Origin of the sequence: Paenibacillus glucanolyticus NBRC 15330, assembly GCF_004000885.1 — a bacterium.
In the GTDB taxonomy this organism is placed as follows: domain Bacteria; phylum Bacillota; class Bacilli; order Paenibacillales; family Paenibacillaceae; genus Paenibacillus_AQ; species Paenibacillus_AQ glucanolyticus.
Map to the genome: position 1 here is coordinate 115,343 of NZ_BIMC01000002.1, position 57,484 is coordinate 172,826.

General features: G+C 50.6%; 55 protein-coding genes and 1 other RNA gene (2 of these 56 cut by a window edge). 37 read left to right on the forward strand and 19 right to left on the reverse strand.

Features of this window, described 5'->3' with window-relative positions; all coding sequences use genetic code 11:
• The 6 genes from hemH to PGL02S_RS04300 form a co-directional block, all read left to right on the forward strand.
• On the forward strand, positions 1-489 hold the 3' portion of the coding sequence (gene hemH / locus PGL02S_RS04275) for a ferrochelatase (RefSeq protein ID WP_036641555.1). 453 nt of this gene lie to the left of the window's left edge; only the last 489 of its 942 coding nucleotides appear in the window; its start codon lies beyond the left edge, outside the window; its stop codon occupies positions 487-489.
• Between the two features lie 149 nt (positions 490-638).
• Positions 639-1,955: a CapA family protein gene (locus PGL02S_RS04280; protein WP_036641558.1), complete on the forward strand. Its 1,317-nt coding sequence runs from the start codon at positions 639-641 to the stop codon at positions 1,953-1,955.
• Between the two features lie 38 nt (positions 1,956-1,993).
• On the forward strand, positions 1,994-2,767 hold the full coding sequence (locus tag PGL02S_RS04285) for a glycerophosphodiester phosphodiesterase (RefSeq protein ID WP_006211721.1): 774 nt from the start codon (positions 1,994-1,996) through the stop codon (positions 2,765-2,767).
• Positions 2,768-2,770: 3 nt separating this feature from the next.
• Complete coding sequence (locus tag PGL02S_RS04290) at positions 2,771-3,394, forward strand: fumarylacetoacetate hydrolase family protein (protein WP_006211720.1); 624 nt, start codon at positions 2,771-2,773, stop codon at positions 3,392-3,394.
• Positions 3,395-3,424: 30 nt separating this feature from the next.
• Positions 3,425-4,231: a DUF92 domain-containing protein gene (locus PGL02S_RS04295; protein WP_036641561.1), complete on the forward strand. Its 807-nt coding sequence runs from the start codon at positions 3,425-3,427 to the stop codon at positions 4,229-4,231.
• A 68-nt stretch (positions 4,232-4,299) separates the two neighbouring features.
• Entirely contained in the window at positions 4,300-6,255 is a 1,956-nt protein-coding gene (locus PGL02S_RS04300; RefSeq protein ID WP_036641563.1) for an ABC-F family ATP-binding cassette domain-containing protein, read from the forward strand.
• A gap of 81 nt (positions 6,256-6,336) precedes the next feature.
• On the opposite strand, the gene PGL02S_RS04305 is transcribed toward PGL02S_RS04300, so the two are convergent.
• The 5 genes from PGL02S_RS04305 to PGL02S_RS04325 all read right to left on the reverse strand — a co-directional run bounded on the left by PGL02S_RS04305 (position 6,337) and on the right by PGL02S_RS04325 (position 10,276).
• Entirely contained in the window at positions 6,337-7,374 is a 1,038-nt protein-coding gene (locus tag PGL02S_RS04305; protein ID WP_036641565.1) for a M42 family metallopeptidase, read from the reverse strand.
• A 55-nt stretch (positions 7,375-7,429) separates the two neighbouring features.
• On the reverse strand, positions 7,430-7,759 hold the full coding sequence (locus PGL02S_RS04310; RefSeq protein ID WP_006211716.1) for a LapA family protein: 330 nt from the start codon (positions 7,757-7,759) through the stop codon (positions 7,430-7,432).
• 106 nt (positions 7,760-7,865) lie between these two features.
• Positions 7,866-9,656 carry an oligoendopeptidase F gene (pepF, locus tag PGL02S_RS04315; protein ID WP_036641567.1) on the reverse strand — a complete coding sequence of 597 codons (1,791 nt, stop codon included), beginning with the start codon at positions 9,654-9,656 and terminating at the stop codon, positions 7,866-7,868.
• A 202-nt stretch (positions 9,657-9,858) separates the two neighbouring features.
• Entirely contained in the window at positions 9,859-10,041 is a 183-nt protein-coding gene (locus PGL02S_RS04320) for a hypothetical protein (protein ID WP_036641569.1), read from the reverse strand.
• Between the two features lies 1 nt (position 10,042).
• Complete coding sequence (locus PGL02S_RS04325) at positions 10,043-10,276, reverse strand: hypothetical protein (RefSeq protein WP_006211712.1); 234 nt, start codon at positions 10,274-10,276, stop codon at positions 10,043-10,045.
• 196 nt (positions 10,277-10,472) lie between these two features.
• On the opposite strand from PGL02S_RS04325, the gene PGL02S_RS04330 reads away from it, so the two are divergent.
• Positions 10,473-10,670: a cold shock domain-containing protein gene (locus tag PGL02S_RS04330; RefSeq protein WP_006211711.1), complete on the forward strand. Its 198-nt coding sequence runs from the start codon at positions 10,473-10,475 to the stop codon at positions 10,668-10,670.
• Between the two features lie 194 nt (positions 10,671-10,864).
• Here the strand turns inward: PGL02S_RS04330 and PGL02S_RS04335 are convergent, their stop codons facing one another.
• Positions 10,865-12,055, reverse strand: coding sequence for an MFS transporter (locus tag PGL02S_RS04335; RefSeq protein WP_036641570.1), 1,191 nt, complete (start codon positions 12,053-12,055; stop codon positions 10,865-10,867).
• A 241-nt stretch (positions 12,056-12,296) separates the two neighbouring features.
• Between PGL02S_RS04335 and PGL02S_RS04340 the strand changes: the two genes are divergently transcribed.
• Both PGL02S_RS04340 and pfkA read left to right on the forward strand, forming a co-directional pair.
• Entirely contained in the window at positions 12,297-13,379 is a 1,083-nt protein-coding gene (locus tag PGL02S_RS04340; protein ID WP_036641571.1) for a tetraprenyl-beta-curcumene synthase family protein, read from the forward strand.
• A gap of 22 nt (positions 13,380-13,401) precedes the next feature.
• Positions 13,402-14,373 (forward strand): 6-phosphofructokinase, encoded by a 972-nt coding sequence (gene pfkA, locus PGL02S_RS04345; protein ID WP_036641573.1) that lies wholly within the window; start codon positions 13,402-13,404, stop codon positions 14,371-14,373.
• Between the two features lie 82 nt (positions 14,374-14,455).
• On the opposite strand, the gene PGL02S_RS04350 is transcribed toward pfkA, so the two are convergent.
• From PGL02S_RS04350 to PGL02S_RS04365, 4 genes are all read right to left on the reverse strand, one after another.
• Positions 14,456-15,835, reverse strand: coding sequence for an MATE family efflux transporter (locus PGL02S_RS04350; RefSeq protein WP_036641574.1), 1,380 nt, complete (start codon positions 15,833-15,835; stop codon positions 14,456-14,458).
• A gap of 281 nt (positions 15,836-16,116) precedes the next feature.
• The gene (locus tag PGL02S_RS04355) at positions 16,117-17,301 is read right to left on the reverse strand and encodes a putative glycoside hydrolase (protein WP_006211705.1); all 1,185 of its coding nucleotides are present in this window, start codon (positions 17,299-17,301) and stop codon (positions 16,117-16,119) included.
• A 319-nt stretch (positions 17,302-17,620) separates the two neighbouring features.
• A complete protein-coding gene (locus PGL02S_RS04360; protein ID WP_006211704.1) occupies positions 17,621-17,815 on the reverse strand; it encodes a hypothetical protein in 195 nt (64 codons plus the stop codon).
• Positions 17,816-17,988: 173 nt separating this feature from the next.
• Positions 17,989-18,810: a YitT family protein gene (locus PGL02S_RS04365; RefSeq protein ID WP_006211703.1), complete on the reverse strand. Its 822-nt coding sequence runs from the start codon at positions 18,808-18,810 to the stop codon at positions 17,989-17,991.
• Between the two features lie 286 nt (positions 18,811-19,096).
• Between PGL02S_RS04365 and PGL02S_RS04370 the strand changes: the two genes are divergently transcribed.
• Positions 19,097-20,722 carry a DEAD/DEAH box helicase gene (locus PGL02S_RS04370; protein WP_081742797.1) on the forward strand — a complete coding sequence of 542 codons (1,626 nt, stop codon included), beginning with the start codon at positions 19,097-19,099 and terminating at the stop codon, positions 20,720-20,722.
• A gap of 181 nt (positions 20,723-20,903) precedes the next feature.
• On the opposite strand, the gene PGL02S_RS28520 is transcribed toward PGL02S_RS04370, so the two are convergent.
• Entirely contained in the window at positions 20,904-21,008 is a 105-nt protein-coding gene (locus PGL02S_RS28520; RefSeq protein ID WP_006211701.1) for a hypothetical protein, read from the reverse strand.
• A 187-nt stretch (positions 21,009-21,195) separates the two neighbouring features.
• On the opposite strand from PGL02S_RS28520, the gene PGL02S_RS04375 reads away from it, so the two are divergent.
• From PGL02S_RS04375 to PGL02S_RS04385, 3 genes are all read left to right on the forward strand, one after another.
• On the forward strand, positions 21,196-21,996 hold the full coding sequence (locus tag PGL02S_RS04375) for a YesL family protein (protein ID WP_036641578.1): 801 nt from the start codon (positions 21,196-21,198) through the stop codon (positions 21,994-21,996).
• Positions 21,997-22,041: 45 nt separating this feature from the next.
• Positions 22,042-22,233: non-coding RNA, 6S RNA (ssrS, locus tag PGL02S_RS04380), on the forward strand.
• Positions 22,234-22,378: 145 nt separating this feature from the next.
• On the forward strand, positions 22,379-22,771 hold the full coding sequence (locus PGL02S_RS04385; protein ID WP_006211699.1) for a DUF1499 domain-containing protein: 393 nt from the start codon (positions 22,379-22,381) through the stop codon (positions 22,769-22,771).
• Between the two features lie 74 nt (positions 22,772-22,845).
• Here PGL02S_RS04385 and tpx read toward each other — a convergent pair whose 3' ends face one another.
• Positions 22,846-23,364, reverse strand: coding sequence for a thiol peroxidase (tpx, locus tag PGL02S_RS04390; RefSeq protein ID WP_006211698.1), 519 nt, complete (start codon positions 23,362-23,364; stop codon positions 22,846-22,848).
• Between the two features lie 120 nt (positions 23,365-23,484).
• Here tpx and PGL02S_RS04395 point away from each other — a divergent pair, with 120 nt between their 5' ends.
• Both PGL02S_RS04395 and PGL02S_RS04400 read left to right on the forward strand, forming a co-directional pair.
• Positions 23,485-24,099: a rhomboid family intramembrane serine protease gene (locus tag PGL02S_RS04395; RefSeq protein WP_006211696.1), complete on the forward strand. Its 615-nt coding sequence runs from the start codon at positions 23,485-23,487 to the stop codon at positions 24,097-24,099.
• A 91-nt stretch (positions 24,100-24,190) separates the two neighbouring features.
• Positions 24,191-25,126: a LysR family transcriptional regulator gene (locus PGL02S_RS04400; protein ID WP_006211695.1), complete on the forward strand. Its 936-nt coding sequence runs from the start codon at positions 24,191-24,193 to the stop codon at positions 25,124-25,126.
• 116 nt (positions 25,127-25,242) lie between these two features.
• On the opposite strand, the gene PGL02S_RS04405 is transcribed toward PGL02S_RS04400, so the two are convergent.
• Positions 25,243-25,923, reverse strand: a complete 681-nt coding sequence (locus tag PGL02S_RS04405; RefSeq protein WP_006211694.1) for a zinc metallopeptidase — start codon at positions 25,921-25,923, stop codon at positions 25,243-25,245.
• Positions 25,924-25,965: 42 nt separating this feature from the next.
• Positions 25,966-26,448 carry a MerR family transcriptional regulator gene (locus tag PGL02S_RS04410; protein WP_231888223.1) on the reverse strand — a complete coding sequence of 161 codons (483 nt, stop codon included), beginning with the start codon at positions 26,446-26,448 and terminating at the stop codon, positions 25,966-25,968.
• A gap of 293 nt (positions 26,449-26,741) precedes the next feature.
• Between PGL02S_RS04410 and PGL02S_RS04415 the strand changes: the two genes are divergently transcribed.
• Genes PGL02S_RS04415 through PGL02S_RS04425 form a run of 3 tightly spaced genes read left to right on the forward strand, consistent with a single transcriptional unit; the run spans position 26,742 to position 30,046 of the window.
• The gene (locus PGL02S_RS04415; RefSeq protein WP_036641579.1) at positions 26,742-28,181 is read left to right on the forward strand and encodes an ammonium transporter; all 1,440 of its coding nucleotides are present in this window, start codon (positions 26,742-26,744) and stop codon (positions 28,179-28,181) included.
• 48 nt (positions 28,182-28,229) lie between these two features.
• Positions 28,230-29,309 carry a DUF294 nucleotidyltransferase-like domain-containing protein gene (locus PGL02S_RS04420; protein ID WP_036641581.1) on the forward strand — a complete coding sequence of 360 codons (1,080 nt, stop codon included), beginning with the start codon at positions 28,230-28,232 and terminating at the stop codon, positions 29,307-29,309.
• Positions 29,306-30,046 (forward strand): 3'-5' exonuclease, encoded by a 741-nt coding sequence (locus tag PGL02S_RS04425; RefSeq protein WP_006211690.1) that lies wholly within the window; start codon positions 29,306-29,308, stop codon positions 30,044-30,046. Before PGL02S_RS04420 ends, PGL02S_RS04425 begins: the two co-directional genes overlap by 4 nt.
• A gap of 14 nt (positions 30,047-30,060) precedes the next feature.
• Here PGL02S_RS04425 and PGL02S_RS04430 read toward each other — a convergent pair whose 3' ends face one another.
• The gene (locus PGL02S_RS04430; RefSeq protein WP_036641583.1) at positions 30,061-30,594 is read right to left on the reverse strand and encodes a M67 family metallopeptidase; all 534 of its coding nucleotides are present in this window, start codon (positions 30,592-30,594) and stop codon (positions 30,061-30,063) included.
• 103 nt (positions 30,595-30,697) lie between these two features.
• On the opposite strand from PGL02S_RS04430, the gene PGL02S_RS04435 reads away from it, so the two are divergent.
• On the forward strand, positions 30,698-31,249 hold the full coding sequence (locus PGL02S_RS04435; RefSeq protein WP_006211688.1) for a TlpA family protein disulfide reductase: 552 nt from the start codon (positions 30,698-30,700) through the stop codon (positions 31,247-31,249).
• An 80-nt stretch (positions 31,250-31,329) separates the two neighbouring features.
• On the opposite strand, the gene cimA is transcribed toward PGL02S_RS04435, so the two are convergent.
• Entirely contained in the window at positions 31,330-32,946 is a 1,617-nt protein-coding gene (cimA, locus tag PGL02S_RS04440; protein ID WP_036641585.1) for a citramalate synthase, read from the reverse strand.
• A 236-nt stretch (positions 32,947-33,182) separates the two neighbouring features.
• Between cimA and PGL02S_RS04445 the strand changes: the two genes are divergently transcribed.
• The 4 genes from PGL02S_RS04445 (at position 33,183) to PGL02S_RS04460 (ending at position 37,384) form a co-directional block, all read left to right on the forward strand.
• Positions 33,183-34,025, forward strand: coding sequence for an MBL fold metallo-hydrolase (locus PGL02S_RS04445; RefSeq protein ID WP_036641587.1), 843 nt, complete (start codon positions 33,183-33,185; stop codon positions 34,023-34,025).
• A gap of 35 nt (positions 34,026-34,060) precedes the next feature.
• A complete protein-coding gene (locus PGL02S_RS04450) occupies positions 34,061-35,404 on the forward strand; it encodes a DNA polymerase IV (protein ID WP_036641589.1) in 1,344 nt (447 codons plus the stop codon).
• Between the two features lie 173 nt (positions 35,405-35,577).
• Positions 35,578-35,817, forward strand: coding sequence for a ferredoxin (locus PGL02S_RS04455; RefSeq protein ID WP_006211684.1), 240 nt, complete (start codon positions 35,578-35,580; stop codon positions 35,815-35,817).
• 169 nt (positions 35,818-35,986) lie between these two features.
• On the forward strand, positions 35,987-37,384 hold the full coding sequence (locus PGL02S_RS04460) for a L,D-transpeptidase (protein WP_036641591.1): 1,398 nt from the start codon (positions 35,987-35,989) through the stop codon (positions 37,382-37,384).
• Here the strand turns inward: PGL02S_RS04460 and PGL02S_RS28055 are convergent.
• Entirely contained in the window at positions 37,381-37,518 is a 138-nt protein-coding gene (locus PGL02S_RS28055) for a hypothetical protein (RefSeq protein WP_006211682.1), read from the reverse strand. The two genes, PGL02S_RS04460 and PGL02S_RS28055, sit on opposite strands and share 4 nt — an antisense overlap.
• A 195-nt stretch (positions 37,519-37,713) precedes the next feature.
• On the opposite strand from PGL02S_RS28055, the gene PGL02S_RS04465 reads away from it, so the two are divergent.
• The 3 genes from PGL02S_RS04465 to PGL02S_RS04475 are packed head-to-tail and all read left to right on the forward strand — an operon-like array spanning position 37,714 to position 40,080.
• Positions 37,714-38,808 (forward strand): quinone-dependent dihydroorotate dehydrogenase, encoded by a 1,095-nt coding sequence (locus PGL02S_RS04465; protein WP_173937162.1) that lies wholly within the window; start codon positions 37,714-37,716, stop codon positions 38,806-38,808.
• Between the two features lie 26 nt (positions 38,809-38,834).
• Positions 38,835-39,647 (forward strand): GTP pyrophosphokinase, encoded by an 813-nt coding sequence (locus PGL02S_RS04470; RefSeq protein WP_006211680.1) that lies wholly within the window; start codon positions 38,835-38,837, stop codon positions 39,645-39,647.
• Positions 39,637-40,080 (forward strand): DUF309 domain-containing protein, encoded by a 444-nt coding sequence (locus PGL02S_RS04475; RefSeq protein WP_036641593.1) that lies wholly within the window; start codon positions 39,637-39,639, stop codon positions 40,078-40,080. The genes PGL02S_RS04470 and PGL02S_RS04475 overlap by 11 nt, the downstream gene beginning before the upstream one ends.
• Positions 40,081-40,175: 95 nt before the next feature.
• On the opposite strand, the gene PGL02S_RS04480 is transcribed toward PGL02S_RS04475, so the two are convergent.
• Both PGL02S_RS04480 and PGL02S_RS04485 read right to left on the reverse strand, forming a co-directional pair.
• The gene (locus PGL02S_RS04480; RefSeq protein ID WP_006211678.1) at positions 40,176-40,631 is read right to left on the reverse strand and encodes a PCYCGC motif-containing (lipo)protein; all 456 of its coding nucleotides are present in this window, start codon (positions 40,629-40,631) and stop codon (positions 40,176-40,178) included.
• Positions 40,628-41,155 carry a thioredoxin family protein gene (locus tag PGL02S_RS04485; RefSeq protein WP_036641594.1) on the reverse strand — a complete coding sequence of 176 codons (528 nt, stop codon included), beginning with the start codon at positions 41,153-41,155 and terminating at the stop codon, positions 40,628-40,630. The genes PGL02S_RS04480 and PGL02S_RS04485 overlap by 4 nt, the downstream gene beginning before the upstream one ends.
• 159 nt (positions 41,156-41,314) lie before the next feature.
• On the opposite strand from PGL02S_RS04485, the gene PGL02S_RS04490 reads away from it, so the two are divergent.
• From PGL02S_RS04490 to PGL02S_RS04540, 11 genes are all read left to right on the forward strand, one after another.
• Entirely contained in the window at positions 41,315-42,928 is a 1,614-nt protein-coding gene (locus PGL02S_RS04490; protein ID WP_036641595.1) for an RsmB/NOP family class I SAM-dependent RNA methyltransferase, read from the forward strand.
• Positions 42,925-43,686 (forward strand): pseudouridine synthase, encoded by a 762-nt coding sequence (locus PGL02S_RS04495; protein ID WP_006211675.1) that lies wholly within the window; start codon positions 42,925-42,927, stop codon positions 43,684-43,686. Before PGL02S_RS04490 ends, PGL02S_RS04495 begins: the two co-directional genes overlap by 4 nt.
• Before the next feature lie 31 nt (positions 43,687-43,717).
• Positions 43,718-44,518, forward strand: coding sequence for a Cof-type HAD-IIB family hydrolase (locus PGL02S_RS04500; RefSeq protein ID WP_006211674.1), 801 nt, complete (start codon positions 43,718-43,720; stop codon positions 44,516-44,518).
• A 247-nt stretch (positions 44,519-44,765) separates the two neighbouring features.
• Positions 44,766-45,983 carry an AraC family transcriptional regulator gene (locus tag PGL02S_RS04505; RefSeq protein ID WP_036641616.1) on the forward strand — a complete coding sequence of 406 codons (1,218 nt, stop codon included), beginning with the start codon at positions 44,766-44,768 and terminating at the stop codon, positions 45,981-45,983.
• 48 nt (positions 45,984-46,031) lie between these two features.
• Positions 46,032-47,102, forward strand: a complete 1,071-nt coding sequence (locus PGL02S_RS04510; RefSeq protein WP_036641617.1) for an ABC transporter substrate-binding protein — start codon at positions 46,032-46,034, stop codon at positions 47,100-47,102.
• Between the two features lie 10 nt (positions 47,103-47,112).
• Positions 47,113-47,955, forward strand: coding sequence for an alpha/beta hydrolase (locus tag PGL02S_RS04515; RefSeq protein WP_036641618.1), 843 nt, complete (start codon positions 47,113-47,115; stop codon positions 47,953-47,955).
• Between the two features lie 13 nt (positions 47,956-47,968).
• Complete coding sequence (locus PGL02S_RS04520; RefSeq protein ID WP_036641619.1) at positions 47,969-48,754, forward strand: 2,3-dihydro-2,3-dihydroxybenzoate dehydrogenase; 786 nt, start codon at positions 47,969-47,971, stop codon at positions 48,752-48,754.
• Positions 48,755-48,821: 67 nt separating this feature from the next.
• Positions 48,822-50,066 carry an isochorismate synthase DhbC gene (gene dhbC / locus PGL02S_RS04525; RefSeq protein WP_036641622.1) on the forward strand — a complete coding sequence of 415 codons (1,245 nt, stop codon included), beginning with the start codon at positions 48,822-48,824 and terminating at the stop codon, positions 50,064-50,066.
• Between the two features lie 3 nt (positions 50,067-50,069).
• Positions 50,070-51,722, forward strand: a complete 1,653-nt coding sequence (locus tag PGL02S_RS04530; protein ID WP_036641624.1) for a (2,3-dihydroxybenzoyl)adenylate synthase — start codon at positions 50,070-50,072, stop codon at positions 51,720-51,722.
• 20 nt (positions 51,723-51,742) lie between these two features.
• Positions 51,743-52,720 carry an isochorismatase family protein gene (locus PGL02S_RS04535; RefSeq protein ID WP_036641627.1) on the forward strand — a complete coding sequence of 326 codons (978 nt, stop codon included), beginning with the start codon at positions 51,743-51,745 and terminating at the stop codon, positions 52,718-52,720.
• A 15-nt stretch (positions 52,721-52,735) separates the two neighbouring features.
• Positions 52,736-57,484: the 5' portion of an amino acid adenylation domain-containing protein gene (locus PGL02S_RS04540; protein ID WP_036641630.1), read on the forward strand. Its footprint extends 2,484 nt past the window's final position; the window shows 4,749 of its 7,233 coding nt (coding positions 1-4,749); the start codon lies at positions 52,736-52,738; the stop codon falls past the right edge of the window.

The following is a 57,484-nucleotide window of genomic DNA, read 5'->3' on the forward strand; positions in this document are numbered from 1 at the left end:
CCGAAACTGATCGAGGCTTTTGCAGGCCGCGTGTCTGCCAAGCTGAATCAGTTCGAAGAGGCAGGCGCTGATCGGGACAGCGTGAGAGTGCTGTTTAGCGCGCACAGTCTTCCTGAGCGTATCTTGTCCGTAGGAGATCCTTATCAGGAGCAGCTGCTTGAGACTTCCAAAGCAGTAGCGGAAAGAGCTGGCGTGAAGAAATGGCAGTTTACTTGGCAAAGTGCGGGCCGGACAGCCGAGCCTTGGCTTGGCCCGGATATTCTGGACACACTGCAAACTCTGAATAAAGAGGAGCAGGTTGAGGATGTGCTGGTTGCACCGGTCGGATTCGTATCAGACCATCTTGAGGTATTGTATGATCTGGATATCGAAGCCAAAAGCATTGCCAAGGAAATGGATATGCGGCTTGAGCGTATCGATTCGCTGAACAGCGATCCGCTCTATATGGAAGCGCTCAGTGATTCCGTGATCACGCTGATTGGACTGTAAAGCCGTTATTCGCAAAATTTGAATATGAAACATGGATATAGAACTCCCCGGTGACGGGGGGTTCTATTCTTTGCCGGGAAGCTGGTATAATAGAGGGAGCGACTTATTGCGCTATTGCGCGATCTTATAAGTGAATAAAGGAGTGACCTATGCAACTGTCACGATCAGAGAAGAGCAAGGCCGAGAAGAAGGCCCGTAAGCAGCGAACCGGACAGGTTTGGATCATACTCAACCTATGTCTGATTTTGATGATTGCTGCTTTGCTTGTCTATCATTTTAAATTTAGAGAAGATCCTGTTCAACAAACGGCACATCTGCCTGGTATGCCGGAATTTGGCGTGGAAGGGAACGATCCGGATCAGCCGGGTTCCGGGCAGCAGTCCGGCGGCGAGGGAACGGATTCGGCCCACCCGAATACGGATGAGCCCGATGAACAATGGGATCCCGATACATCCGAACCTGCAGACAGTGGAGCCGATGAACCAGCCGGCACCAATGACAACCAACGGGTGATCATGCATTTTGCCGGGGATACCTTATTCTCTGGCAAAGTGGAGGATGCGCTGAAGAGACATGGGTATGACTATCCATACAAGCACTTGGGCACCGCATTTCTGGAGGATGATTTGACCGTTCTCAATCTGGAGACCCCGGTCACGACCGGGGGAGTTGGCGCGGCCAATAAGAAATTTGTATTCAAGACCTCGCCTGAGGTTCTGCCTTCCCTTCGAGAAGCAGGGATAGAAGCTGTTAATCTGGCTAACAATCACATTCTCGACCAAGGTCAGGAAGGACTTCTGGATACCTTGAAACATCTGAAGGACCATGATATCCGCTATGTTGGAGCAGGCCGTAATGAAGAAGAAGCCTTTGCGGCACAGTATTTCGAGCTGCAGGGCATGACGGTTGCACTGCTTGGATTCAGCCGTGTCCTCCCGGAGACGTCCTGGTATGCCCTGGAGAACAGGCCGGGCGTAGCGGGTGCCTATGATCACGTTCTGCCGAAGGCGGTTGAAGCGATTCAGGACGCGCGTTCCAAAGCCGATCTGGTCGTTGTGATCGCCCATTGGGGAGAAGAGCTTCACAAGACGCCAAATTCATACCAGATCAATCTGTCGCGTGCGTTCATTGACGGTGGAGCGGATCTGATTATCGGAGGGCATCCGCATGTGCTGCAGGGCTTGGAGCAGTATAAAGGCAAATGGATCGCGTACAGCACCGGCAATTTTATATTTACCAAATCGGGGAATGCCGATACGTGGAGCACTGCCGTATTCCAAGCCTCGTGCAGCCGTCAAGGAGACTGTGACCTGAAGCTGACGCCATACCGAACGGAGATCGGACAGGTCATTCCGCTGGAAGGCGAAGAAGCTCAAGCTTTGCTGCAGGAGGTACAGAAGCGATCCATCGGCGGTGTCAAAATAGCACCGGATGGTGAAGTTATAACAGGTAAAACAGTGGAATAATGTTAATTCGTTAACAGTTACACCAAGGAGGTCCCACCATGAACAATTTATGTGTGGCTCACCGGGGATTTTCCGGTATCGCACCTGAAAATACGCGCGCAGCCATTCAGATGGCGATGGATGAGCCTTTTGTGCACTGGATGGAAATCGATGTGCAGCTGACTCAGGATGGAGTCCCTGTAGTCATACATGATTTCAGCGTAGATCGTACGACAACAGGCCGGGGCAAGGTGAAGGATCTAACTTGGCAGGAAATCCGGAGAATGGACGCTGGAGAATGGAAGGGACGTCAATTCAGGGGGGAGCAGGTTCCTTCACTGGATGAAGTCTTGCAGCTTGTCAAAGGACGATTGAAACTTAATATCGAGCTCAAGACGAGCGGAGATATGTATCCAGGTCTGGAAGAGGCTGTGCTGGAGCGGGTCCATGCTCACCGGATGCTCCCGGATGTGGTGCTCACCTCCTTCGAGCCGAAAGCCTTGATTAAAGCGAAGGAACTGGATCCCGAAGTGAATACAGGACTTATTATCGATGCTCATCCCCGTAATTTGTTATCACGCTTGAAGCAAATGAAATGCTCTTTTTTATCCATTGGTTATTCTCATCTGGATGCAGCCTTTGCGTCGGATTTGGTGAAGAATGGCATCACCCCCATGGCGTGGACGGTGGATGATGCGAAAAGTATGAGATCACTGGCAAGAATGAATCCGGCCATCATGATCTGCACGAACCGGCCCGATACTTGGGGTCAGATTTTTATTCATAAAATTGCACCAAAAGTTCCATTCTGGCGAAGAAAATGGAGGTTTTAATGTATGTGTGCCCTAGTCAATAACGTATATTGCGTTGGTCGTAATTATCAATTGCATGCCGCCGAGCTCGGCAATGCCGTGCCGGAAGAACCGATGATCTTTCTCAAGCCTTCCCATGCGGTCGTTCCGCTGGACGGAAGCGTGCTGCAGCTGCCCCTGGATCGCGGCAGTCTTCATTTTGAAGGGGAGCTTGTCATTCAGCTCGCGGAGGATTACTCTCCAGGGATGACGGTTGATGAGCTTGTAAAAACAATGGCCCTTGGCATTGATTTCACACTGCGTGACGTTCAGACGGTGATTAAGGAGAAGGGGCATCCATGGACCGCGGCGAAAGCCTTCAAATCCTCTGCGCCCCTTACCCCATCCATAACATTCCCGGGAACCGCAAAGCTGGCGGCTACGGATTTCACCGTATTGAAGAATGGCGATGAGGTGCAGCGGGGGAACGTGAAGGATATGATCTTCTCCCTTCAGCGCATTATTGATTATATTGGCGAATTTTATGGTCTTGGCAAAGGGGATTTAATCTTCACGGGAACGCCGGCAGGTGTCGGTCCAACTGAATCGGGGGATGTATTCGAGTTATTCTGGGGAGACATCCGTCTGGGCCGCTGCGAAATCGGGTAATCTGGCAAGCTATCATGGGAGGGATTGCAGATGGATTGGCTGATTGGAGCCGCAGGCGCCATCATTGTTGCGGGAGCGGCCTACCGGAAACGATCGCTATCGGAATCCGGAGCCGCTGCCGCTATTCTGATGGGCACCATATATTATGGAGCAGGGAACGTGTTTTGGTTCGGGACCCTGCTTCTTTTTTTCATTACTTCTACGCTGCTCTCCCGATATGGAAAGAAACGCAAGGCTGATCTGGAGAAATCTTATGCCAAGACCGGCCGGAGGGATGCAGGACAAGTATTCGCCAACGGCGGTATCGGCATGGTGCTGTGTCTGTTAAACGCATGGGCTCCGTCCGAGTTGTGGGTGCTGCTGTTTATAGGGGTCATGGCTACGGTGACGGCAGATACCTGGGCGACGGAGTTAGGAAGCCTCAGCCGGCGGCCGCCGCGTTCTGTCCTTAACGGAAAGGTGCTGACTGCCGGAGAATCGGGAGGCGTATCCTGGGCGGGCTCCATAGCGGCAGCGGCAGGGAGTGTACTGATCGGAGCCGGGGGATGGCTGCTGGCTGAATGGAGCGGTATGAACGCGGAGTTACTCTCATATGTTCTGGCGGCCCTTGCCGGGGGATTGGTCGGTGCATTTGCTGACTCATATCTCGGGGCGGCTGTACAGGTGATGTATCGCTGCTCGGCGTGCGGTAAAACTGTCGAGGTGGCGCAGCACTGCGGACAGGAGACCGAACGCATGCGAGGGTATTCGTGGATGTCCAATGATGCCGTCAATCTGCTCAGCTCACTTCTTGGCGGGGCAGCAGCATATGGGACTGCAGTGCTGGTTGCGTTATAATGTAGTTCATTCATCGATTAACGATTAACGATTAACGAAATCTATAGATGTAAGTAGGGATCAGACCAATGAATATCTTGACCGTAGAGCAGGTAAACAAAAGTTATGGAGATAAAATACTGTTTCAAGATGCATCCTTCGGCATGGAGGATCAGGACAAGATTGGCATCATCGGCGTAAACGGTACAGGAAAATCTACGTTTCTGCGCGTTGTCGCAGGACTTGAGCCGCCTGACTCCGGTAAAATATCGATGGGCAATCGCATCCGGGTGCGCTATCTTGCTCAGAATCCCGAGTTTGATCCGGATAAAACCGTTCTGCAGCAGGTGTTTGAAGGGGATCTCCCCGAGATGAAGGCCGTCCGGGAATATACCGAAACAATGGAGCTGCTGGAGCTCCATCCGGGCCATGAAGAGCTGCAGCAGAAATTGCTGAAGCTCAATCAGACGCTGGATTCGCTGCAGGCATGGCAGCTGGAGAGTGATGCAAAGACCATTCTGTCCAAGCTTGGAATACGCCATTATGAGGCGAGAATGGGGACACTCTCGGGTGGACAGCGCAAGCGGGTGGCTTTAGCCGCTGCCTTGATCCAACCGTCGGATTTACTCATATTGGACGAGCCGACCAACCATATCGACAACGAATCTGTAGCCTGGCTTGAGCAGTACTTGCAGAAGCGCCGGGGCGCCCTGCTTATGATTACGCATGATCGGTATTTTCTGGACCGGGTGGCCAATGTCATGCTGGAGTTGGATCATGGGCGGCTGTTCCGATATGAGGCGAATTACAGCCGTTTCCTGGAGCTGAAGGCAGAGCGCGAGGAGCGGGAAGCCGCATCCGAACAAAAGCGCCAGAATCTGCTGCGGAACGAGCTTGCCTGGATTCGCAGAGGAGCAAAGGCCCGTACGACCAAGCAGAAGGCGAGAATCGACCGTTTCGAGAAACTGAAGGATCAGGAGATCATACAGGGCTCCGGTGATCTGGACGTCTCGGTTGCTTCCACCCGTCTCGGCCGCAAAATTCTAGAGATTGAAGGTCTCCGTAAGACGGTCGGCGACAACATATTGATTGAGGATCTATCTTACATCGCCGTGCCCGAGGATCGGATCGGTATCGTGGGTCCGAACGGGAGCGGTAAATCCACGCTGCTGAATCTCATTGCCGGAAGGCTTCAACCGGATGCCGGCGAAGTCGTGCTTGGGCCAACGGTTAAACTGGGTTATTTCACCCAAGAGCATCAGGAGATGGATGGCAGTCAGCGCGTGATCGAGTATATCAAGGATGAGGCAGAGGTTGTTCGTACGGCGGACGGCTCTGCCATTACCGCGGCCCAGATGCTGGAACGCTTCCTGTTCCCGCCTGCGCTGCAGTGGACGCCGATAGCGAAATTGTCCGGAGGCGAGAAGCGCCGGTTGTACCTGCTGCGAGTGCTGATGAGTGCGCCGAACGTGCTGCTGCTGGATGAACCGACAAATGATCTGGACATACCGACATTGTCCGTTCTGGAGCAGTATCTGGATGAGTTTCCGGGTGTTGTCATCGTGGTATCCCATGACCGGTTTTTCCTGGATCGAACCATGGATAAAGTCATGGCGTTTGAGGGCATGGGGCAGATTCGTGTCCATGTTGGCTCTTACAGCGAGTACGCAGAGTGGATGCAGCGTCATGGCAGCGAGGCTGCCGGAAGCAAGACGGATGCAGCCGGTGGCAGTGGCGCTAAATCAGCATCGGGAAGCAACACGGTGCCGGGCAGCAGTTCAAGTAAAGATACACCGCGCGAACGTCTGAAATTCAGTTATAAAGAGCAGCGGGAATTTGAGCAGATTGATGGTCTGATCGAAGCTGCCGAGAACAAGCTTGTATCCGTTCAATCGGAGATGGAAACCGCCGGCAGCGACGCAGCCAGGCTTCAGGAGCTGATGCGGGCTCAGGAGGAAACGGAGCGTGAGCTGGAGCATCTGATGGAGCGCTGGACCTATCTGAACGAGCTTGCCGAGAAAATTGAGCAGAGCAAGAAATCCTGATGCATCAGGCAGGTTCAAAGAGAAAATAAGGGGCGTCCCCAGGCCTTGTGCCTTGGGGACGCCCCTTACCTATAGAGCGGTTTATTTCACGTAGGCTGCCAGCAGTTTGACGGTGTTAAGAACCGCCTGTTTGTGCGTTCTTTCCATCGCGTGGGATGCATGGACGCCGGGACCGATCAACGCAGCTTTGATGTTGCTGCCTGCGGAGAGCGCCGCCGAAGCATCGGAGCCGTAATGAGGATAAATATCAACGGCATATGCAATGCCTTCGCTCTCGGCCAGTTCAATCAAACGACTGGTCATGTCGTAGTCATAAGGGCCGGACGAGTCCTTGGCACAGATGGACACGTCGGTTTCCTTGCAGCTTAAATCATCGCCGATACAGCCCATATCCACCGCAATCATTTCATTGATGTCGGCAGGAATGTAGGCTGCGCCGTGTCCAACCTCTTCGTAGTTGGAGATAAGGAGTTTTACATTATATTTGGGCTTCCAGTTATCGCGCTTCATGCTTTCGAGCAAGCCGAAGAGTGCAGCGACGCTGGCTTTGTCATCCAGATGACGTGATTTGATGTAACCGCTGGGAGTAATGACCGCACGGGCATCAAAGGAGACGAAGTCTCCAACGCCGATGCCGAATTTTTTTACATCATCGGCTGATTCAACTAATTCGTCGATCCGAACCTCCATATTGGCTTCCTGGCGCTTTAAATCACGGGCGTCACTGTATACGTGAACCGAAGGATGGGTGGAGAGGATGGTTCCGGTATATGTCTTGCCGCTGCGTGTATGGATGATGCAGTATTCATTCTCAATGCTGTTCATCATGTATCCGCCAACGGAGGTAAGCCGGAGCGTACCTTCCGATTTCACGGCACGAACCATCGCGCCAAGGGTGTCGACGTGAGCGCTCAGCCCGATCGTACGGCTGCTGTCTTGTCCAGCGATGGACAGGATGGCGCCGCCTTTTTCGTTCCATGTAAGAGGAACATCAAGGGAAGCCGCTTCCTGTTCAATCCGCTTCATAATGGTGTGGGTATAGCCGGTAGGACTCGGTGTATCGAGCAATGCCTTAAGCAGGTCCAATACGTATGTTTCATTCGGTTGTATAGCAGACATTAGATGTCAGGCCTCCTTGTTTCTTTCATTCATATTGATTCATCATCCGGGGACATCAGGGTTCAGCAGGGGTGTCCTTCGGATCTTTTTTCATTTCCTCGTCCGCAGCTTGCATTTCAGGAGTGTATCCCGTTACTTCACGGATATGTATAAGTTGTTCCGCTAACGAACGGATTTCCTTCTGCATTTGATATTGACGGTAAATGCCGAATGTACCGACAATCAGTCCCCCGATCAGAGAGCATCCGATAATGAGCAGAATCAGCGGTACGTTGACAGTACCGAACAACAGGTTTACTGCAACGGGATTGACATTGATCACGGCAAATACGGCTGTAATAAGGGCAAACAATAAAGCTGCGATTAGTGACCATTGAATTTTCATAGGGAACACCTCCTTCCTCAAACAGTATAAAATCCCTTGCCTGTAAAGGGCAAGGGATTTTATTCCACTGGTCAATTGAGAATGATGCATCTCGCTCAAGCATTGATTATTTTGTCAACTGCTCCATTTGGCTGATGATGTCTTCGAACACACTCATGGCCTCGCGGATAGGCTCCGGAGACGACATATCCACGCCAGCCTTCTTGAGGATGTTAATGGAGTAGTCGCTGCCGCCGCTCTTCAGGAATCCGAGATAGCGGTCCACCGCAGGCTGGCCTTCCTCCAGAATCTGCTTCGAGAAGCTGGTTGCAGCCGAGAAGCCGGTTGCGTATTTGTACACATAGAAGCTGTTGTAGAAATGAGGAATCCGTGCCCATTCCATTCCGATTTCTTTATCCACTTGCATCCCTTTGCCGTGATATTTCACGTTCAATTCATAGTAGATGTCGGAAAGATCCTGAGGTGTCAGGGATTCGCCGCTCTCAGCGCGCTCATGAACGATTTTCTCGAACTCGGCAAACATCGTTTGACGGAAGACCGTTGTACGGAACTGATCGGCATAGTAAGTCAGCAGGTACATTTTTTGTTTGGGATCCTTGGCGTTTTTCAGCAGGTAATCCATCAGCAGGGCTTCGTTGGTGGTTGATGCCACTTCAGCCAGGAAAATGGTGTACTGTGCATCCCGATATTTCAGGGCGTTGTCTGAATAGTAGGAGTGAAGGGCATGCCCCATCTCATGAGCCAGGGTAAACATGCTGTTCAGGTTGTCTTTATGATTCAATAATACGTAAGGATGGGTACCGTATGCACCCCAGCTGTATGCGCCGGTTCGTTTGTTCTCGTTCTCGTATACATCGATCCAGCCGTTGTCATAACCTGCTTGCAGGCTGCTCAGGTAATCCTCGCCAAGCGGCGCAAGGCCTTCCTTGGTCATTTGTTTTGCTTCTTCGTAAGTGATGTCCCATTTGTACTCTTCCACGAGGGGAGCGAACAAATCGTACATGTGAAGCTCATCCACGCCCATCAGCTTCTTACGGAGCTCCATGTAGCGGTGCAGGAGCGGCAGACTCTCATGAATGGTGTCGATCAGGTTTGTGTAAACTTCCTTCTGGATGTTATCGCCATACAGGGCCATTTCCAGTACAGAAGGGTATTTGCGGACACGGGAATAGAAAATATTTTTGTTTACGTTGGCATTCAGCGTAGCAGCAAGGGTGTTTTTCTGCTTGCCATAGGTGTCGTAAACCGCTTTGAAAGCACGCTCGCGCACTTCGCGATTCGGGCTTTCCAGGAATTGAATATAGTTGCCGTGTGTGAGTTCAACTTCCTTGCCTTCTTCGTTCTTGATTTTCGGGAATTTCATGTCCGCATTGTTGAGCATGCCAAAAATCGTTTGCGGTGCAGAGGAGAGGTTGCCGACTTGAGCCAGCAGCGCTTCTTCCGTCTTGGAGAGAACATGTGCTTTCTCCCGTTTCATCTCCGTCAGCGTGAACTTGAATTCCTTGAGGGCAGGGTCCTCGATCAATTTGTCCAGCTCCGCTTCAGACAGGGACAGTATTTCAGGCGTGATGAAGGAGAGTGCTTCTCCAGCTTCGACATTCAGTTTTTTGGCTTTGGCGGATAGCGATTGATATGTAGGGTTTGCTGTATCTTCATCATGATGCATGTGAGCATACACGTATAGACGCTCGGCATGATAAGAAATTTCGTCTTCGAGCTCGAAGCATTCTTTGATGGATGCCGCGTTGTTTAATTTGCCTTGATACTCGTCTGTGCGTTTAAGAAGATTCTTCAATTCCGCAAAGCTTGCATCCCATGCTTTCTGGTCGGCGAACATATCCTCGAGTTTCCATTGATGCTCTTTAGGGACATCCGCGCGTTTCAACAATTGTTCCATAGAGATCCTCCTTGAATGATGTGTATTATTGGGAGTCCGGGTTCCTTCAGATAAGGCTTGGGAGCGGGCAGTAGAAACAGCGATCAGGCTGATAGCAAGTGTAATGCACATCACCTTGGCGCCTCTCATGGCATAACCTCCTCGGATTAAGCTATCCGAGCGATAGTATGCCGCGTACCCGCTACTTTCATCCTAATAAAATTTACGAGGAACCCAGATTAAAGAAACTGTATACAATAAGGTAAAAGGCAAACAGGATGAAGGCGACCGCAGTCACGGCCATCCCTCTTCTCAGTTTTGTTGGAATCCAATCCCGGTTCATGATCATAATGGCACCCAAACTGAAGGCAAGAATAATGAAGATGACAATATTCGTATAATCCATGTTACACCTGCTTAAAGGCAGCCATCATTTGTCGCCATTCATCTTCCCGGCCTTCAAAATCATCCTTGGGGAAGCGGTTTTGAGCCCAGTGCATCAAAGCTGGCCGGCTCATAAACGTATGTGTCTCCTCACCCCATTGGTCAGAAATTTCTCGGAGAACGATGTATCGGCCCTGTACTTCAACCGTCATCATGTTCCATTTGTCTTTTTTGTATATTTCATGTTTTTTGATCATATTCAGTCTCCGTTTGCTACTTAGGCTTTTGGGTAAATGATAACGCACTCGCGGTCTTAAAAGCAAATAATCTTTACATTAAAATAGCGGCCCAAAAAAGCATTGCAGGGTGATTTGACGGATTGCATTGTCATAAAACATGGGATATAATATGGATATTCGCCATAGATGGCGGTATTTTTAGGAGGTTGTTCATTTGAAAGGTACAGTTAAATGGTTCAATGCAGAAAAAGGTTACGGCTTCATTTCCGTTGAAGGTGGCGAGGATGTATTCGTACACTTCTCCGCAATTCAAGAAGAAGGCTTCAAGAGTTTGGAAGAAGGTCAAGCGGTTGAATTCGACATTACTGAAGGTAACCGTGGTCCTCAAGCAGCCAACGTAACAAAACTGTAAGCTAACTCCTGATACGGAGATCTTATAGAATTACCAAGGCATGAAGTGCAGTTCTCCCCCGAGAACTGTGCTTTTTTGTATTGTAATGGGACAAGCCCATACTTGTGAAAAAAAGGGGAAGCCCGGATTGCCAATCGCCATGGGGTCCGGACTTGCTCTTTTTGAGGTTAAGGCGCAAAGGAATCTGCGCTGCATTATGCGCTTATTCCACTGATATTCATATCCTCCGGTTTGGCAAAAAGGTGCCGGTAGAGAAACCCGACAAAGGCCACGAAGGCTAGAAAGGCGGCAAGCAGGTAAAAGGCCGGTCTTCCCGCAGCTTCAAACAGCAATCCGCCGAAGGCTCCGCTGAGAAGTCCCGAGGCGCTCGACCAGAAGATGATGAAGAGCGCCATGCCTGTCGCCCGGTACTGCCAGGGAATGATCCTTGTAATATAACGGACGGCGGTTACATAGAACACGCCAAAGGTAATGCTGTGAAGCGACTGAACTGCAAGTACGGACAGCGGGTCGGATGCCAGCGACATGAGCAGAAATCGGAGTGCAAACATCAAGCTTGCAAAGCCAAGGAGCGGCAGCTCCTTCATCTTGTCACCATATTTGCTGAGCAGAAAGAAAATGGGGATTTCACTTGCAGCCGAAATCATTAAGGACCAGCCGATGAGACCCTCGCCGGCACCCAATCCGGATAAGGTGAGGGTAAGAAATGCTTCATTCATGCGGTGTGCGATGGCAAGGCAGAACGAGCAGCCGAAGAACCACAATATCTCTTTGGAGCGCAGAATTTTGAGGAGGGCGGACAGCTCCACCGGCTCGGATTTGGTTGCAACTCCGTCGCGGAGAAGAAAGGAACAGAGCAGCGTAAACACACCGATCCCGATGCCGATAGCCAGTGTCGCTGAAGCGCCGGCAGCTCCGACAGCATAGCCAATCGCCAGCGCGAAGAAGGCATACCCGAGAGAGCCGAATACCCTGATGACCGTAAAGCTGCGGCCGTATCGCTGAGCCGTTTGGATGGCCATGGTATCCGCCAAGGGATAAACCGGATAGTAGAAAAAATAAAACAGGCTGATCGTGATCAGCACAACGCCAAAACTGGAAACCTGCCACAAGACGAGCATCGTCACAAGCTGTCCGATAATCAGAATGTTCATGATGCGCTTGATGGTCCGGTACTTGTCGCTTGTGTAGCTCCATATCATATTGGAGAACATGGATATAAGCGGACCGACCGCATACAAATAACCGATTTGCGCGCTGCTGAAGCCGATCTCTTTGTAATATAACGGAAAATAAGATATGACAAGGGCTGTTGTACCAAATATCGTAAACATAAAGGCGCGCAGCCAGTTCTGATCCGGTCTGGACGAAGCGGGAAGTTGCATGATGGGATCTCCGATCTCTAATGAACCCGCTTGTACAGCGGCATTCACGAGGTAAGTGGTCTGTTATTTAGCTCCGATTAGTATATAACATACCACGAAATGGAGATAGTTGGACTAAACCTGACAATAAACGACATACAGGCGTCAATGATATGTGTTATTTGTGCAAAATGAACGATCATATTATAATAGGTTTGATTTGGATAGGTATAAAAAGACAACCATGTGGAGGCAGAGTTCATTGAATAATCAAGAGCTAAGCCGTAAAGTTCCGCGCAGTCCGGTTGGGCTGATGAGCCGGGTGTACAAATTTATACTTCCGGAAGTGCGGATCGAGTTGGAGAAGTGGCGCCGGGAGGCTGAGCAAATTCCGGATGAGGAGCTACGAAAGCAGGCACTGGCCAGTTTAGATACCAAAAAATTTCACTGCCAGGGCGGTGCAGTTTATGCCGCAGCCAATCTGCCGGAGAGGCATATTCTCATTCCATTGATTGTAGCTTACCAAACAATTAGCGATTATCTCGATAATTTATGTGACCGCAGTACTTCGCTGGACCCAGCGGACTTCAGACAGCTCCATCAGTCGATGCTGGATGCCGTTACACCTGATACGGAACCTGTTGATTATTACGCTCTTCGGACCGAGAGGGAGGACGGAGGGTATCTTCTTCGTCTTGTGCAGAAATGCCGGAATTGCATCGGCGAATTATCAGGATATGAAGCGGCAAAGCCCTACATAAGGGATTTGGCTGGGCTGTACACCGATCTTCAGGTGTATAAGCACATCCATCCGGATAAGAGAGAAACGGCATTATTGGAGTGGTGGTCCCGGCATGCCCACCGTTCACCGCATCTGCGGTGGAATGAGTTCGCGGCTGCAACGGGATCGACCTTGGGCGTGTTCATGCTATTCTTGGCTGCAACTGATCCGTTTTTGGATGACGAGGATGCTTCCTCCATTCATGCGTCTTATTTTCCGAATGTATGCAGTCTCCACATTATGCTGGATTATCTTATTGATCAAGACGAAGACAGGCTGGGTGGCGATCTGAATTTTTGTAATTATTACGAAGATGCCGATACGATGCTGAACCGTATAGCTGCCATTGTGGAGTGGGCCCGGAAGGATGTCAGAACAATTCCCTCGACCCCTTTTCATCGTATGATCATTGAGGGGTTACTGGCGTTATATTTATCCGATCCAAAAGTCAGCGAGCAGCACTTGGTTCGCAACGTATCCAAACGTTTGATGAAGAAGAGTCCGATGACCCGGATCTTTTTCTACGTCAACAGCCGATGGATTCGCAAGCATAAGCATGAGTGACATTGAAGGAGGAATAAGAAACATGGCAGAGGTTAAAAAGATTGCAGTTCTTACAAGTGGTGGCGATTCCCAAGGGATGAACGCGGCGCTGCGAGCGGTTGTACGAAGCGGTCTGTATTATGGTCTGGAGGTATACGGGATTCAGCGCGGATACCAGGGGCTGCTGGAAAACGACATTACACAAATGGACCTGCGCAGTGTGGGAGACATTATTCAGCGTGGCGGTACCATCCTGCGCTCAGCGCGCTGTGAAGAGTTTAAGACACCCGAAGGGCAGCAGAAGGGTGCCGACATTCTGAATCAGCACGGCATTGACGGTCTGGTCGTTATCGGAGGAGACGGTTCTTACCATGGGGCGAACAAGCTCAGCAAGCTTGGGATCAAAACGATGGGTCTTCCAGGAACCATTGATAACGATATTTCCTTCACCGATTACACCATCGGCTTTGATACGGCTGTAAGCGTCGTTGTGGACGCTGTAAATAAATTGCGCGACACCATGTCCTCTCATGCCCGTTCGTCTGTTGTAGAGGTTATGGGGCGCCACTGCGGCGACATTGCTCTTCATGCCGGCCTTGCTTCGGGTGCAGAGACGATTCTGGTGCCGGAAGTGGAGTACAACCTGGATGAAGTGGCTTCCCGTTTGCGTGAGAATTTTGCAAAAGGCAAACGCCACAGTATTATCATCGTAGCTGAGGGTGTTGGACGCGGCGAGGATATCGTATGCGACCTTAAAGAGTGCCACGCATCAATCGATGCGCGTGTAACGGTGCTCGGTCATATCCAGCGCGGGGGAGCTCCAACACCGTTTGACCGCAACCTCGCAAGCCGCCTTGGCGATTTTGCGGTTCGCAGTCTGATTAATGGGGAGTCCGATAAAGGATGCGGCATTATCAAGGGTGAACTGGTTCTCACGGATATTGACAAGGTCGTTAACACAAAGAAGGAATTTGACCGCGACTTGTACGATTTGGCACTGCGTTTGTCTCAATAAGCAGGGTCCGGCGTATAACGGAGCAACCCCTAAAAAAAACCGTCTCCAATGGCAGAATGATTTCTGCATGGAGACGGTTTTTTTATGATGGTGCGGATACGGTCGAAGAGGCTGCCTGGCGTGCAAACTTTCCCTGCACCTTGACCAGGCGGAGGAGCATCAGGACTGCACCGACGGCAAGTCCCGTTATTAAACCGATCCAATAACCGAAGGCCTGCCAATCGGTGTAATTGGCGAGCACATATCCGACAGGCAAGCCGATTACCCAAAATGACAGGAAAGCGAGCATGAAGGCCACGTTGACGTCTTTGTAACCCCGCAGCGCGCCTTGGGTCGGTGTGGCGATGGCATCCGAGATCTGGAAGAAAATCGCGAACAGCAGAAAGTGCTGGATCAACGCTACAACGGCAGGTTCATTAGAGTACAGTCCGGCAACCTGGTGACCGGCCACAAACAGAATGACAGCCGTAATCAGCGAGAGGACAACGGCTGTACTTATCCCGAGCTTCGCGTACTTCCAGGCGTCCTTCATTCGTCCCGAGCCGGCTTCATAACCAACAAGAATGGTCAGGCTCATACATATGCTTAACGGCAGCATATACAGTGTCGTGGCAAAATTCAAGGCTGCTTGATGGGCGGCAATGGTCGCCGTATCAAAGTTGCTCATAAGCAGTGTTACGGCTGCAAACACGGCGGTCTCGAGAAAGATGGAGAAGCCGATGGGGACGCCAATCTTTAGCAAACCTTTCCAAGCGCTCAAGGAAACTCCCTGCAGCTGCCTGAAGACAGCAAACGAAGAGAACGGGTGTTGTCTGTGAATCGTAATGATCGCGATCACCAAGACCGTCCAATACGTAATAGCAGAAGCAAGACCAGCACCTACACCTCCCATTCTTGGGAAGCCCCACAAGCCATAAATGAGCAGGGCATTCAAGCCCACATTCACGGGAAGGGAGATCAGCGTGATCACCATGGAAATCCTGGTTTGCCCCAGCGCATCGATAAAGCTGCGGAGCACCGTATAAGCGAACAGCGGGATGATGCCTAACGATATGGCGGCGAGGAATTGCGAGGCGATACGCCGCACCTCAGGCTCCAGGCTCATCGCACCGAGTATGCCGGGTACTGCGGCATACCCGATAGCGAGTACGACAATGGCGAGTAAAATGGACAGCCAGAGTGCCTGATTGACCTGGTAAGCGACCTTGTTTTCCTGGCGTCCGCCAACGAGCTGTGAAACGATGGGGGTAATCCCCATTAAGATACCGCTAAGGCCGGTCTGAACTGGAATCCAGATGCTTGTAGCTATCGCTACGCCTGCCAAATCGACTGAACTGAACTTTCCTGACATATTGGTGTCAAAAAAAGTAATGGCAGATAAAGAAAGTTGTGTAACCAGGATGGGAATCAGAATGATCGCGAATTGCTTCAGTTTTTCCCAGGTTGTTGTTGTCGGCTGCATGTGTGATTTTGCCCTTCTTTTTTCAAGGTGATTTTATGATATTGCTCTCATAATTCTAGGTGGATCCTATAATGTGTACAATAACCTGTTCATTGAGCGGTGAGAAAGAACTCAACCAGCGGTTGAACGGGAAGTATCAACAAGAGTTCTCAGGGACCTTGTCAGGTCCCAACAACCATCATAGCACCTGCTGTCAAGGGGAATGCCGCCTTCAAAGATACGATAATGATCAAAGGGCCAGCCGTTGGATGGCTGACCCGTTGTTCTGATGATCGATGAATTTATTTATGTGTAACACCTTCGGTGTACCGGTTGGAAGCATTCCAGAGCAAATATTCATCGACATTCGTATCCTTGAGGGCACGAATCTGCTCCTCAATTTCTTTTTTACCGTACTTGGCATAATTTCCGCTTCCGAGCCAGCTGGCCGTAAAGTCCTGAATCCAAGGTCTGATGATCGGTTTCTTTTCTCCCAACTCGTCAAGCTTTTTGTGGGTATCCTCCATGGAGCCTTTAATGGTTTGGTAAGGAGCTTTATCCGGAACGGGGGAGCCGAACCAGCCTGCCGTGTAATGGCTCGGGTACACCATCGGACTGATGATATCCACGTTTTTGGAAATCTTGACAAAGTCCTGGCCAATGCCTTCTGCGGCCGGGACCGAAGCTGCATATCCGAAAATATCTACGGATACGCGGATGCCAAGTGGTGCCAGTTGTTCACGGGTATACTGCACGAAGTCGGATACCACGTCCACGCGGGATTGATCCGTCTTGGTATATTTGAGGGAATCGGCGCGTTTCTCGAAGCCCTCTGGAAAACGAACATAATCAAACTGGATTTCCTTGAATCCGAGTTTTGCTGCTTCTTTGGCAATTTCGATGTTGTAATCCCAGACCTCTTTGCTGTACGGGTTGACGAAGCTGTCGCCGCCGCCATTGGTCCATACGCTGCCATCTCCTTTACGGAAGGAGAGCTCCGGGTTTTTCTTGGCGAGAATGGTATCCTTGAACACAACGACCCGGGCAATAGGATAAATATCGTGTTTCTCCAGACGCTTCATCAATTGGTTGATGTCTTTGATAAAAGGCTGGGATTTACCGAGCTCCTTCAGTTTCGGATTATCGGTCTTGTACGTTATGTATCCCTCATCATCCTTGATGTCGATGACCATGGCATTGAGTTCGGTCTTGTCCATCAGATCGACAAGCTGATTCATTCTGGAGCCGCCTGCGCTATAAGCTGTTACATAAATGCCTTTGACTTTAGGCGCATCAACCTGCGGGTCGATCTCGGTGGTGTTTGGCTTGAGGCCGCTCTGGCCTTGAGTTTGATTGTTTTGATGCATGCCTTGAATCATGGCGGTATTTAATGATGCCTGAAGTTTGGCGGTAAGCGTGCTGTCCTGTGGACTGGAACCGCCGAAGCCCGCTGACGCCAAGATGAATAAAGCCAAGATGATATTCATAATTACTCTCTCCCTTGTGTACATTCACATCATGATTATAAAGGAACGTATGCCTTCAAAAAGAACAGGTTTGTTACAATCGACAATAAACTTAGAAGCGGCGGTAAGCATACCTTGTCTACATTAAACGGTTGAAGGGCGTTTTAAACGATAAAAGGGACTTTTGCTGTAGAAGACCGTGAACAACATGTGAACATGGGGGAGTAACCGTTATAGTAACGACGCGAGAGTTGCGGATAAAAAATGCCGTTATTCACCGGTCGATATATCCCCGGAGAAGAACGGCATTCGTCGTGCAATTTTCACGTATTGCTTAAAATTAATGCAGCGGAGTTTGGTTCTGATGCTCGCAAATGCTGAACTGAATGATTTCAAGAGCGTCCTCCTGCTCCAGAATACTCAGCCCGTCCCGCAAAACGATCATGGAGTTCAGTTCGTTCTGTCTAAAGAACGGTATCATTTCCGGGAACCACTTCATGACGATTTGTGACAATTTTACCGTTTCCATTTCCATAAAAATCACCCTTTCCTTCCAAGTTGGTTAGGTAGGACGTCTTCAGTAAAACGGAAAAACAATTAAAATTGGGCCAGGAGAGATGCCCGGGAAACAGATCTCATGAATTATTGTAGGAACCGCGCACAAATATTATACCACAAATTTGCCGTACCCTCACACGCGGCAAATATTTAGTTTTTGCGGAATTGTCCTATTACGGCCGTGGTTTCCACGATATTAACAAAAGCATGCGGGTCCGTTTCTGTAATAATTTGCTTCAGCTCGGCGAGCTCATATCGTGTGGTGACGGTCATAAGCATATCCTTCTCTTTATGACTGAAGGCTCCCTGGGTTTTGATCTTGGTAATACCGCGGGGGCGTTTGAGCAGCTTCTCGAGCAGGGCTTCCGTCTGGTTTGTCACAATGAACACGGTAACCTTGATATGGCTGACATGGAGCATATCCACCATTTTTCCGGCAACATAGATGGATGCCATGGAGGCGAGTGCCAGATTCCAGTCGTTTTCGAGATAAGCAACTGCCATGATGACGATAGCGTTCAAAGTGACAAGCACGCTGCCAACAGGAAAGTCCCGATATTTGGTCACAAGGGAGCCGATGATATCAAAGCCACCTGTCGATCCGCCAACCCGAAAGGAAAGGCCGGTACCGAAGCCGACAAGCACTCCACCGAATACGGAGGACAGCAGCATTTCGGTGGCAACCACCTTAACCGGGATGATCTCGAGGAACAGGGTTGTGACAACAACTGACAGTATACTGAGCCCGACGAATCGTTTTCCCAGCTTGAACCAACCCGTAAGGAGAATGGGAATATTGAGCACAAAATACATGATACTGATATTAAGCGGCGTAAAATAGCCGATAATTAAGGCGAGACCGGAAACACCCCCGCTTAGTAAATGATGGGGAATCAGGAACAGGTTGAATCCGCTCGCAATAATAATGCCGCCGAATACAATTGAGAAATAGGTCCATAGACGCTTCAACATAGGAATCACCTCCCGGTTATTATGACTTCTTTAAGCTTGCTGGTATTCCAGAATTGTTTTGTGATATAATGTATTGGATATTCTTGAGTAGTCCGTTACATTGATAACTTTGCAAGCTTATCAGGATGATTATACATTAACCAGTCCATACACTGGTGATAAGAGAAATATACCGGTTCACCTCGTGCAGAAAATCCTGCTGGCCGGGAAAGCCTATAAACGTTACCACTACTTAAGAATACAGATAAGAAAGTGGATGTCCACAGATAGAAGGAGTATGAACCTATTGAAAAATTTCGCAGATTTTGGCTTGGAGCCGCGCGTGCTGCAAGCAATTACTGAGCTTGGCTTTGAGGAAGCCACACCGATTCAATCCCAATCGATTCCGATTGCTCTTACCGGAAGAGATATGATTGGACAAGCACAAACTGGTACAGGTAAGACAGCAGCATTCGGCCTACCTCTTATTCACAAAATCGCTAAGGAAGAAGAGCGTATCGTCTCTCTCATCATGACGCCTACCCGTGAGCTTGCCATTCAGGTTGCAGAAGAAATTGGCAAGTTGTCCCGCTTCAAAGGAATTCGTTCCTTGGCTATTTACGGCGGACAAGATATCGGGCGCCAGATCCGCGCTTTGAAAAAGAAGCCTCAAATTATTATCGGTACACCAGGTCGATTACTTGACCACATCAACAGAAAAACAATCCGACTTGACGATGTACAAACCGTTGTACTGGATGAAGCGGATGAAATGCTGGACATGGGCTTCATGGAAGACATTCAGTCGATCCTTAAGCTTGTTCCTGAAGAACGTCAAACCTTGCTGTTCTCCGCAACTATGCCGGCTAACATTCAGAAGCTCGCATCCCAGTTCCTGAAAGATCCTGAGCATGTATCCGTTATTCCTAAGCACGTAAGTGCACCTCTGATTGATCAAGCATATATCGAAGTTCCTGAGCGTCAAAAATTCGAAGCGTTGAGCCGACTTCTGGATATGGAGTCTCCTGAGCTTGCGATTGTATTCGGACGTACCAAGCGCCGCGTAGACGAGCTGGCAGAAGCTCTGCAAAAACGCGGATATTCCGCAGACGGCCTTCATGGCGACCTGTCCCAGCATCAACGTGATACCGTTATGCGTAAATTCCGCGATGGAAGCATCGATGTCCTGGTGGCAACAGATGTGGCAGCACGTGGTCTCGACGTATCGGGCGTTACCCACGTTGTGAACTTTGACTTGCCTCAAGATCCGGAGAGCTATGTACACCGTATCGGTCGTACAGGCCGTGCGGGTAAAGAAGGTACGGCATGGTCTTTCGTGACTCCTCGTGAGATGGATCACCTCTATTTCATCGAGCGCGTTACACGTCATCGTATCCCTCGTAAGCCTTTGCCAACGATTGCTGAAGCGATTGAAGGCAAACAGCGCATCATCGCGGAGCGTGTGCTTGAGATCATCGAGCAAGGCGAATTGACGGAATACAAAGGTCTGGCTATTCAACTGCTGGAGCAGTATGACTCCGTACAATTGCTGGCAGCAGCGATGAAAATCCTGACTGGCGACAAGAAGGAAGCATCTGATATTCATCTGACACCAGAAGATCCGATTCGTGCGAAGCGCCGGAAGCCGGATATCCGCAGTGGCCGCAAACCAAGCGGTGGCTATGGTGGCCGCAACAACAGCGGTGGCGGCGGATATCGACGTGAAGGTGGCAGCGGCAGTAGTGGCAGCGGCAGCAGTGGTAACCGTGGCGGCTACTCCAAAGGCGGATATAACCGTGATGGCGGCAGCAGCTATGGCGGCAATCGCGACGGTGGTGGTTACAACCGTGACCGTAACAACAGCGGTGACCGTAAGCCGCGCTCTTACAGCGGAGGCGGCGAGCGTCGTCCTAACCGGAGCGGAGACGAATAATGGGTTCTGACGGTTAATTCTTTTGACCGAAATAACTGAATTCAAGACGAAGCAGCTCCCCGTCTAAGGTGGAGCTGTGCTTCGTCTTTTTTTCATGGTAAAAGAAGGTACACCACCAAGGGTGTACCTTCTTTTTAACCGCGCAGTTTTACGCATAACAGCGGATCTGATTCGGGAGACATTAGATATAGAATGTGCTCAGAATAATTACAAGCAGAATGAACAGAACCAGGACAATACCAACATTATTTCCGTAGCCGTAACCGCCTACACCTTCACAAGACATACATAATCCCTCCTCTTAATTTTAAAAATTGAATCTTGTTAAATGGATTACGTGATATCCTATGGAGAAACAGCGGCATTGGATTGGATATACACCTAGCACTCTTCAAATTAGGCTCTGGCAATGCATGTGCAAAATAAGGTATATTAATAGATACATGCATGATTTGAGTGAGGAGGAAACGGATTTGGAAATGAAAGGAGCCATGGGTGGCTTATATAAGCTCACCGAGTGGATTACCCGTATTGCTTTTTCTAACATCTTGTGGGTTATTTGTACATCGCCTTTCCTGTTTATCGTACTAACCAAATTCCTGATGGCCGTTCAGACACCGGATGCGCATAATGAGCAGCTGTTGTCGAACTGGATGCTGGGAATCTTGTCACCGTTTGTGTTGTTCCCGGCTACAGCAGCTTTATTCAACGTTGTACGCAAATGGGTTATGGGTAATTCGGATGTATCCGTATTCAAAACATTCTTCAGGGGTTATAAGGAAAACTACAAACAGAGCATGATCGGCGGCATATTTTATACGCTGCTGTTCGTGATTATGTATGTGGATTACACGGTTTATATGACGCAGCTCGATGGCTTCCAGCTTGTCGGCATTGTCATGCTGGTGCTGCTTATTGTGTTGTTTGTCTCCTTGTTCAATTTCTTTTCCATGACGGTTCATTATGAGATGAAGACCCTGCAATTGCTGAAAAACGCAGTGCTGTTGACCTTGATTCGTCCGTTTCGTGTATTTTCGACGTTGATCGGAAGCGCTGTCTTGGTGTATATCGGTACACAGATGCCGGTGCTCTTCGTGTTCTTCCTGTTCTGCCTGATGGCATTGTTTGCATTCTTCAACTTCTATGCGACCTTTACGAAGATGCAGGAACAGCAGGAGAAGATGAAGAAGGCCGAGGAGGAGTCGGAAACGGAACAGGCGCTTCTGGAAAGCATGGATTCCGTCAAAAAGGAAGAGAACGGGTCGAAGCCTTAAATAACGAGAGGTTTACTTTTCCGGCAAAACCTCCTATAATAAGACTACATCCTGCGATGTTCGTTTCGGTTTCCCGTTGTTTTGAACCAATGACGATGTCTAGGGAGATCAATACGTAATCGTGGCTGGAATGCCCTGTCTATATGACAAGGGGAATTCATAAGCGATTCTGCGGTCACCCACCTGCTAATGCAGGTTCGAAGACAATGTTTACCGGACGGCATAGGCGGGTTTCGTTAAACCAATGAATAGGCATCTCTTCTATTTCGAATTCGAAGTGAAAGAGGTGCCTTTTTGCTGTATATAAAGGTTTGCTGAAAGCATAAACAATGTTAAACTAGAGTATGGAAAGGAACGGTCATTTATAAAGGAGGAACGGTCTTTGTCATTAAAACGAGTTCTAATTGGTATCGTGCGCAGCTATGACGGCACAAGCGACCGTGCTAAAGATCCCAAGCTGAAGACGCGTTATTACAATCTTTCAAAAGAAAAGTGTTTTGAAGAGGTTTCCTCGACACTGAAAAAAATTCCGGGCTACAAAGTTCTGCATGAGGTTAAGTCCGTTGGAGAAATCACACTCGAGAAAAGAACCTCATTCGGACGTACACTGGACATTACCGTATCCGTGCTCGGCATCAGTCCGGTTCGCAGTGCAGTTGATATGTATTCGGCGTCTCGCGGTTCCCTAGGGGATCTGGGGGCGAATTACCGGGTCATCCTGAACCTGTACGCCGTACTTGACAAAAAACTGAGCAAGTATAAAGTGGATGCTTAGTAGAATAAGAAAAAAGCGGGAGAGCTGCTCTCCCGCTTTTTAAAAGTGTACAGTGTATGTAGCCTTTGGCGGTGTTATCTAAGAGATTTAACCGCTTCTACGGCAGCCTCGTAATTCGGGTGCTCTGTCATTTCGCCAAGGTATTCTACATAGGCGATTTTATCGTTGGCATCCACTACGAAGATCGAACGCATGTCGAGTTGGAATTCCTTAATGAGCACGCCATATGCTTCGCCAAAAGAGCGAGATTTATAATCGGACAGCGTGACGACACGGTCAACACCTGCTGCTCCGCACCAACGGGCTTGGGCAAACGGAAGGTCGGCACTGACGGTGAGAACAACAACGTCATCGCCCAGTCCAGCGGCTTCTTCATTGAAACGGCGTGTCTGCGCGTCGCATACCCCGGTGTCGAGGGAAGGGACTACACTGATCAGCTTGATTTTACCTGCAAAATCTTTAAGAGATGCGTCTTCCAGCAGGTTTTTGCTCACTGTAAAATCTGGAGCGTTGTCACCAGCCTTGAGCTCTGGTCCGATGAGTGTAATAGGATTGCCTTTAAAAGTGGCAGCTCCTGAACGTTCTTGAGCCATGAAAAATCTCCTCCTTGGATATCAAAGTTTGGTGATCAGGTTCATGGTACATTATAATCTTTTTAAAAAGGGAATGTCCACTAAGGGCGCCCTTGGCCTGGTTAGGATGAGGAGGATGCTATGATTTTCGTACGTTATGAAAACTGGAAGAGTTATTTGCGTTATTATCCTGTGACATCGCTGCTGCTTGTGATCAACCTTGTAATGTTTGTGATTACAGCGTTTGACGGAGGATCCAGAAATCCGGTTACGCTGCTGAAATACGGCGCTTTGTCGGATTTGCCGGAATTCGTAGATCAGGCATGGAGATATGTCACGGCGATGTTCTTGCATAACGGCTTTGATCATCTATTGTTCAACAGCTTTGCACTGCTGGTATTTGTTCCTCCACTGGAGAGAATCATGGGGAGCTGGAAGTTTGCTATTCTGTATCTGCTCAGCGGTGTTCTCGGTAATGTAATCGGATTGGCTTATTATGAGCGCATGGAACACTACACATTCCTTGTAGGCGCATCAGGAGCCATCTACGGAGCTTATGGCGCTTATCTGTACATCGCCCTGTTCCAGCGGCATGTCATTGATGAGTCGTCCCGCAAGACGCTGTATACCCTGCTTATTCTGGGGATTCTGTTCTCGTTCACCCCTGGGGTCAGTCTTGTAGCCCATGTCGGCGGATTGGTAGGCGGATTTTTCCTCTACGGCCTCATGATTCGATTATTTAAACGTCGGACATAATCGGACCTTAGAGGGTCTGTTATAATAGAATTGGATGATTTGGATAAAGTCTTCAAGTCTTCTAGGGAATAAGAATGGAGCGATAAAAGGCGTGGAATTACGACAGTTGCAATACTTTGTAAAGGTTGCGCAAAAGGAACACGTTACCCAAGCGGCAGAAGAGCTTCATGTGGCTCAGTCAGCCGTCAGCCGTCAAATTCATCAGCTGGAAGAAGAGCTTGGTGTTAATTTGTTCATGCAAAAAGGCCGGAATCTGCAGTTAACTCCGGTAGGTCAGCTTTTTTGCAAACGGGTGGAGAGCATCATGAAGGATTTGGACCGCGCGGTCGTCGAGATACATGAATTTCTGGATCCGGAGCAGGGAGAGATTCGCATCGGTTTCCCTCACAGCCTGGGCATTCATCTCATTCCGTCCATTGTGGCTGAGTTCCGCAAGAAATATCCGAACGTGAAGTTCCGCTTCAAACAGGGGATGTTCCCGACATTGATCCGGGACGTGGTCGGGGCCGAGGTGGATTTGGCCTTTGTATCCCCTTTTCCGGATCGACATGATCAAGTGGATGGGGATATCGTGCTGACAGAGGAGCTGTTTGCGATCCTGCCGCCGAATCATCCGCTTGCCGGAGAGCAGTCCATTAAGCTGGAACAATTGAAAGAGGAGCGCTTTGTGCTGTTCAGCAAAGGATATTCCCTGCGTCCGATTGTGTGGCACGCATGCCTGGAAGCTGGATTTACGCCGAAGATTGCCTTTGAAGGCGAGGAGACGGATACGATTCGCGGACTGGTTGCTGCCGGCATGGGGGTCAGTCTGCTTCCTGAAATGGCGCTCTTCCAGACGAACCCGCTCCAACCGGCTCGCGTTCGGATTTCCGAGCCGAAGGTAACGCGTTCGATCGGTCTGATTCACCGTGCCGATGAGAAGCTCCCGCCGGTTGCTCAGGCTTTCCGCGCGTTCTTGCTTCAATACTTTGGTATTGACCCGTCACCAAAAAAGGAAGGGAAAGCGGACACCGCTTCAGCTCCCTAGGTTGGCTTCATTAAATTACGAGAAAAACATCATCAAATATAAAAAGAGGGCTTTCCTCTCCACCGATCAATGGTGAGAGGAAAGCCCTCTTTGTTAGTTCTTATACCGATGTTATGTTAATCGCGGTTGCTTGTAAAGATCATAATATAACGAATCAGCTCCAGCAAGGAGATCAATGCAGCAGCGACATAAGTCAATGCAGCAGCGTTCAATACCTTAGCAACTCCACGTTCTTCGTCATTGGCAATGTAACCTTCCTGTACCATGAGCTGGCGAGCACGGTTGCTCGCGTTAAACTCGACCGGCAGGGTGACAAGCTGGAAGGCAACGGCACAAGAGAAGAAGATGATGCCGAGACCGACAAGGTTCATGGCCTGGAACAGGAAACCGGCAATCAAGAGAAACGGCGCGATACCGGATGCAATGTTAACGACCGGGAACATCTTGTGACGGGCAACGAGCATCGGATAATGCTCGGCATGCTGGATGGCATGGCCGACCTCATGACAAGCAACAGAGACAGCTGAGATGGAACGCTCGTAATATACAGGCTCTGACAGACGGACAACACGCTTGGTCGGATCGTAGTGGTCAGACAGCGCGCCTGGCACCGGTTCAATGGGAACATCGTGAAGACCGTTGGCATCCAGCATACGCCGGGCTGCATCATAGCCGGTCATGCCTGTGCTGTTCTCAACCTTGGCCCACTTATTAAATGTGCCTTTAACACGGAATTGAGCCCATAGTGAGAAAATAAACGCGATTATAATGAGAATAAACATCCAGTCAGAATACATTTATCATACCCCCATACTAAGTTGTAATTTGGCGCGGCATTGTTACATCGAAGTGAACTGATTCAGCAAAATTTGAAGTGACTCGATACAAGCAGCTCCTTTGGGAAGAATATTAGCAAGTACCTCCTTGGCTTGACTGGGCTTTAGTTCGCTCAGGAGTGGATTGAGTTCCTTAACATCCCGTTCCAGCTGTTTCATCTGTATTTCGAGCTTGGTCAGCTTTTCCGTCATTTCGGAATCATCGGCAACTGACTTCCACCGATCCAGTCTTTCCTTAATCTCATCGAGAGTATATTTCTCTTGCTTTAACTGATTAATACGTTCGAGAGTGCTTAAGGTTTCAGAACTGTACAACCGGTAGTTTTTTAACGTCCGTTTTTCAGGGGAGATCAAACCCAGCTTAGTATAGTAGTCAATGGTTCTTTCGCTGATTCCGGCAGCCTTGGCCAGTTCGCCTATCCGGAAAAGGTTTCCGCTCATGATCCCCATAATCATCACCTCACAAGCCTTCATTGAATTGGACATTAATGAATGCATTTATATTTTCATTTTAATAGAAATATGATACATGATCAGGAACCATACAGTCAAACGTCATAGTTGTGACGAAAAAACCTTGCAGTTAAGCCTTTTTTTAACTACATATGATGTAAGGTCATTTGCACTGTATGCGCTTAATGTTATATTACATTACATAAAAGACGTATTTTGGACTTTTTTTTGAAAAAAACCGTTGCGAATTTTCAAGCGTCCCCCTATAATGACAATATGAATTCAAGGATATGTTATATTAGTTAACACAAAGGGGAGTGTAAAACATGAAAAAAAGATGGCTAGGTTTAATGGCGGGAGTAATCGCACTACTCGCATTCCCGGCGAGCGCGTTCGCCGCTGATGGGGGAGCCACAAACGTTGAATTAACGGCTGGTTTGAATTCCGTGTTCGTATTCTTGGCAGCTTTGCTCGTATTCTTCATGCAAGCAGGATTCGCTCTGCTGGAGGCCGGATCGGTTCGTATGAAAAATGCGGGGCACGTTGCAGGTAAAACATTCCTGACTTTCGGTATTTCGATCGTAGCATTCTGGGCGCTAGGATTTGGTCTAGCATTCGGTAACGGGAACAGTTTTTTCGGATTTGAAGGTTTCTTCTTAAGTGGTGACAATGCATCGGGTTCATTCGATTCATTATCGGCTTATGATGTGCCTACCACGATAATGTTCTTGTTCCACTTATCCTTTGCGGCCGTATCCCTGGCTATCGCTTGCGGCGGTATGGCTGAACGTGCAAAACTGAGCGTTTATATCGTGTTCGGCTTACTGTTCACCATCGTGATTTACCCGATTGTTGCTCACTGGGTATGGGGCGGTGGATGGCTTGGGGCTCTGGGCATGCAGGACTTTGCCGGATCGACCGTTGTTCACTTGACTGGTGCTACGGCAGCTTTGGTGGCTACCATTCTTCTGAAACCTCGTCTGGGCAAATATAATAAAGACGGGAAGCCTAACAGCATCCCGGGCCACAACCAGGTCCTATCTGTCCTCGGCGTATTCATCATCTGGATCGGCTGGTTCGGATTTAACCCAGGCAGCACCATCTCCGCACTTACGGACGGATTCTTCGGTTTCGTGGCATTGAATACAAACATCGCCGCTGCGGCAGGTGCACTTGCAGCACTGCTGATCTCGTGGGCGGTTCTTGGCAAAGCAGACATTCCTAGCATGCTGAACGGTATCCTTGCTGCATTTGTTGCAATTACAGGCGCTTGCGCATTCGTAGAGCCGTGGGCGGCCGTTGTTATCGGTGCGGTTGCGGGTACGATTACTTTCTTTACCGCTCAGTGGTTTGATCGCAAAGGCATTGATGATCCGGTATATGCATTTTCCGTACATGGTATTGCGGGTATGTGGGGCGCAGTGTCCACCGGCTTGTTCGCAGCACCAAGACTTGTTGAAATTACGGGTGTAGGTAAGGCAGGGCTGTTCTACGGCGGCGGCTTCGGACAGCTTGGGGTTCAGCTTCTGGGTCTGATCGGTACGTTTGCATTCGTTCTTGTGATCTCATTCATTATTCTGTACATCATGAAAGTTACGATGGGTATCCGTGTAACGGAAGAAGAAGAATTGATGGGTCTAGATATTAGTGAGCATGGTACTTATGGATATCCGGAGCAAATGAAACTCCTGGTGGAATCGGAAGGCAAATCTCCCGAGTTTCGTTCCGGAAGCAAAATAACTCCTGGAAGCGATGCGTCATTATAAGTCCTAACCATGAATTGCTTATGAAGCATGTAATAAGGAGGCCGCGGCATGAAACCTCTGAAATCCGTAAATCTGTTTCCGGTATTCTCGGAAATTCAGAAAGCAGTATCAGCCCAGCAATTACGAGATGAACGGATCGCTTGTCAGAATCATCTCCTTGAGAAGCGTAGTGACATGGAGCTTAGAGAATGGATCGCTTCTGTGAATCGGATGCACGATCTGATTGGGCAGCGTGCCGCGGCTATCTGTGAGCAGGACATGTGGGAGGCTGGCTACGGCCGGCCTCCTGCACGTTATGCGTTTGTTGCTTTTGGCAGCAGCGGAAGGCAGGAAGCTACGTTGTGGAGCGATCAGGATAACGGTCTGATCCTTGGCGATGAGCTGGGCGAGGAAAACCTTCCATTTTTTCGGGAATTTGGACTTCGTCTATCGGATCTGTTGGAGTATACAGGCTACCCTAAATGTTCGGGAAAGGTGATGTGTTCCGAACCGTTGTGGAGTAAACGCCTAGAGGATTGGAAGAATCAGATTAGTGATTGGTGCAGCGACCAGCAGTGGGAGCCGATTCGCAATTTCATCATCGCTGCGGACCTGCGTCACATCTCGGGTGCTGGCGAGCTTACGGAAGCCTGGACGGAGCATTTCCGCAGTTCCGTTGAACAGCATCCGGACATCGGCAATGCCGTGCTTCGGAACACTGTCAAGCACAAAGCAACGCTTAATGTGATGGGAAGGATTGTCACGGAACGGTTTGGTGAGCATGCCGGAGATTTTGATGTGAAGTATGGCGTGTATATCCCTCTTGTAAACAGCATTCGAACGATGGCATTACAGCGAGGCATCATCGAAACCTCCACGCTGAAGCGAATGGAGAGGGTCATGCTGCTGGAAGGAGGCAACCTGCTTCTGGAGAGTGTCCAGCGTGCCTTCCTGACGGCGCTTCGTTTAAGAAACGACACACCGTATCGGATCGAGAATGGACTGATCACAAGCAGCGGTTATATCCCGCAGGAGCAGCTTAAGAGCAAAACCATGCAGTATGAGCTTCGCGATACACTTGGTGTTGTCAGGCGGATACACCGGTCATTGCAGCGCGAGCACCGTTTTGCGGAAAGGAGGAACCCATGACGGAACCGGTACAATCAAACGGCGGCTTCTGGAGATCGCTGCGCTCAGGTAACATTAATTCCGCAATCGCCTCCATGCGCGGGGCACAGACAGCGCAGCAGCTCGCCTTCATCCGGTCCCAGATGAAGGATAACCGGAGACCGGAGGTCCTTGGAACTCCACTGGACGAGCTTGAGGTTGTTGTATTCGATCTGGAGACAACAGGGTTCAATCACCAGCATGGCGACGAGATTTTATCATTCGGTGCAGTCCGGGTCATCGGGGAACAGGTTATCGAGCAGGAGTCCTTTCATATGATCGTGAACAGTGGTTCCCCTGTCCCTCCATTTATAACCGAGCTGACAGGCATCACGCAGCATATGGTTGATGCAGCCCCGCCTTTAATGGAGGGGCTGCATGATTTCATGGCTTTTGTAGGGGGCAGGGTTCTGGTCGCCCATGCAGCTGCGCATGATCGGGGATTTCTGAATGCAGCTCTGTGGAAAACTTCAAAGGTTCGCTTGACCCACAGGCTGCTCGATACGATGATGCTGGCGCAGAGGCTATATCCGGAACAGACGGATTACAGCCTGGATGAACTGCTGCGAAACTGCAGCATTCCGGTGGAGGGCAGACATCACGCACTCTCGGACGCGCGCATGACCGCCAGGCTGTGGGCGGACTATATAAAAGAGATTCAGGCGCGCGGGGATGCAACTACACTGGGAGATATGTACGTTTATTTAAGCGAGGCATAACAGCGGGGAGCCCGTTATCCTTCCTGGATATCAAAAGGAATCGGGGCAAGGGCGTACGACTCCGCATTGTGCTGTGCCAATGTGTTTACTTTACAAGGGTCAGGGGATTCCAGGCGTGTTTTTCCCCTGATAATCTTGTAAGTATGAAGCTGAAGCGAATGGTTGCCAGAGGCAGCGGAGACTGTCGGTGCTGCGATGACATACACCTGAAGCAATCCACCGAAGGTTGGAAGCTGAAGCATATCCTCTCGGGATGGCTCGGGCGAAGTGTGCGGGTGGCTGTGAAACAAGCCGACGAGTCCTTTTTCGGTTAAAGCCAGACGGGTCCAATGAACCGGATCCAGATGAAATGAATGCAGCGGAGACTCCGCTGTATTTTTTACGGGAATAAACTGTGTAACGGTCAACGTCCGACTTGCCGCCCGTGAATGCCCGATAAGGACCCCACAAGCTTCCTGCGGCAGGCAACCGTACATATGCTCCGTTATATGTTCAATAACCTCTGCGTGCAGCAGGAGCTGCTCCAGGGGCGCGTCGCATGGTGTCATCTTTTTTCCTCCAGACAAAATTCAGGTCGTGGCGTGTTTGAAAGATTAGGGTTTCAGGGTACAATAGGGACTATAACTAAGATAAGCAAAGGAACCTATACCTATGAAACGTAACCTGATCATTATCGCTCTGCTCATCGTCGCAGCAGGTGCGGTTATCTATAATCAAGCCGGTGATCAAATTCAAGCCGTATTCATGCAGGAAAAACCGCTCCCGACAGAGACCGGGGCCCGGGCAGGGCTTCTGGCTCCTGCATTTACCCTGAAGGGGATGGACGACAAGTCTTATGCCGGCGGCGGAGCGCGCGATAAAGCCATGATCATCAACTTCTGGGCATCCTGGTGCGAACCTTGCAAGCAGGAAGCCCCAGAGCTTGACAAGCTGGCAGAGAAATATGCAGATGAGCTTGAAATCTATGGCGTGAACGTGTCCAAGTACGACAATGAGAAGAAAGCTCGTCAATTCGTCAAGGATTTTAAACTTCGATATCCGATCCTGCTTGATCCGAAAGGAGAGGTGTTCGAGAATTTGTATAAAGGGCAAGTGTTCCCGACCAATGTCCTTATCGATCGAAATGGCGTGATCCAAGAAATTATTCTTGGCGCTCCTGCTCCCGAGGATCTTCACAAGAAGGTTGCCAAGCTGGTGAAGTAATCGTCAGATGGAGGTAAGACATCAAAAAGCGCGTTCCCTATGTTCATAGCGGATACGCGCTTTTATTTATATTTCAGAAATCAATGATTAATCAAGCCTTGCCTTGCGGCGGATTCATGTGTCTGCTCCGGTGAAATCTGGCCTAGCAGCGCATAGCGCATACTATCCACAAGTGCTTCCCAGCTCGCCTCAATGACGTTGCTGGATACGCCAACCGTGTTCCAGGCATTCTCGAAGTTCTTGGATTCGATCAGAACCCTTACTTTAGCAGCGGTTGCGTCCTTGTCATCCAGCACACGGACCTTATAATCAGCTAGATGCATTTCCTTGAGTGTCGGGAAGTATTGGACCAGTGCTTTACGCAGTGCATTATCGAGCGCGTTGACAGGACCGTTGCCTTCCGCTGCGGTATAGATGCTCTCGCCGGCCACGTTGACTTTGACGAAGGCTTCGGAAACGACCGGCTGCCCGGCTGACTTCTCCACCAGCATTTTGAAGGATTCAAACGTGAACAGCTCCTGAAGCTCTCCGTTCGCTTCCCGAAGAAGCAGCTCCAGCGAAGCATCCGCGCCTTCGAATTGATAGCCTTCGTGCTCAAGCTCCTTGATCTTGCCAATAATATGCTTGGATTGCTCGCTGGCCGGATCAAAGGCCAGACCCATGTCCTGCGCTTTGGATACGATATTGCTTTGTCCTGCCAGCTCCGACACCAGCACACGCTGCTTGTTTCCGACCTTCTCCGGCTCGATATGCTCGTACGTTCTGGAATCGCGCAGAATCGCAGAGACATGGATGCCTCCCTTATGGGCAAAGGCAGCGTTGCCAACATACGGCTGATTAACCGGCATATTCACGTTGGCGATTTCGCTGATATAACGTGCGGTATTTGTCAGGGTGCGGAGTTTATCGTCCCCGATGCAATCATAACCCAGCTTCAGCTGGAGATTCGGAATGATGGAGCACAGATTTGCATTGCCGCATCGCTCTCCGTATCCGTTCATGGTGCCTTGGACATGCTGGACACCAGCCTGTACAGCGCTCAGGGTGTTGGCAACGGCAAGCTCGCAATCATTGTGTGTATGAATGCCGAGTGGAGCGCCAGGGAGCTGCCCCGTTAGAGAAGTGACGATGTCCGAGATTTCATGCGGCAGACTGCCTCCGTTTGTGTCGCACATAACGAGCCAGTCAGCACCTGCATCTCGTGCCTTGGACAAGACGGCAACGGCATATTCCGTATTGTTCTTAAAGCCGTCAAAAAAGTGCTCGGCATCAAAAATCACTTCCAGGCCTCTCTGTTTAAGGAAGGCGATGGAGTCATAGATCATGGCCAGATTCTCTTCAAGAGTCGTCTGAAGTGCGGTGTGAACGTGGAAATCCCAAGACTTCCCGACCAGGGTAGCCGCTGAGACTCCGGATTCCAGTATTCGAAGCAGATTGGCATCCTGATCAGCAATGGAACCTTTGCGGCGGGTGCTGCCAAAAGCGGTTACTTTTGAAGTCAGGCCGAGATCCTGGACTCTTTTGAAAAATTCGATGTCCTTGCTGTTGCTTCCCGGGATACCGCCTTCAATATAATGAACACCAAGTGCATCGAGTTTCTTGGCGATTTTGACCTTGTCGTCCGCTGACAAGCTGATTCCTTCGCCTTGGGTTCCGTCGCGAAGTGTCGTATCAAAGATGGAAATGGACTTAGACATGATGTCCTCCTTTGGGTGTCCGGGATTGGACCGCATTGTTTATAATTTTGTATTATAGCATTTCTTTGCGGGAAAGTAACAGAGTAAAAAACTTTTCACAAAGCGTCTCCATTGTTGACCATCGTCAGGCGTGAGCGTTATGCTGAAGGCATTGGCCGTATTCTTTGATTCCTGATGAAATATAACATAGGACATTCCGATGTCTAAGCCAAATATAATGGAATGGAGGTCTTGCCATGATTCAATATTCTGATGAACAGGTGACGGTTTTTCAAAGTGCGTTATTTCAGACCACTTCAACGGTCATCCAGCTGGATGAAAGCATCATTATCATCGATCCGAACTGGCTGCCGCACGAAATCGATGAAATCCGTGAACATGTTAACGGGGTTCGGGGAGGCAGGGATTGTTATCTCATCTTCACGCATGGAGACTATGACCATATAATTGGATATAAAGCTTTTCCGGATGCCAAGACGATTGGAAGTGCCGGACTCCGAGATCACCCGGACAAAGAGCGTAAACTGAAATTAATTCGTGATTTTGATGCTTCCTATTATATTACTCGCAACTATCCTATAGAATTCCCTGTGCTTGATATCGTTATCGAGGAAGATGGACAGCAGCTCGCACTAGGTTCCACGACACTAACGTTCTATAAAGCGCCGGGACATACGGCTGACGGTCTGTTCACCGTGATTGACTCCGTGGGCGTATGCGTATTTGCAGCCGGTGACTACTTATCCGATTTTGAGCTCCCGTTTATCTACCACAGTGCATGGGACTATGAGGGGACGATTCGCCAAGCTGCAAGGATACTGAAAGAGCATCCGGTAACTCTGCTCATCCCGGGGCATGGCCAGCATACGACAAGCCAATCGGAGATGGATCGAAGAGTGGAGATCGCCCGGAGCTATCTGGAGCGGCTGCGTCAGGCTGTGGTTGATGGCGATGATATGGCCCTTGATCAGCTGCAGGAGGAGCACGGATTTGTCTCCGAATTTACGGCGGAGTGTCACAAGGAAAATGTGAGAATCATTCAAAATGAGTTTCAAGCTGAGGGCAGTCATCAGAGTTAAGTAGAACCGAACCGAAAGAAAGAAGGAATCCGTCCGTGGGACATATCGACCATTATTATCCGGCCAGCGGCCGCGTTATTCTTCATGTGGATATGAATGCTTTTTACTGTTCCGTGCATGAGGCGGAGGAGCCTGAGATCTATCGGGGCAAGCCTACGGCTGTTGCAGGCAGCATCGAGCTGCGAAAAGGCGTCATTGTGACATGCTCCTACGCCGCACGGTCACTCGGCATACGCACCGGAATGAATGTGAGGCAGGCCCTGCGGATCCACCCTGACTTGATGATTATCCAGCCTGATTTTCATCTTTACCGCAAGTATTCCAATGCGTTTATGAATATAGCTTATGCGTATACCCCGTTATTGGAAGCGACTTCGATTGATGAATGTTATCTGGATATTACGGGCTCGAAGCAGTTCGGCACGCCGCTGGATATCGCCCGGGAAATCCAGGAACGCATTCGCGAGGAGCTGTCACTGCCATGCTCCGTCGGCATTGCTCCCAACAAACTGCTTGCCAAGATGGCCTCGGATATGAAAAAGCCCAATGGGCTGTCCGTCCTGCGGATTCGGGATGTGCCGCAGGTGCTGTGGAACAAGCCATGTGCGGAATTGTTCGGCATTGGCAGCAAGACCGCCGAGAAGCTGCGAAAGCTGAATATTCAGACCATCGGCCAGCTCGCCGCTGCTGAAGAAAGCCTGCTAACCGCCACGTTCGGTGTCATGGGATCGTGGATGAAACGCGCGGCCAGCGGCATAGACCATGCGCCGGTGGTCGCAGAACGGGAGCAGAGCAAATCGATCGGGCACACCACCACGCTTCCGCAGGATGTTACCTCGGCGGATGAGGCGAGAAGGGTGCTGCTCAATCTGAGCGATCAGGTGGCACGCCGGCTTCGCAAGCAGGGGCTGATGACCAGTGGTATACAGATCACGCTCCGTACACCGGATATGAAGACCATTACCAGATCCAGACATCTCGCTATCCCGACGGAAACGACGGAGGATATCTACCGCGAGGCGTGTAAGCTGTATGATCGGCACTGGAAGCAGGACAAGCCGCTCCGTCTTCTCGGCGTAACGCTGCAGCAGCTGATCGCCAAGGAGGAATCTGCGATTCAGCTGGACTTGTTCGATTATGAGAAACAGCCGAAGAAGGAGTCGTTGACCCGGGTCATGGACGAACTGCGCAATAAATTCGGCGAGAGTGCGGTGCTGACCGCGGGAATGCTTGGCGATGATCCATCGTCACTCATCCGCAATCATAAACGGCGAGGGACTTCCTTGCAGATGGATTTTGTAAGGGATCTTGAGCAGGGTAACAAAAAGACCGAGCGACCCTCCTCCGAGGAGGCAGATCGCAAATCATTTGACAACTAGTTAAAGTTGTTGATTTCCTTAAGTGTGGAGCCGATTTTTGTCGGAAAATCTTAGGAAATATATTTGTATTCCTAAAAAAATTGTATTAATATATGTAGATGGTGACGGGTGACCCGTCATATTATACTATGTCTTATAGAGATGTTTATAGATATACAGGAGGAAGAGAGACTATGGCGAAGTTTACTTGGGTAGATAAAGATACCTGCATCGCTTGCGGCGCATGCGGCGCAACGGCACCCGATATTTATGATTACGACGACGAAGGCCTGGCAGAAGTTATTTTCAACGGAGACAACAACCGCGGGGTAACCGAAATTCCGGAAGATATGCATGACGATATGCTGGATGCTTGCGACGGCTGCCCGACGGATTCAATTCGGATTGCAGACGAGCCGTTTGACGCAGAATAAGAACACCGCTCGATCCCTGATATTCCATCTTAATTGAACTTATACCGACGTCCTCTGCTCCTCAACGGCAGGGGGCGTTTTTTCGTATATAGGCATTCATACATATTTGGTGTCATTATACCGATATACAGGATAATAGAGGTGAAAATGTCATATAGGAGGCTCTCGAATGAACAATTCGCTGTACCTCAAAAGGTATGTGGAGACGCATCCTGATAATAAAATGGCCTGGTATTTGTTGGGCAAGGAATATGAGCAAGCCGGTGAACAGGGGAAGGCCAACTATTGCTACAATAAGGCGGAGGGAGTCTACGAAGCCTTTGAGCTCAGTCAGGTTCCGTCTGATATATGGAAAAATTATGAGCAGCGTTTATTGGAGATGGAGAGGGATAAGGACCTCAAACGGAAACGCATCCGGCGTTTGCTTGCAGCGCTGGTGTTATTGCTATTGGTATTCATTCCGCCAGCCCAGGCGCCAGGCTCTTCTTCAGCGGAAGTTGCAGAAGGCAGATTCCCGCCGGATGAGCCGGTTTCAGCTTCTTCCGCCAATAAAGGGAAGAATCATTCCCGTAACGAACCCCTATACATAGCCGTTGCATCCGGTCAGGCGAATAATTCCTCCGGCATGCTGCCCTCACTCCTCCAGCAGCCTCGGCAGCTGCCTGCCTGGTCTGTTGCGCTTGGAATGAAGCGCTCGGGCAAATGGCTGCTATGGAGCAAGGATATGGAGCGATTATACGGACTGCACCGCAATGATCAAGGGGCTATCGCCATTCAGCCTTATGAAGGAGCAGCAGGAGAATGTAATTGTGAACCCGCGAGCAGTTCGGCGCTTAAGCGGGGGGCGGAACGATGGGCGAACTTGCAGGTCGAAACGGCGGTTCTGCAGGAGGCGGCCAACAGGTATAAGGCCAGGCATGACCAGCTGCCGAAGAGCTTGAATGATCTGACACAACCGTATCCTGACAATTGGCTGTCGGGACGCTCCAAGGCGATGGAGGACATGTTCGGGGCTCTGATGAAGCAGCAGTCGCAGGGAGCAGGCGGACAAGGGAATCAACAAGAGCACATGACAGAAGAGCCGGGGTACTGGGGAACTTCACCGAAAGGCGATCCTTTTTTTGAGCAGCCGCTTCAGGTTATCATTGATCGCAAGCATCATCGTCTTGCCGTTGTAAGCGGCTCTGTCCTGCTGCGTAATTATGCTGTCGGGCTAGGCGGAGCGAAGACGCCGCTGGGCGATTTTCATATCAGTGATAAGGTTGTGAATCCGAACGGGACCACGAAGGGTCCCTATGGCACGCGGGGAATGCAGCTTTCCGATACGTTATACGCTATACACGGCACTGAAGATGTGGACAGCATTGGAGCGAATGAATCCGAGGGGTGTATTCGAATGCTCAAGCAAGATGTGGAAGAGCTGTTTGACATGATTCCGATGGGGACAGCCGTGAAAATCCGGGAAGGGGTCCTTCCTGAAGAACTGTGGACGCCGAAAGAGCGCTTTAAGCTCAAGCATTCCCAGGGTCAGACTAACCCCGGCAAGGTGTACCACTGGCTGGATTAAGGCTGGGCAATAACAATCAGAACGATAATCAGGATAATAAGAAGAGCGATGCCGGAGCCGATCCATACGAGGGCCTTCTTATTAACCTCTTCTTTTTTCTGCTGCAAAGTTGGAGGTTTACGTTTGGCTGACATGGTCTTTCCCCTCTTTCTCTTATAATCGCGAAAATATTTATACAACCTTCTATTATTGTATAAGGTTTGTCCTAAAATTACCATATCACTTCCTCATTAGTCGATAGCCTGGTTTATGCTGAAGAACTTTCTTTTTGAGACAGAAACGGATAAACTGAAGGATAGAGAAATAACTGGATGAGAGGAAGAGTGGATGTGCTGTACCGCAACATAGGCAAACCTATATTTTTTAAACTGGATCCCGAAAAGGCTCACCACCTTGTCGTTGGCGGGCTTGGACGTGCCTCCGGCGTGGTCGGCGCAGACGCTGTCATGCGGGGGATGTACGGTGTTAGCGAAACACCGGATTTGGCTGTGGACCTGTTCGGGCTTCATTTCCCGACACCGGTCGGACTTGCCGCCGGGTTGGATAAAAATGCACAGGCCGTCAAAGGATTCTCCTCCATCGGCTTCGGATTTATGGAAGTAGGCACGGTGACCCCGAAGGGACAACCGGGCAATGAACAGCCGCGATTGTTCCGGCTTCCTCCGGATGAGGCGCTCATCAATCGGATGGGCTTCAACAACGAAGGTGCAGAGGCGATGGCAAAGAGGCTGTCAGCACTCAAGGAACGCCGTATTCCGGTTGCCGTGAATATCGGGAAGAACAAAGCGACTCCGAACGAGAAAGCCAACGGTGATTACGAAGCTTGCATCCAAGCTTTATTTCCGTATGGTGACTTTTTTGTTGTCAATATCAGCTCACCCAATACGCCGGACTTGCGCAGCCTTCAGCATGGAAGCGAATTGGCATCTTTGCTGGAAGCCGTTAAGAACGAAATGTCACGGCAAGCCCAAATCCATGGAGGCGATAAGGCCGTTCTGGTGAAGATTGCGCCGGATGTAAGTGATGCCGAACTGGAGTTCATGGTGGATACGATTAGCACAAGCGGCGTTTCGGGTATTATCGCAACAAATACAACGCTTTCCCGGGAGGGTCTGACTCACGGTCATGCCAAGGAAATCGGCGGCCTTAGCGGGAAGCCGCTGCGTGAGCGCTCTACAGAGATTGTATCCCGCATTTATAAGCAGACGGGCGGTTCGCTTCCGATTATCGGGTCTGGCGGGATTTTTACGGCGAGAGATGCATATGACAAAATACGCGCAGGCGCAAGCCTGGTGGAGATTTATACAGCACTTATCTATGAAGGGCCTGAGGTGAACCGCAAGCTGCATTCCGGTCTTCGGGATCTGCTTGCACGGGATGGATTCAACCATATTTCCGAAGCCGTCGGGGCTAATCATCGGTAAAGGGGTTAAAGACAGGAGGCAAGGCGATGGACGTTAGAGACTGGGGGACATTTTTGCTTCCGTATGAGCAGACCGTTGAGGAATTGAAGGTCAAATTCAAGACGATGCGCTCCGAGCTGAAGAAGCGGGAGGAATACGCACCTATCGAATTCGTAACGGGTCGGGTCAAACGGATCTCGAGCATACTGGACAAGGCGAAGCGCCTCAATGTGCCGATGGACGAGTTGGAAACCGGGATTGAGGATATCGCAGGCATTCGAATCATGTGTCAGTTCGTGGAGGATATCCGGCGGGTTGCCGAATACATCCGGGCACGGAAGGACCTGACCGTATTATTTGAGAAAGATTATATTACCAACTTCAAAGAAAGCGGCTATCGCAGCTTTCATATGATTATCGAGTACCCGGTGCAAACTGCCCTGGGACAAAAGAAAGTTCTTGCCGAAATCCAGGTCCGCACATTGGCCATGAACTTCTGGGCGACGATTGAGCATTCGCTCAGCTACAAGTACCGGGAAAGCCTTCCGGATGATATCCGGGCACGGCTGAAGAAGGCCGGAGAAGCAGCCAACACGCTGGATACGGAGATGTCGAGCATCCGCGAGGATATTTTGGAGGCACAGCGCAAGTTCGAGGATGACTCGAATATTACGACGCAGGTGCTGAATGCGATTCACAAGCTGTATTTCTTCCACCTTGTTAATGAGGCGATTGCATTTCAGAGCCGGTTTAACGTGATTTGGCAAAATCACGACATGGATGCGATGAAGGTACTGCTCGACGAGGTCAAAGAGCTGCTCTCCGAAGCGAAGAAGAAAGTAAACGAACATGAGTTATGAACCGTTATACGTAGCTTACCTGGTATATTTCAACCGCGATCAGGATTATTTCGAATGTCATGAGGTGCTTGAGGAGCTGTGGCTTGAGCAGGACCGCGATCCAAGATATAAGGGACTGCTGCAAGTGGCTGTGGGGCTCTTTCATTTTCGGAACAACAATGTAAGAGGAGCGTACAAGATGTTCACCAGCGCCGTATCCCGGCTTGAGGTGTATCCTGAGGATGAACTGGGAATCTCCCTTGGGAAGCTGATGAGTGAGGTGCGCCGTTATGCCAAGCAGCTGTCGTCCTATGACGCTCATCCTTTTCCCTATAGGGATCTGACCATAGAAATTGGGGATACTGAGCTTAGGCAGGCGGTTGAGATGGCTTCGGAGAATATAAAACCCAACATTCCGCAGCGGCGAAAGCCGGAACGGTCACATTCCCATTGAATGGGAAGTGCCAAGGGGAAACAAGGTGAAAAAAAGAGCTGCCCGTCTGTAGAGTGATCTACTCCGGGCAGCTCTTTTATGCGGAAATGCAGTGATCAGGATTCGGTGCCTTTGTATTTGTTATCGATGAACTCTTTGATCTCCTCGACGGATTTTCCTTCATCATGAAGCCGCTTGGCATCCTGCAGCTCGGTCAGACAGATGCCGCATTGGGCGCCATGGTCCGTCCATTTGACTTCGCCGTCCTTGCTCTCGGCGATGAAGCAGCGGTGGAGGGAATCGTGATAGCCGGTTTCCTCATCCATACAGCCGCAATAACATTTGATATCCTTGATGATGTCCTCTAATTCGGCGACCGTGGCATAGGTTGCTTGCGTATTGTCGGTATAACTCGACAGGAATTCCGGCATGACCGTCAGGCTCGCAGTTGTCTCGTATCGTTCAGAATCGGCGCCGTGCTGATGCCCCACAGCGGATTCTTTGCCGCCGCAAGCGGTAAGCAGCATGCCTGAAATGACGAAGGTAAAGAGTATAGCGCGAGTGCGGTTCATGGCGTCACGCTCCCCTTGTATTTATCAAGGAATTGCTTGAAGTCTTCCACCGAGTAGCCTTCACTGGAGCCTTCCGGCTTCAATCCGCCAATCATGCGTTCTTTCTCCACACCGTTCTCATAGTAGACAAGCGTTGGGGTGAACTCAATATTGTATTCCCTCCAGCCTTCCTGGTACTCACGGAGGTTATACTGGTGCATCGTAATGCCGGCATCATCTGCCAAAGGCATCAATTCCGGGGTTGTCGCCCGGCAGTGCGGACAGTCGGAAGCAAAGAAGTATACGAAAAAGTTCTCTTTGTTGTCTACCTTGCTCTTCAGCTGATCCGGCAAAATAATTTGCTGGTAGTTCGGATCATTAAGGAGTTCCTGCGTGGCCGGGTTCAGGCTGGAGACCTTCTTACCGCCATACAATTCGCTTGCTTCTCCTTGACCGTTCAGGAAAAAGAGTGCAGCGACCAATACAATGAAGACTCCGCCAAAGGCGTATAACGCGGTGTATTTATTCTTTTTTTTGCGGTTCATGGATCCACCCCCTAATGATTAATAATAACAAGGACTTGTCCTTTTTAATGTAGTTTATTATACAATATTAAAAGTCGGAGCGGAACATGCGAAAGTCCGCTTCGGTAATGCGAAAATATCATTCAAACCGATACGATACAGAACAGGTAGGTACTTAGTATGGCATTACGTCTGCCTTCGCCGTTTCTGGCGAAGATGAAATCGCTGCTTGGCGAAAACTATGACAATTTTATGAAGTCGTATGAACAGCTTCCGTATGCAGGCATTCGGGTCAATACGCTGAAGATCAGCAGAGAGGAATTCCTGAAGGTATCGCCCTTTGAGCTGGAGCCCATTCCCTGGTGTTCTACCGGTTTTTATATTCGGGATGGGGAACGCCCGGGACGGCACCCTTATTATCATGCAGGGCTTTATTATATACAGGAGCCCAGCGCCATGGCGCCGGTTGAATTGCTGGGCGTTGCCCCTGGGGATATCGTGCTGGATCTGTGCGCAGCCCCTGGCGGCAAATCCACGCAAATTGCGGCCAAGCTGAAGGGGGAGGGAGTACTGGTCAGCAATGATCTTCATCCCGACCGGACGAAGGCGCTGGCCAAAAACCTGGAAATGTACGGCGTCCGGAACGCCGTCGTTCTTAATGAGGACCCGGAGCGGATTGCCGGGGCTTTCCCCCGATTTTTCACGAAAATATTAATTGATGCTCCCTGCTCCGGCGAAGGAATGTTCCGTAAAGACGAATCCATGCTGAAGTATTGGGAAGAATCGTCTCCCCTTAAATTTGCAGAGATGCAGCGGGAAATCTTGACGTCGGCTGCAAAAATGCTTACGCCTGGAGGTCGGCTCGTGTATTCCACCTGCACCTTCTCACCGGAGGAGAATGAGGGGATGATTGCGGAGTTTCTGAACAACCATCAGGATTTTCGCTTAGTCCCAGTGGAGCATTCGGACTATTTCTCCCCGGGTGAAACCAAGTGGCTGACAGGACAAGGGCACGTGGGGGACGACGTACTGATACAGCTGACCGGAACGGCCAGGTTGTGGCCGCATAAGGTGAAGGGTGAAGGGCATTTTATGGCTGTGCTTCAGCGGGAGGGCGAGCTGACTTCAGGGGATGACGAATCGAAACGGGCTGCCTTGATGCTGCAGGACCATTCGAACGACGGGACGCTTGCCGTCTCCTCCCGAACTGATAAACCGCGCGAGCGCAAAGGGAAACTGTCACTCCGGGAAGAAAAGATGGGGCAATCCGGGAAAAACAGTAAAAGCGGTAAAAGTGCTGCTCGTCAGCAGACATCACGCCGGGGCAGTGGGGATCGTCAGGCGGATTACATCTCAATCGATCCGTTTTATGACTTTATCCGCGAGCAGCTGCATGGAAGTCTGTCAGGATACCCTGTGTTGTATGGAAACCACGTGTATATATCTTCGCTGCCGGAAGATCGGCTGAAGCAACTGAAGGTGATCCGTCCTGGATGGTATATGGGACAACTGAAGAATGAACGGTTCGTGCCCGGTCATCCCCTGGCGACGGCGCTTCATCCGGAGGAGGCTGCAAGATATGTGAGTCTGTCCTCCGAGGACGGGGAAGCGGTACGTTATTTGAAAGGCGAAACCCTGTCGATCTCTGAGGAGCGCGTGGTATGCCGTCAGGGTCCTGAAGCTAAGGGTTATGTGTTAGTCTGTATAGACGGGTACTCAGCGGGATGGGGCAAATGGCAGGCAGGCATGCTGAAGAATGAGTATCCGGCAGGTTGGAGGTGGACATCGGTATGAGTGCAAAGGGAAGAACAACGCAAAGATTGGACAAGGTGCTCTCTAATCTGGGTTTCGGCTCACGTGCCGAGCTGAAGAAAATGGCCAAACAAGGAAGCATTGTTGTTAATGGCACGGTGATGAAAGATCCCGGCAAACATGTTGATCCTTATACGGACATCATTGAGTTTGAGGGTGAGACCATTCAATACCGGGAATACGTGTATATAATGCTGCACAAACCTCCGGGTGTCGTTTCGGCAACAGAAGACCTTCGGGATCGAACGGTGCTGGATCTTCTGGACAAGGATTATCTTGTCTTCGAGCCGTTCCCGGTGGGCAGACTGGATAAGGATACGGAAGGACTGCTGCTGCTGACAAACGACGGTAAATTGGCCCATGAACTACTGTCACCGCGAAAGCATATCCCCAAAACCTATGAAGCGATTGTAGAAGGCCGCGTCGGGGAAGAAGATGCCCGGCTGTTTGCTGCGGGGGTCACCCTGGATGACGGGTATGCTACCATGCCAGCGGAGCTGGTGATCCATTCCCATGAGGAACGGGATGACGGAGTCATTCTGTCGCGCATCTCGCTGACGATTCATGAGGGGAAATTTCATCAGGTAAAGCGGATGTTCGAGGCGGTCGGCAAAAAGGTCGTGTATCTCAAAAGAGTCAGCATGGGTGAGCTTCGACTGGATAAAAGTCTCGAGATCGGGACATATCGGGAGCTGACCGAAGAAGAGCTGGCTTTGATTGGAAGAACAGCGTCATTATAGAGAAATAGATATTTAAAAGGATGGATGGAGAATGGCATACAAGTTGGTGGCACTGGATGTTGACGGAACGCTGCTGAACGATGATCATGAAATTACGGAAAAAACCAGAAACACCGTCATGGAAGCTGCAAAACAAGGGGTAGAAATTGTACTGTGCACAGGAAGAGGTCCGCTGAATTCGATTCCTTTTATGAAAAGTATGGGTCTTGGCGGTTATGTTATCAGTCATAACGGCGCGGCAACGGTCGAAGTGGAGACCCAGAAGATTGTGCATCAGTTCGGCATGGATCCCCTTCAGCTCGAGCCCTTCATGAAATACTGCCGTGAGCATGGCGTGCATTTTGACGTGAATACTGCATTTGAGATGTATGTGGACCAAGTGGAGGAGCTTGCTGGCCCTGTTCGGTTTATGTATGAAAACTACTTGATGCTGCCAAGCAACCTCCCGGCATGGGAGGAGCTGTCGGGCCCGGTGGTGAAACTTACGGCTTTCGGCGAGTCGGCCGATATGGACCGGGTTTACGGGGATTGGAGCAAGTGGAACCTCCCACTCAACATGCTGCGAAGCGGGGAGTTCTTTATCGATCTCATGCATCGTGATGCATCCAAAGGAAATGCGCTGAAGCAGCTGGCAGCCAATAGAGGTTATCAACAGGAAGAGGTGCTTGCCATCGGCAATTACTTTAATGATATCACGATGCTGACTTTTGCCGGGATGGGTATTGCGATGGATAATTCTCCTGTGGAAGTAAAGGCTGCTGCCAATGCGGTGACGACTTCAAATAACGAGGATGGCGTACACGAAGCGCTGGTAAAATACTGCTTGTCATAAATCGAATAGGCTAAACAATGAACCCCGCCACAGACACTTGAATCAAGTGCCTGTGGCGGGGTTTTTGTGTGGAATGGGTCTCTTCACAGAGTCCATTCGGAACCGAATGTCATGCATATCCTTCCAAATTTGGATTGACACCCTAATGTTGGCATGCTATTTTTATAAATGAAAATGATAATCATTATCAATTATTTCGAGATGGAGAATACATCTGTTCATCGATTTGATCCAAGGGAGGCTGCTCATGCGTACAGAAGAAGAGCTGAAAATAGAAGATTACATGTTGGATTCGGACCGGAATGGAAAAACCAGCCTGGTTGAGATTAAGGAATATATAGATCGTCATTATAACGAAGCGTTATCCATTTCCCAATTGGCGCAGATGGCTAATATTTGTCCTAAATATTTTGTGGATCTGTTCAAGAAGACCTTTGGTCAGACGACCATTGATTACTTGACCGATGTGCGTATTAATCACGCGAAGCGCCATTTGGTTGAATCCGACGATCGGCTAAGAGATATTGCGCTGAAGGTTGGTTATAAGGATGAATTCTACTTCAGTCGTAAATTCAAGAAGAAGGTGGGCATGTCCCCGACGGAATATGTCAGAAATTCAAGGCAGCTGATTGCGGCCTGCTCTTCATCCATCATTGGGCAGCTGGTGGCACTGAATGTCATACCCGCGGCCGCGCCTCTTGATGCCAAGTGGACCCCATACTACTACAATGCCTACAACTCGGAGATCAAGTCCCGGCTGAAACTTACGTCCCCCTACCCGGATAGCCGATTCGAAGAGAATATCGAGCAGTTATTTCGCGCAAAGCCTGATGTCATTATCGGTATGGATCATCTTGGTCCAGACAATATCAGCAAGCTGAAGCATATTGCTCCTACCTTGATCGTTTCATCCCGTGCAGGATGGAGGGATCAGCTTAGGACAATCGCCGCTTTTTTGAGCAAAGAAGAACAGGGGGCATTATGGATCGAGCAGTATGAACAGAGAGTCCGGTATGCACGCTCGCAAATGCGGCAAGTGGTTGGAAAAGAGAAAGTCATCGCGCTGCGGATATACGGCTCGAACCTCTATATATATGGTAACCGGGGGCTTGGGGAAGTGCTGTATCAGGATTTGCAGCTGATTGCTCCCTGCGCTTTGGATGCCAACCATAATCAGCCGATTTCGCTGGATGATCTGCTGGAGTGCAATCCTGGCCGGATCCTGATTGCGGTATGCCCTGAAGCCGCCTCTCGCCGCAGTTGGCTTGCGCTTCAGTATTCTGCCAAATGGCACAAACTCAGAGCCGTCGCTCAAGGTGGTGTATATATGATCTCGTCCGATCCCTGGTTTGAATATTCTGCGCTTGCGGTTACGAGAATGCTGGACGAGGCGCTGCTGCTGTTTACAGGAGATAGTCCAAATGGAGTTCTGGATAAAAGCCATGGTGAATCTTTTGCCACATAATATATACTCGACTTAATTGAGAATCATTATCACAGGAGGAGATTGATTGTGGCAAAACGTGTGAACCGTGTAGAGGGTAGTTGGAGAATCAAAATATCAGCAATTGTGTGCTGTGTACTCGTCATAGGCTTGCTGTCAGGCTGTGGGGACAAGGGCGATTCCGGGACAGCGGATGGTGATCAGCAGGCAACAAAGAATGCAGCGACTGAAGTCTCTAATGCAGGAGAAGGCGGCGACAAATCGACAGAGGAAACGCAGACGCCTGATGAGGTGGCAGCTGCAGGGGAGGAACGGACGGTTACGGATGAACTTGGGCATGAAGTTAAAATTCCGGCCGACGTGAGTAAAGTATTCGCACCTAATATGGAGGATTCATTGTTGAAGCTGGGTGTGAAGCCTGTTGCACAGTGGGCTAACGGCAAGATCGGACATGCCTATTTGCAGGAGGAGCTGAATGGCATCCCTCTGATTGATTTTTCAGGAGGCTTGCCTTCACCGGAAGCGTTAATGTCCTATGAGCCGGATCTTATCGTACTGCATACAGAAACTTACGCAGCGGATGGAACTTATGAGAAATATGCCAAAATCGCGCCGACGTATGTGTTTAAGAATGCCTCCGGCAATGTTGAGAAGTCTCTGGCAACGCTGGGGGTTCTGCTGGGGAAAGCTCCAGAGGCTGACGAAGCCCTGGCCAACTATAGGCAAAAAGCAAGCGAAGCGAAAGATAAGCTCAGTCAGGTGGTTGGGGACAAGAAGGTTGCCATTATTCGTTTTGCACCTAGAGGTGTCAGTCTGATGGGCGGAAATTATCTGTGCGGGTTCGTTATTCATCAGGATCTAGGGCTTGGCAAGTCCAAGCTTGTCGAGAACGAAAATGCGGCTAACATCTCATTAGAGATCCTTCCTCAGCTGGATGCGGACTATGTTTTTGTAATTAACGCTTATGATCAAGGAACCGAGCGCATGAAGGAAATGACGGAAAGCCAGATCTGGAAGAGCATGCCTGCTGTCAAGAATGGGCAGGTGTATGAAGCAAATAACGCTTACTGGCTTGGAAGTGGCCTCATTGCATACGAGAAAATCGTAGACGATGTCGTTCGCTCCATTACGGGTCAATAGGGAGGGCATCATGAGCAATCCTATACTCCATCTGGATATGATGCGTCGCAGTGTCGAGCTGTCAAATGCAGAGCATTGGGTAAAACAGTCGAGTGCAGGGCATCGCCGCTATCGGATCATGGCCGCACAGCCGATGGGGCAGGCTCCTCCGGCAGGGTATCCAGTTATTTATTTGTTAGACGGCAACAGCGTGTTCCATACGATGGTCGAAACCCTGCGTCTGCAGTGTCATCGACCGGACAAAACGGGGATTCTGCCTGCTGTCATTATCGGTATCGGTTATGAGACGGAGGGGCAGTACGCTCCGGACCGGTTCTATGATTACACGCCTTTTCCCAATACGAAATTCAGGAACAAGTTTGATGGCAACTCGGTACCGGAACAGGGGGGAGCGGCTGAATTCCTGCAATTTATGGAGGAGGACTTGAAGCCGCAGATCGAAAGCGAGTTTAACATTGACCGTAATCGCCAGGCGATATTCGGCCATTCACTTGGCGGATTGTTCACGCTGTATGCCATGTTCAGCAAACCGCAGGCATTCAGATATTACATTGCAGGGAGTCCTTCCATTCATTGGAATCAGGAGTATCTGCGTGAGATGGAACAGCGCTTTACCGAGCGTGTGAAGGAAGATCCGCTCCAGGTGCGGCTGATGCTTGGCGCGGGAGAACTGGAGAGGTCTCATGTGACTGGCAATTGCATAAGCGCTTGTCAGCTCGCAGAACGCTTGGCTCCTCTGTCGGGATACGGCATTCATGCTGAATTTAAGGAGTTTGAGAGCGAAGGGCATCTCTCTGTGCTGCCCGTCCTCATAAGCAAAGCCTTGAGGTTTGCGCTCAATCCTGATGACTAAGGAGTTGAATGATATGGAGTATGCAGGTATCCGAGGAAAAGTGGCACTCGTGACCGGGGCTGCCCAAGGTATTGGGGAGGCGGTGGCACGAGCTCTCGCTCAGCAAGGAGCCATTGTGGCGGCTTGCGATCAGAAGGAGGCTGAGCTGATCAGCCTCGCCGCTGATTTAAGCCAATCGGATGCGCTAGCAGCCGCTTATCAAGTCGATGTCGGTCACAGCGCCGATGTCGAAGCTGCTGTTGAGCGAATCGAGAGCGAGCTTGGTCCGATTGATATTCTCGTTAATGTCGCGGGTGTGCTGCGAATCGGCGGGATTGATTCACTGGATGACGAGGATTGGCAGACGCATTTTAACGTCAATACAAACGGCGTGTTCTACACGTCGCGTTCCGTTGTGCGGCGTATGGCGAGACGCAATAGAGGGGCTATCATAACGGTCGGATCGAATGCGTCCAAAGTTCCGCGTGCACAGATGTCTGCCTATGCTTCCTCCAAGGCAGCATCGACCATGTTCACGAAATGTTTGGCACTCGAATATGCCCGTCATCACATCCGATGCAATGTCGTTTCTCCCGGCTCTACCGATACAGAGATGCAGCGTTTGTTATGGAGGGGCGGTCAAGGGGCAGAGTCTGTCATTGAGGGTTCGCTTGAATCCTTTCGTGTCGGCATACCGCTGGGCAAAATCGCACTTCCTTCCGATATTGCGGATGCTGTTCTGTTTCTGGCATCCGATCAGGCAGGACATATTACGATGCAGGATTTGTGCGTAGATGGCGGTGCGATTTTGGGCTGCTGAGGATTCTCGGATTGTACGAGATTCCAAAAAAAATATGGGTAGGCTCATAAGCAGAGAGGAGACTGTAATGTTACGCTATGATGCTCCAACCGCAGCCGAGGCTGCGAAACTTATGGAACAATATCGGTCGGGTTCGTCTTTCTTCTTCTCATCGCCGCGCAAGACGTTATTAACGCATGGAGAGTATTCGAGGCTGTCGATCCCCTCGGGAAACGACAACAGGTCGCTGCCGGAACGTGTAGCGGAGCTGCTGGGAGCAGCGAAGCAAGCGGGACGAACGGAAGCCGTGGTTGTAGGTGCCATCCCTTTTAACACATTGCAACCGGCAAACCTGTTTATCCCCCTTACAGCACAGTGGTATGACTTACTTCAATTCACAACGGGAGAAGCGCCCGAAAGACCGCAAATTTCCGGTTATGAAGTACAGCCTGTTCCGGGACCCGCGCAATTCAAGCAAGGCGTAGACCGTGTGCTGGAGCTGATCCGGCAAGATGTACTCCAGAAAGCCGTGCTTTCCCGAACATTATACATCCATCTTCCCCAGGCCTTGCAAATTCCTCAAATCTTGTATCACTTAGCATATTATCACGCTCATGGTTATACCTTTGCGGTTCCATTGCTGCCGGAATTATCGCTCTCCACCAGTCCTGATGCCATTGCATCGACACGAACGCTATTCGGTGCAAGTCCCGAGCTGCTCGTTACGAAGAAGGGGCTCCGGATTCAAGCTAATCCATTGGCCGGCTCTGCAGCGCGCAGTGAGGATCCGGTTGAAGATGAGCGGCGGGCGGCGGCGCTGCTGTCCTCCGCGAAGGACAGATACGAACATGCGGTTGTCATTGATGCGGTGGCAGCTGCTTTACAGCCTTATTGCAGCAAGCTGGACGTTCCCCCAGGCCCTTCGCTTATACAGACGAAGGCCATGTGGCATCTGTCTACTGAAATCAACGGCGTGCTGAAGGATGATGCGGTGACGTCACTGGATCTTGCCCTGGCAATGCATCCGACACCAGCGATATGCGGTACGCCCAGCGATGCGGCCCGGAATGTCATTCAAGAGATCGAGCCGTTTGATCGCGGCTTCTATTCGGGAGCCGTGGGCTGGTTGGATGCAAACGGGGACGGAGAGTGGGCTGTCACGATTCGCTGTGCGGAAACGGAAGGGCAATTCATGCGGGTATTTGCGGGGGCCGGCATTGTGACAGGCTCAGATGCAGATGCAGAGCTGGCCGAGACGTCAGCTAAATTCCGCACGATCCTGGCTGCTATGGGCTTGAACGAACAACAACCGATGACTCTGAAGGAGGAATAAGCCATGTTGGCAGGATGGAGGGCTTGGCCTGAGGAATTTGCGAACCGTTATCGCGCGGAAGGATGCTGGCAGGGAGAAACCTTCGGACAGCTGCTGCGGAAGCGGGCCGCAGCAGACGGAGAACGGATCGCAGTCGTGAGCGGTGATCAGCGGATCAGTTATGCGGAGCTGGACCATCGAGTGGACCGTTTGGCTGCCGGTTTTCTTAAACTCGGAATTAAGGCCGAGGATCGAATTATCGTTCAGCTCCCGAATATAGCGCAATTTATCGATACGATATTCGCGCTGTTCCGGATCGGGGCGCTGCCTGTCTTTGCTTTGCCTGTTCATCGCAGGAGCGAAATCGTCTATTTATGCGGGTTCAGCGAGGCGGCTGCCTATATCATTACAGACAAGGACTCGGGATTTGATTACCGGGAATTAGCGTCTCAAGTCCAAGCATCGGTCCCATCGCTTCGTCATGTCATCGTGGCAGGCGACCCGGGTTCGGGGGCATTTACCTCCCTGGACGATTTGTATATAGATGCCGCGAACGAAGTGTACGACCGGTTAGACGCGGAGGGTCCTGATTCTGGCGACGTTGCATTCTTGCAGCTGTCGGGAGGAACGACCGGGCTTCCAAAGCTCATTCCGCGCACGCATGACGATTATATATACAGCCTGCGCGTTAGTGCGGAAGTATGTGCTCTCCATAAGGAGAGCGTCTACTTGGCCGTACTTCCGGTCGCCCATAATTTTCCGCTCAGCTCGCCGGGCGTGCTGGGGACATTGTATGCGGGAGGTTGCGTGGTGCTTGCCCGTTCAGCCAGTCCCGATGTCGCATTTCCTCTTATAAGATCAGAGGCAGTGACGATTACGGCTGTCGTTCCGCCACTGGCCTTGATCTGGCTTGAGGCGGCTCAATCCCGTCATTATGATCTGTCTCATCTGCAGGTGCTGCAGGTTGGCGGGGCCAAATTCAGTGCCGAGGCAGCCAAGCGGGTGAAAAGGGTCCTGGGCTGCACGTTACAGCAAGTATACGGAATGGCGGAAGGCTTGGTGAATTATACCAGGCTGGATGATCCTGAAGAAATCACGGTGAATACACAGGGGCGACCGATGTCGCCGTTCGATGAAGTGCGGTTGGTCGATGAGGATGATGTTGAGGTACCTCCCGGTGAGGTAGGGGAGCTGCTGACACGAGGACCCTATACCATTCGCGGTTATTATAAAGCGGATAAACATAATGAGAGGGCATTTACGTCAGACGGCTTTTATCGTACGGGCGATCTTGCAAGCATGACGCCTTCCGGTTACTTGGTAATTGAAGGCCGTTCGAAGGATCAGATTAACCGCGGAGGCGATAAAGTAGCGGCAGAGGAGGTTGAGAATCATCTGCTTGCCCATCCGAACGTGCACGACGCAGCTGCGGTAGCCATGCCGGACGAGTTTCTTGGCGAGCGGACCTGTGCTTTTGTGATCGTGCATGATCCTGCCATCAGCGGCAATGAGCTGAAGGCTTTTCTTAGAAAAAGAGGGCTGGCTGCATATAAAATCCCCGATCGGGTGGAGTTTATGGAATCCTTCCCCCACACCGGGGTAGGCAAAGTGAGCAAAAAGAGTCTGCGTGAACTTGCGGCACAACAGCAGGATGAACGGGTGAACGTTTCAAAATAAACGAGAAAAGAGGAGATAGGATGGCACTTCCTAAGATATTACCTTATCCAATGCCTGTGGAGACAGATTTACCCAAGAACAAGGTGACGTGGACGGCGGACCCGAGTCGTGCCGTGCTGCTCATCCACGATATGCAGCAATATTTCGTTGATGCATTTACACCTGATCAATCTCCTGTCGTGGAGTTGATCGCCAATATTCAGAAGCTGCGTCTTTACTGTACAGAGCTGGAGATTCCGGTTATCTATTCCGCACAGCCTGGCGGCCAGGCGCCCGAGCAGCGCGGCCTGCTGCAGGATTTCTGGGGGTCCGGCATCGATGACGGACCCTATCAGAAAAAGTTCGTTGATGCGGTTGCGCCTGCTGAACAAGATATGCTCCTAACCAAATGGAGATACAGCGCATTCCAAAAAACGAATTTGCTGGAGATTTTGCGTGAGCAAGGGAGAGACCAGTTGATGATATGCGGCATCTATGCGCATATTGGCTGCTTGTTGACTGCCAGCGAGGCCTTTATGAAGGATATTCAGCCCTTCTTCATTGCGGATGCACTTGCGGATTTCTCGGAAGAGAAGCATCATCTGGCGCTTACCTACGCTGCAGAACGATGCGCTGTAACACTGACGACGGAACGCCTTGTCACCTCGCTGACCCAAGCTTACCGGCCCGAGTCTGAGGGGGTTGGATCGTTCGGCGGAGGAATGGATGAAAGGGTAGCTGTGGAAGAACAACCCCTGCTGACACTGCAAAGACTTCGAGATGAAGTGGCAGCCCTATTACAGGAGGAGTCTGCTAATCTGGGCGAAACCGAAAATCTGATCGAATACTGGGGACTGGATTCCATTCGAATTATGAGTTTGACCGAGCGTTTGCGTCGCGACGGCATCGATATCAGCTTTGTGGAATTAGCTGAACATCCCACACTGGCCGATTGGTGGAAGCTGCTCTCAATCAAGATGAGTGTGTCGCCGCCTAATTATGATTACTATACGGTATAGAGGGAGGGGATTTATATGCTTGAGGAGAAGAGGGGGCGCTGTTCTCTGTCCGGAGCTCAGCTGGGTATTTGGTTTGCGCAGCAGCTTGATCCAGACAACCCGATATTCAACACAGCGGAATGCATTGAGATACGCGGTCCTGTAGATCAGACTCTATTCGAAACGGCTGTACGACAAGCGGTGGGGGAGGCGGAAGCCTTACACGTTCGCTTCGGTGAAGATGCGGACGGTCCTTGGCAGTATATCGTTCCTTCCCCGGAGTGGCAGCTTCAGGTTATCGATGTCAGCGGGCAGGATGACCCGGTTCATGCTGCCCAATGTTGGATGGAGCACGACCTTGCCCAAGTTGTAGATCTGAGCCGAGGGCCGTTGTTCACGGAGGCACTGCTCAAGCTGGCATCCGATCGCTACTATTGGTATCAGCGCATTCATCATATCGTAATCGACGGTTTCGGCGTATCGCTGCTGTTAAAAAAAGTTGCCCAGGTTTATACGGCATTAGCAGGCGGTGGATATTCTGAACCAGCTGCTTTTGGCCCATTTCGTACGATCCTGGAAGAAGATACGGCTTATCGCATGTCCCAACAGGTCGAGGCGGATCGTCAGTTCTGGCTGAAGCGCTTTGCTGATGAACCGGAGGTTGTCAGTTTAGGCGGCCACGCCCAGCGGTCTGCACGGAGCTTCCTGCGCCGATCTGCGCAGCTTCCCGAATCTGCGCTGCATCGCTGGCAGTCAACCGCTCAAGCAACAGGGACAAGCTGGCCGGACGTCGTTGCAGCTGCAGCGGCTCTGTACGTACATCGTATAACAGGGGCAAATGAGGTTGTGCTTGGCTTGCCGGTCATGTGTCGACTAGGCTCAGCCTCGATCCGTGTTCCAGGCATGATGATGAATTTGCTGCCGCTTCGCGTGTTTGTACGGCCCGATATGAGTCTGATGGAGCTGCTGCAGCAGGTCGCAGCAGAGATTCGCGACATCAAGCGTCATCAACGCTACAGGCATCAGGACATTCGACGTGATCTTAAGCTGCTGGCGGATAACCGCAGGCTGTTCGGGCCGATGGTGAATGTGATGCCCTTTGTAGAGGAATTAAATTTTGGAGGATACGGCGGCAGCGTCCGCAATCTTGGCTCCGGTCCCGTGGATGATCTGTCATTGAACGTGTATGGTAGCATGGATGGGAACGGGCTGAGGATGGATATGGATGCCAATCCGTCCATTTACAGCGAAGAGGAGTTAGAGTCCCATTTACACCGCTATTTGTATCTGCTTGATAGTCTTGCAGACGCTGAACCGGCTGATCCTGTCGGAGGCTTGTCGATTATCCTGCCAGAAGAACGGGACAGAGTGCTCCTGGAGTGGAATGATACAGCGCGTCCATTACCGAGGCTAAGTGTACCGAAATTGTTCGAAATGCAGGCCGCACGCACCCCGAAGGCGGAGGCGGTCGTATGTGAAGCGTTAACGCTTCGTTACGAGGAGCTGAACAGGGACGCTAATCGCCTGGCTCATATGCTTATTGCTCGCGGTGTAGGTCCTGACCGAATCGTTGCCATATCGCTGCCGCGTTCTCTGGATATGGTTGTTGCGATTCTGGCTGTGCATAAGGCCGGAGCGGCCTATTTGCCGATAGATCCGGATTATCCGTCCGAACGGATCGCTTACATGCTTGAAGATGCGAAGCCGATGTGTCTGATTACGGCACAGGAGCTGGCTGAGGATTTTGGCAAAATGATAAGAACAGAAGCTATTGTAGCGTTGGATGCACCGGCCACCCTCCATGATCTGGAGCGGCAGGCCGTTCATAATCCCGGAGATGACGACCGCATTAGCTCGCTGTTGCCGCTTCACCCTTCCTACGTCATCTACACCTCCGGTTCGACAGGGCGCCCGAAAGGGGTGATGCTCACTTTTGAAGGACTTGCCAATCTACTTCTGGATATGCAGGAGCGCATTGAGATCGGTGAACAGGATCGCCTCCTGTCGGTTACTACCATTTCCTTCGATATCTCGGTGATGGAGGTGCTCCTGCCGCTGACATGCGGCTCGACACTCGACATTGTCATGAGGGATACCATTCTCGACGCACCGGCTCTTATTCGCAGAATCCATGAGACGGGCGCTACCATTATGCAGGCTACTCCGACGTTATGGCAGTCGATTGTTGCTTGCCGTCCCGGGAAGTTTAAGGGGCTGAAAGTCATTACAGGCGGCGAAGCCCTGCCGGTTGGACTTAAGCTTGCGCTTCAGGAACTGAACTGCGAAGTGAATAATCAGTATGGCCCGACCGAAACGACGATTTATTCAACGGCTGCCAAGCTTGACCATGAACGCGAGAAGCCATCCATAGGGGGGGCGATCTGGAACACGAGGTTATATGTGCTCGATACGTCACTCTCTCCGGCACCTCCTGGCGTAGCTGGCGAGCTGTACATTGCAGGATCCGGACTGGGCCGGGGCTACTTGGGCCGACCCGACCTGACCGCAGAACGGTTTGTGGCCGATCCCTTCGGTCCACCCGGATCCCGAATGTATAGAACAGGCGACCTCGCCAGATGGCTGCCGAACGGCTGGATTGATTATTTGGGGCGTGCCGATCATCAGATCAAGCTGCGCGGATTCCGTATCGAGACCGGAGAGATTGAGTCTGTGCTTGTCACTCATCCGGATGTGGAGCAGGCTGCCGTCATCGTTCGCGAGGATCGTGCAGGTGATCGCCGGCTAGTCGCTTACATCGTACCGGCATTATCAGCTTCATCTGGTTTGATAGATACAGCAGAACTGCGGCGCTACGCCTCCCTGAAACTGGCCGAATATATGGTGCCGTCTGTCATCGTAAGACTTGAGACCATGCCGTTAACTCCGAATAAGAAGGTGGATCGTAAAGCGCTGCCTGTGCCCGATCATCATGCGGCGATTGGCCGTATGCCGCGAACTCCGCAAGAGGAAATGCTCTGCAGAATTTTTGCTGAGGTGCTTGGCTTGCCCCGGGTAACGATAGATGATGATTTCTTCGCGCTTGGCGGTCATTCCTTGCTTGCCGGTAGGGTGATGGTTCGTGTCCGCGAGGCTTTCGGCGTAGAGCTGAGCATCGGAAGTTTGTTTGAAGCTTCAACAGCAGCGAGTCTGGTGAAGCGGCTTGACCATGCACAAGAGGCAAGACATGCGGTTCGCCCGGCTGAACGGTCAGAGCGTCTCCCGCTGTCGTTTGCCCAGCAGCGATTATGGTTCCTGTATCGACTGGAGGGGCCAAGCCCAACCTATAATATTCCGCTTGTGGCTCGCCTGTCGGGTACGCTGGATCTGGATGCATTGAAGTCGGCACTGGGGGATGTAGCCGCTCGGCATGAATCGCTGCGTACGATATACCCGGATGATCTGGGTGCTTCATATCAGTTTATCTTAGCCATTGAGGAGGCAAGGCCTGAGCTGATTGTATCCGAAATAAGCGAAGCAGATCTGCCTGAGCGGTTAGCTGAGGCTGTCCGATACCGTTTCGAGTTAGCAAGCGAGATTTCCTTGCGCGTAGAGTTATTCAAGCTGGGTGATGATGAATATGTGCTTCTGCTGCTGCTGCATCATATTGCAGGAGATGGCTGGTCGCTAACCCCGTTAACACGGGATCTGTCCCACGCCTATGCGGCACGGTGCCAGAGGAGTACCCCTGGGTTGCCTCCGCTTCCAGTTCAATATGCAGACTATGCGATCTGGCAGGAAGAGCTGCTTGGCAGCTCGGGAGACGAGAGCAGTCTGATCAATCGCCAGCTGGATTATTGGAGAGGCGCACTTCGCGGCTTGCCGGAGCAATTGGATCTGCCAACCGATTATCCAAGACCGGCAGTGGCCAGTTATCAGGGAGGAAGCGTGTCGTTTCCGATTACGCGCGAGCTGCATCAACAGTTAAATGCACTGGGGCAGAACAACAGGGCTACTTTATTTATGATATTTCAGTCTGCCATGGCGGCACTGTTCACCAACCTCGGCGCGGGAACGGACATCCCGATTGGCAGTCCCGTCTCGGGCCGGAACGACGACAATTTGGACAACCTGATCGGCTTCTTCATTAATACGCTTGTGTTTCGTGTCGATACCTCAGATGATCCGTCATTCACTGAACTGCTGCAACGCGTACGGGAGATGAGCCTGGCTGCGTTCGAGCATCAGGACGTGCCGTTCGAACGCCTAGTAGAGGCACTGAACCCACGGCGTTCCCGGGCGCGGCACCCGCTCTTCCAGGTGATGCTGGTTCTGCAGAATACACCGGAAGCCTCGCTTGATCTGCCTGGAATTACGTCCAGCTTGCAGCTGCAAAGCGTGGGTACGGCGAAGTTTGACTTAACGTTCGAGTTGACCGAGCGCCGGGATGCAAACGGCGAGCCTGACGGATTGGACGGATGGATCGAATTCAGCACAGACTTGTTCAAACATAGTTCTGTGGAAGCGATGGCGGAACGGTTTGTGCGTGTGTTGGAGAGTGCTGTCATTGAACCAAGTAAATCAATCAGCAAACTTGATATTTTGACTGAACAAGAACGTGAGGAAATGAGACAGCAGTGGAGCACTCCGCTGCCTGTCTCGAAGCAGGCTACCATACCCCAGCAGTTTGAAGCACAGGTAGGCCGCTCGCCTCTTTCGACAGCCATCGTCTGTGATGGCGAATCGCTGAGTTATGAGGAGCTGAACGAGCGTGCGAACCAGCTTGCTCATATGTTAATCGCGTCAGGTGTCGGTACGGAACAGATTGTGGCTCTGGCACTCCCGCGT

What these genes read in the sequence shown, in the direction of transcription:
- PGL02S_RS04280 (WP_036641558.1), top strand. Translation starts at nt 639, where the DNA reads ATGCAACTGTCACGATCAGAGAAGAGCAAGGCCGAGAAGAAGGCCCGT.
- PGL02S_RS04285 (WP_006211721.1), top strand. Translation starts at nt 1,994, where the DNA reads ATGAACAATTTATGTGTGGCTCACCGGGGATTTTCCGGTATCGCACCT.
- PGL02S_RS04290 (WP_006211720.1), top strand. Translation starts at nt 2,771, where the DNA reads ATGTGTGCCCTAGTCAATAACGTATATTGCGTTGGTCGTAATTATCAA.
- PGL02S_RS04295 (WP_036641561.1), top strand. Translation starts at nt 3,425, where the DNA reads ATGGATTGGCTGATTGGAGCCGCAGGCGCCATCATTGTTGCGGGAGCG.
- PGL02S_RS04300 (WP_036641563.1), top strand. Translation starts at nt 4,300, where the DNA reads ATGAATATCTTGACCGTAGAGCAGGTAAACAAAAGTTATGGAGATAAA.
- PGL02S_RS04305 (WP_036641565.1), bottom strand. Translation starts at nt 7,374, where the DNA reads ATGTCTGCTATACAACCGAATGAAACATACGTATTGGACCTGCTTAAG.
- PGL02S_RS04310 (WP_006211716.1), bottom strand. Translation starts at nt 7,759, where the DNA reads ATGAAAATTCAATGGTCACTAATCGCAGCTTTATTGTTTGCCCTTATT.
- pepF (WP_036641567.1), bottom strand. Translation starts at nt 9,656, where the DNA reads ATGGAACAATTGTTGAAACGCGCGGATGTCCCTAAAGAGCATCAATGG.
- PGL02S_RS04320 (WP_036641569.1), bottom strand. Translation starts at nt 10,041, where the DNA reads ATGGATTATACGAATATTGTCATCTTCATTATTCTTGCCTTCAGTTTG.
- PGL02S_RS04325 (WP_006211712.1), bottom strand. Translation starts at nt 10,276, where the DNA reads ATGATCAAAAAACATGAAATATACAAAAAAGACAAATGGAACATGATG.
- PGL02S_RS04335 (WP_036641570.1), bottom strand. Translation starts at nt 12,055, where the DNA reads ATGCAACTTCCCGCTTCGTCCAGACCGGATCAGAACTGGCTGCGCGCC.
- pfkA (WP_036641573.1), top strand. Translation starts at nt 13,402, where the DNA reads ATGGCAGAGGTTAAAAAGATTGCAGTTCTTACAAGTGGTGGCGATTCC.
- PGL02S_RS04350 (WP_036641574.1), bottom strand. Translation starts at nt 15,835, where the DNA reads ATGCAGCCGACAACAACAACCTGGGAAAAACTGAAGCAATTCGCGATC.
- PGL02S_RS04355 (WP_006211705.1), bottom strand. Translation starts at nt 17,301, where the DNA reads ATGAATATCATCTTGGCTTTATTCATCTTGGCGTCAGCGGGCTTCGGC.
- PGL02S_RS04360 (WP_006211704.1), bottom strand. Translation starts at nt 17,815, where the DNA reads ATGGAAATGGAAACGGTAAAATTGTCACAAATCGTCATGAAGTGGTTC.
- PGL02S_RS04365 (WP_006211703.1), bottom strand. Translation starts at nt 18,810, where the DNA reads ATGTTGAAGCGTCTATGGACCTATTTCTCAATTGTATTCGGCGGCATT.
- PGL02S_RS28520 (WP_006211701.1), bottom strand. Translation starts at nt 21,008, where the DNA reads ATGTCTTGTGAAGGTGTAGGCGGTTACGGCTACGGAAATAATGTTGGT.
- tpx (WP_006211698.1), bottom strand. Translation starts at nt 23,364, where the DNA reads ATGGCTCAAGAACGTTCAGGAGCTGCCACTTTTAAAGGCAATCCTATT.
- PGL02S_RS04395 (WP_006211696.1), top strand. Translation starts at nt 23,485, where the DNA reads ATGATTTTCGTACGTTATGAAAACTGGAAGAGTTATTTGCGTTATTAT.
- PGL02S_RS04405 (WP_006211694.1), bottom strand. Translation starts at nt 25,923, where the DNA reads ATGTATTCTGACTGGATGTTTATTCTCATTATAATCGCGTTTATTTTC.
- PGL02S_RS04410 (WP_231888223.1), bottom strand. Translation starts at nt 26,448, where the DNA reads ATGTCCAATTCAATGAAGGCTTGTGAGGTGATGATTATGGGGATCATG.
- PGL02S_RS04415 (WP_036641579.1), top strand. Translation starts at nt 26,742, where the DNA reads ATGAAAAAAAGATGGCTAGGTTTAATGGCGGGAGTAATCGCACTACTC.
- PGL02S_RS04420 (WP_036641581.1), top strand. Translation starts at nt 28,230, where the DNA reads ATGAAACCTCTGAAATCCGTAAATCTGTTTCCGGTATTCTCGGAAATT.
- PGL02S_RS04425 (WP_006211690.1), top strand. Translation starts at nt 29,306, where the DNA reads ATGACGGAACCGGTACAATCAAACGGCGGCTTCTGGAGATCGCTGCGC.
- PGL02S_RS04430 (WP_036641583.1), bottom strand. Translation starts at nt 30,594, where the DNA reads ATGACACCATGCGACGCGCCCCTGGAGCAGCTCCTGCTGCACGCAGAG.
- PGL02S_RS04435 (WP_006211688.1), top strand. Translation starts at nt 30,698, where the DNA reads ATGAAACGTAACCTGATCATTATCGCTCTGCTCATCGTCGCAGCAGGT.
- cimA (WP_036641585.1), bottom strand. Translation starts at nt 32,946, where the DNA reads ATGTCTAAGTCCATTTCCATCTTTGATACGACACTTCGCGACGGAACC.
- PGL02S_RS04445 (WP_036641587.1), top strand. Translation starts at nt 33,183, where the DNA reads ATGATTCAATATTCTGATGAACAGGTGACGGTTTTTCAAAGTGCGTTA.
- PGL02S_RS04455 (WP_006211684.1), top strand. Translation starts at nt 35,578, where the DNA reads ATGGCGAAGTTTACTTGGGTAGATAAAGATACCTGCATCGCTTGCGGC.
- PGL02S_RS04460 (WP_036641591.1), top strand. Translation starts at nt 35,987, where the DNA reads ATGAACAATTCGCTGTACCTCAAAAGGTATGTGGAGACGCATCCTGAT.
- PGL02S_RS28055 (WP_006211682.1), bottom strand. Translation starts at nt 37,518, where the DNA reads ATGTCAGCCAAACGTAAACCTCCAACTTTGCAGCAGAAAAAAGAAGAG.
- PGL02S_RS04470 (WP_006211680.1), top strand. Translation starts at nt 38,835, where the DNA reads ATGGACGTTAGAGACTGGGGGACATTTTTGCTTCCGTATGAGCAGACC.
- PGL02S_RS04475 (WP_036641593.1), top strand. Translation starts at nt 39,637, where the DNA reads ATGAGTTATGAACCGTTATACGTAGCTTACCTGGTATATTTCAACCGC.
- PGL02S_RS04480 (WP_006211678.1), bottom strand. Translation starts at nt 40,631, where the DNA reads ATGAACCGCACTCGCGCTATACTCTTTACCTTCGTCATTTCAGGCATG.
- PGL02S_RS04485 (WP_036641594.1), bottom strand. Translation starts at nt 41,155, where the DNA reads ATGAACCGCAAAAAAAAGAATAAATACACCGCGTTATACGCCTTTGGC.
- PGL02S_RS04490 (WP_036641595.1), top strand. Translation starts at nt 41,315, where the DNA reads ATGGCATTACGTCTGCCTTCGCCGTTTCTGGCGAAGATGAAATCGCTG.
- PGL02S_RS04495 (WP_006211675.1), top strand. Translation starts at nt 42,925, where the DNA reads ATGAGTGCAAAGGGAAGAACAACGCAAAGATTGGACAAGGTGCTCTCT.
- PGL02S_RS04500 (WP_006211674.1), top strand. Translation starts at nt 43,718, where the DNA reads ATGGCATACAAGTTGGTGGCACTGGATGTTGACGGAACGCTGCTGAAC.
- PGL02S_RS04505 (WP_036641616.1), top strand. Translation starts at nt 44,766, where the DNA reads ATGCGTACAGAAGAAGAGCTGAAAATAGAAGATTACATGTTGGATTCG.
- PGL02S_RS04515 (WP_036641618.1), top strand. Translation starts at nt 47,113, where the DNA reads ATGAGCAATCCTATACTCCATCTGGATATGATGCGTCGCAGTGTCGAG.
- PGL02S_RS04520 (WP_036641619.1), top strand. Translation starts at nt 47,969, where the DNA reads ATGGAGTATGCAGGTATCCGAGGAAAAGTGGCACTCGTGACCGGGGCT.
- dhbC (WP_036641622.1), top strand. Translation starts at nt 48,822, where the DNA reads ATGTTACGCTATGATGCTCCAACCGCAGCCGAGGCTGCGAAACTTATG.
- PGL02S_RS04530 (WP_036641624.1), top strand. Translation starts at nt 50,070, where the DNA reads ATGTTGGCAGGATGGAGGGCTTGGCCTGAGGAATTTGCGAACCGTTAT.
- PGL02S_RS04535 (WP_036641627.1), top strand. Translation starts at nt 51,743, where the DNA reads ATGGCACTTCCTAAGATATTACCTTATCCAATGCCTGTGGAGACAGAT.